Consider the following 56,812-nt stretch of genomic DNA (forward strand, 5'->3'; position numbering starts at 1 on the left):
GTCATTCGCGCAAACGCCTGCGGTTCCTGTTCCATCGGCCGTTCCGCTACCTGTTGCCGCTTGCCTGCATGATCCTCGGCGCATCCATGCCGCTGTTGGAGCTTGTGCCGTTTTCCTCTTCGTTCTTCGGCGCCGCCATCTGCCTTATAGCTGTTGCACTGATCACCCGGGACGGGCTCTACGCCCTGATCGCCCTCTTGCCGGTTGGCGGCGCAGTGTGGGCGGCAATGGCGATTTTTTAAATCGCCTCGCTGTCCTGATTGAGCGCTTCGAGCCCCGCACGGCACTCGGCTCAATGCATGCCCCGGACCTTCTTTCCCTTCACGCTTGAGCGAATTTTTGCACGGCACCCCAGCCAGAGGGCCGCGTCAGGCTCCGATTGAATCTGGAACAAGTGGGGCCCTGACGCGTTTGCGAGCGGTATGGAAACGTCAAGCTTCCCTGAAGTTTATTCGTTCAAATCTCAAGCGAGGAATAAAATGACCTATCATCAAACTTCTTCCGATGAGGAAGGCCGGACCGTTCTGAATAAAACCGACGCCAGGCAGGGTCGTGCACCGCACCAGGTCCGCTACGTGCTGGGGTTCGGCCTGACAGGCGCGATTCTGGCACTGGCAGCTGTGGTGTTTTTCTTCGCGTACTGACGGTTCCGAGTACGGTCGCGCAGCAATTACCCGGTCCGCGGACCTTATATCGAGGCCGCGAGCCGGGTAAATTCTTCAATGCAGGGGACGACCCGTCCCCGATATCGCCTTACCGGCAGCTCGCGACATATTCGCGGCCGTAAGCATCCCTGTAGATGCATTTGCCAGGTTCGGTCGCCCGTCCCACAAGAGCGCCGGCAGCCGCGCCCACTGCGCCGCCCACAAGCGCACCTTGCGTACTGCCTGAGACGGCAGCACCGACGGCGGCACCGGAAGCTCCACCGATCACGGCACCTTTTTGCGTGTTGTTGCAGGCAGTTAACCCGAGCAGGGCAACCGAGACAAGAACGGCTTTCAACATTTGAATCTCCCTTGTTGTTGCACAGGTAAACAACGGCAGCGGTTTGCAATGGTTCCCATATGAAGGCGTCTTCCTCGGTCCGGTGCGACCGGTTTCGGTGACGTGGCGACGGAACTTCTTTTTCGGCGAAACGTTCTCCCGGTGTCGGCAGGCCGCGCCGAACCGGCGACCGACCGAGGTCCACCATCCCGTGATGGATGAGCCGACCGTGCGGCCCGAACACAAAGAACAAACAGGGATACCTAATCATGATCCGGAAGTTTCTTGCCACAACCGCTCTCACCGCCGTAGTCGCGGCGGGCGCCGCTTATGCCGGGGACACCCGAACAGACGCGGGCATGACCGGGGATCGCACCGCACCGGTTTTCGAACGCTTTTCCGACAAGCCCTCCGACTACAATGTCGGCGGTTACCTGGAGACCTCGGAGAGCCAGGTGCTGGCCACCACCCTGATTGGCAAGTCGATCTACACCCGGCTCGGCGACGACGCCGAAGTGGTTGGCGACGTGAATGACATGGTCATGTCCGGAGACGGCAAGGCCGAGGCCGTTGTTGTCGGCGTCGGCGGGTTCCTGGGCCTGGGCGAAAAACAGGTGGCCGTGTCCTTCGAGCGCCTGTCCCTCTCGGAAATCGACGGCGTTACCTGGCTGACGATCGACAGCACCCGCGAAGAGCTGGAAAACGCGCCCGAATTCGACCGCGATATGATCGTGGGCAAGGCGGGACCGGAACAGGCTCTTTCCGAAAATTACGATCAGACTACCCAGCTCACGAACGGCGCCCTGCCGTCGACAGCGCCTGCGGCGGATCCCGTTGTAGAGGCGGCTCAGGCGGATAGACAAACGAAAGCTGACGATAACCTGGGCGTTGCGGAAGCTCCGGCGCTCCAGGGCGGCAATCAGTCGACAGGCGACGAAAGAATGTCCGTCGACCAGACATCCGTCTCCGTCCAGGACCTGATCGGAACGGTTGTCATCGGTGCCGACCAGGAGCAGCTCGGCGAAATCAGCGACATCATCCTCGGAGCGAAAGAGGACACCGTGAAGGCCTATCTGGTGGATGTCGGCGGTTTCCTCGGGCTGGGTGAAAAGCAGGTGGCGTTCGCCGCCTCCGGTCTGGACATCTACAAGGATGAAACCGGTACGATGCATATCTATTCCTCCGTCACCGAGGAGAAGCTTGAATCCGTGCCCGAATACGACGAACAGGCGTTCCGCATGAACCCGGATGCCGTGCTCGTGAAATAATCCGCTCAGGCGTGGGTGCCGGCAAACCGGCACTCACGCTTGTCTGACCGGCAACGGCGGCCCCGACGGGGCGCCCTTCCAAGGAGAAAATCATGACCAGCGGAATAAATGAACAGATCGCCGGAATACTGAAGGACGAGTCCCGCAGCAAGGAAGACCGGATTTCCGAACTTCTCACCATGCGCGAGGACGCCCGTGCCCTGCAGCGCGCCGGAACCGAAAGCCCGATGGTGAACGAGGATCAGACCTCTTCAGGACTTCGTGAGATCGATGTGGCGCTGGAAAAGCTCGGGCATAACTCCCTGCAGGACGCGGACGAGAAAAGCGCGGCGACCCTCTGACTGCGGGTCGTTAAAGGCTCGCGAAGTTGAACGTCTTGCCCCGAGGCCCTATGTTATGCGAGCGCAAAACAATCGCGGGAAACGACATGGATACGACATTCGAGGACCTGGGGTCCGATCCTGAATTCCTCGGTCCGGAAGAAGACCAGCGACGGACCATCCGGAAAAAGCTGCTTGCCACGGCGCGCAAGGCGATCCGTCAGGTTCCCTTCATGGAAGATATCGTCGCCGGATATTATTGTGCAATGGATCCGGCGACGCCAGTCAAGGTGCGCGCGTCATTTATCGGCGCGCTCGCCTATTTCGTCATGCCTATCGATGCGGTTCCCGATTTTCTGATCGCAATCGGCTTCGGAGACGATGCGACGATCCTGTTGGCTGCGATCGCCATGATCCGCGCGCACATGCGTGAAGACCATTACCAGGCAGCCCGCGAAGCGCTGAAAGACGGCGACCTGTAACCTTTCAGGCCTGTCAGTTTCACCTCTTCCCGGCCGGTCCGTTTCCACCGTGCCATGCGCCCGACGTCCTGCCGGCGATCAGCCAGTATACGGCGCCCGCGAGAAACCCTGCGGCCAGGACGACCGGGCTTCCCGGTCTCCAGTCTGTCGTGCCGGTCCCGGATCCGAGTGTCCAGATCAGGAACGCGATGGCCCCGGAAGCGGCGACGTGAAAGACGAAACTCCGCAGGCGCACGCCTTCCGCAATGACGATCAGCACGGCCGCGGGCACCAGGACCGTGGCCCCTATGACGCTCGCGCCGACAAGGCCCGATCCGGCCATGGCGGCAAAGGCGACCGGGTCCTGATCGGGATGGGCCGCGCGGAAAAAGCCCCAGGCAAGAAACAGCCCGCAAGCTATGAGGGCAAAAATGAAGCCGCAAACAATCCTGAGGAGCTGCAACAGAAGTTTTCCGCCGTCCAAAGCCTGTCCTTCCTTGAAATTGGGCACGTTGCCCTTACTTGACCCCTTATCCTGCGCATTACAACAGCGCTCGCGATTGCCGGATTTGAATGGGAGCGCTTTTACCCTGAATCCGCTCCTGCTCGGCCAAACGGGTCCGGGAAACGCGAAAACCGCCGATTTCGGTTGACTTTTCGACGGTTTCGCAGGACCTTGGAAGTTGGCGTTAGGACTTGCGCAACAAGCACCTTGGTACATGAGTTCCGAGGTTTTTTGTGTATGTGGAGAGCCAGATTCCAGAGCATCCCGCATCCGTACGGATACGGACAAGATGCTTCAGGAGAGTGAATTCGGGCAAGTTTTCCGCGATCAGGCACATTCGCCTGCCTGCGGTTTGTTCCGACGCCGTGTTGAAACGATAGAGGAGATTGCGACCATTCGCCGTCCATTCCGCGCCCCGCCTCCCACTAAGGAAGGCCCGCGCACGAACCAAGAAATTCGCGTTCGCGAAGTCCAGTTGATTGATCACGAAGGCGCCAACCGCGGCGTCATACTGACAGAAGAAGCGATGGAAATCGCAACGGAAGCAGGGTTGGATCTCGTAGAAATCCAGCCGCACGCCAATCCGCCCGTCTGCAAGATCCTGGACTACGGCCGGTACAAATACCAGGCTCAGAAAAAAGCTGCCGAAACCCGAAAGAAGCAGAAGGTCGTCGAGATCAAGGAGATCAAGATGCGCCCGAACATCGACACTCATGATTATGAAGTGAAGATGAAGAGCATGCTGCGTTTCTTCGGCGAAGGTGACAAGGTGAAGGTCACGCTCCGCTTCCGGGGCCGGGAAATGGCACACCAGGATCTGGGCATGAATCTTCTGCACAAGGTTCGTGAGGAAACCGCTGACATTGCCAAGGTTGAATCCTCGCCGAAGCTGGAAGGTCGTCAGATGGTGATGATCCTGGCGCCGATCAAATAGGCCGACCAGGTTTTCAAGCCTCTTCAAAACCCCGCTTCGGCGGGGTTTTTTAATGCCTTCATGAGATCGTTCGCGCGAAAATCCGCGGCCGGTGTGCCCGTGGCGTGCCCGTCAGGCTTTCATGCGGCGCATCAGCAGCTTGAAGACCTCGATCGGCGGATAGGGATATTCGATCGTATCGCTGATGCCCGCGTCTTTGATGCAGGTGCGCTGTTCCTCCGACAGCTTGGGGGGCGCCAGCAGGACCGAAATGCCTTCCCAGTCCTTTCCGATGTCATCGGTGACATACTTGAGGTAATAATGAACAACCTTACTGTAGACGATAAACAGGATATCCGTTGTGCTGAGTGAAAAGCTGCGTTTTACGAGCTGGTCTTCGGAAATCACTGAAACGGCGCAGCCGAGTTCGTTGAGTGCTTTCAGTATCGGTTGAACGGAATTCGGATTCTGGGCAATGAAACTTACGCGCAATTCCTCCGACGTCGCTCTCTGCTTCTGGATTGCATTGTAGATGCGGCGAAGTTTGATCTGGTTCTGCTTCTTGATGCGCAGGACCTGTCCAAGATTCGCCTCCACGGTCGCCAGCAGAAGATCATAGTCGACAGGCTTGGTCAGATAGTCATCCACCCCCAGCCGCTTGCCTTCAATCAGGTCGTCGCGCGTTGCCTTGGCGGTGAGAAAGATAACCGGGACGTCGTTCAGGCCGGGCCGGTTGGCCCGGATATGCGTCAACAGCCCGGGACCGTCCAGTTTCGGCATCATCATGTCACTGATGATCAGATCCGGTTTCTCGGTTTCCAGGATCTCAAGGGCCACCTGACCGTTTTTCGCCGTCAGCACCTCGTAATTTTCGTCTTCAAGTTCCTCCTTCAGGTCGTGAAGGAGCATTTCCTCGTCTTCGACGCACAGTATCCTGGCAACTTTTGACATGCGTGTTCCGTTCGTAATCCAAATGTTGTTTTCAACCGCGAAGAAAAGCCCGCCTGAAGCACCGTAGAGTCGATAAACACTTCAGCTTCCAACTGGTTCCCCAACTGGTTCCATTGAAAAGTGGAACCACCTAGCTTGCCTTTGCCTGAGCAAGTGTGGCCTGGTGGCTTATCACCGGAAGAGACAAGGTGACGGTCGTACCTTTTCCGACCTCACTTTCGACGTGGATATTGCCACCGTGTTTCTGCACGATCATTTTCGTCAAGTTGAGACCGATGCCCGTACCGGCAATGCCGCTGGAGGTTGACGCGCGAAAATAACGGTTGAAGATCTTGGAAATTTCCTCCCGGGGAATCCCCACACCTTCATCCCGCACCGAGATCACCGCCTTGCCGTCCATTTCCGAGCCGATCACGGCGATCGTCGATTGCCCGGACGAATATTTGACGGCGTTCGACATCAGGTTCGAAATGCCCTGTTCGATCAGCTTTTTATCCAGATCCATGAAGTCCGGAAGACTTTCCACGTCGATCTGGAAATTGTGATCCCTCGCGATGCATTCCTGACGCTTGCACACTGAAAGGACCAGTTCACGCAGCGAAACGCTTTGCCGTTCTATTTCCATCCCGACGGACTGGGACTGGGAGAAATTCAGAAAGCGGTCGATGAGATACTGCATCCGTTCCACCGAATCCCGGATGTTTCCAAGCCGCTCAACGAGCGCTTCGGGCTTCAATCTTTCCGCTTTCCGCAATATCCGCTGTGCATTGCTGTCGATGATCGCCAGCGGCGTCCTGAATTCGTGGGATGCCATCGAGACGAATTCACGCTGCATCTCGTTCAGCTCTTTTTCTTTTCTCAAATGCCGGACAAGCTCGTCCGTGTGGCTCTGCAGCACGGCGTGCTGCTCCTTGTAGGAAGAGATGTCCGAATAGACAGCCAGCAGTCCGCCGTCTTCCGTTCTGGTCCGCGTGATTTTATACCATTGCCCATCGGGAAACTGGCGTTCCGTCCACATGCTCTGACTATCGGCGAGCTCGTCGAGATCCCGGTCCGGTTCGTCGGGGAAAACGGAATGAATCACTTCGCTGACATGGGCTTTCCTTGCCAGACACGCCGGCAGTTGCGGATAGATTTCGAACATCTTGTTGTTGGCAAGAACCACCCTGCCTTGCGCGTCAGTCACGGCAAAGCCGTCCTTGATGGCGTTTATCGAACTGCGAAGCAGGTCTCGATTGGCACCCAGTTCGCGTGACCGCTCATCCAGCGAGCTCTCCAACCGGTCCCGCGCCTCCTTGAGGGCCTTTTCCTGCTCATGTTCGGCTGTAACGTCGGTATAGGTCGTGATGAATCCGCCGCTTTGGACAGGGGTTCCCTGAATACGAAGGATCCTGCCGTCCGGCCGGGTGCGGATGAAGTCATGTGGAAGAAACAGTCGGGCGAGGTCGAGGCGTTCCTGCACGAGTACGTCCGCGTCTCCCGGACCGTAGTCGCCGCGTTCCGCATTGTAGCGAAACACGTTTTCAAGTCTCGGGTCATCCTTCAGGATGCCTTCGGGCAATTCAAGCAGGTTCAACGCCGTCTCGTTGATCATGACCAGGTTGAGATCGCGATCAATGATTGAAATTCCGTGATGAGCTGACGAAACAAGGCATTCGAGCAGCTCCGCCGGATCGAAATCTCTGCGAATGAAATGCATCGGCTTTTCTGCAAGCTCCCGTTCGATGAAACGATCTGAACGGCCTCACCGTGGAGCGGCGGAAATAATAAAACGTAAACTTCAGATCGAATTATACTTGAGAAGCATAATATCAATACGTTATAAGCAAATTTTACGATGCATATTTTGTTAAATTACGTTGAATTATCTATAGTAATCATGGCAATATTTACAATACAGTCGGCAAAACATGCTTCTCCAGACAAAAACATCTCAAGGACATCCGCCTGAATCGGCAGGAATCCGTTGCGAGGAGGCAGCCGACACGACCTCGCACTGTCCCAGCCAGGGCACGCGAGTGCCCCGCCGGTACAATCAGCTGACCGCAACCCAGCCGCCCTGTTCGGCGGACGCAAACAAGGCGTCCAGGACCTTCATGTTCCGGACGGCATCTTCCGCACCATAGGGCAGTGGAGCCTCACCTTTGATCGCCCGGCCGAAAACATCGGCGAGTTCGGCATACTGGTCACAGGGCGCGATGGTCTCGGACCGCATCGCCCCATCTCCGTGGACCGACCCGTCGTCCAGGCGGATAGTGACGGCTTCGCCTTGCGGGGCATTCACGGGAATGACGATCTCTAGACGTTTTTTTGTGCCGACAAGCTGGAAGCGCTGATAGGGAACAAGCTGGGTCGAGACAATGAAGTTCAAATGACGTCCCTGCCCGAAATCCAGCAGCGCGCTGGTCGTCCGGTCGGTGCCGAACTCCGGATCCCGGTCGATCAGCGACACAACGCGCTCGGGTTCGCCATCGAAGAAATACCGGCCGGCCAGCATGGTGTAGCAGCCGATATCGTAGAGCGCCCCTCCCCCGATATCGGCCATGTTGCGGATATTGGCCGGATCGTCATTGAAATAGCTGAAGAAGGCCTGGATCGCCTTCAATTCACCCAGCTCACCGGAGCGGACGATCTCGCGGGCCCTGATCCATTGCGGGTGCGCGCGCACCATGAAGTTCTCCGCCACAAGCCTGTCCTTCGGCAGGTCGAGAAGCTGCGCGGCCTCGCCTGCTGTCAGGGCAATCGGCTTCTCGCACAGGACATGCTTGCCCGCCTTGACGGCCTGCACCGTCAGCGGCACATGCAGGTGGTTGGGAAGCGGATTGTAAATGGCGTCGATTTCCGGATCGGCCAGCAGCTCTTCATAGGATCCGTAGGCCTTGCCGACACCAAGCTTGTCCGCAGCTTCACCGGCCTTGGCCTTGTCCCGGGAAGCGATGGCATGGACGACGCCGGTTTTCGAGCGCTGGATGCCCGGAATAACCTTTTCGATCCCTATCCTGGCGGTCGAAACGATCCCCCAGCGAATTTTCGTGCTGTCCATAGTGACTTCCTCCCACATTTTTTGAGGCACGCCCCTCAGATGGCACATAAGAAAGACCCACCGCAAGGGCGGCGGTGGGGCAAGCAGTATCGATACAGGCCAGAGCCCCTTCCCCCTTGTGGGGAACTGAGACTTGTGCCCCCACTTCCTCCCGGGCCGACTCCCGAAGCCTCAGAATTTCTGCGGAACGTAGAGATGCTCCGGCAGAACCTTGCGCTCGTAATCCGGATTGAAGCGGCGTTCCGGCAGGGTGATCGGGTCGTGGGGCACTTCCTCGTAAGGCAGCATGGACAAAAGATGGCTGATGCAGTTGAGGCGCGCCTGCTTCTTGTCGTTGCCCTCGACGATAAACCACGGTGCTTCGGGAATGTTCGTCCGCTCGAAGGTTTCTTCCTTGGCCTTGGTATAGTCCTCCCAGCGCACGCGGGACTCCAGGTCCATTGGCGACAGTTTCCACTGTTTCAACGGATCGTGGATGCGCATCAGGAAGCGCAGCTGCTGCTCTTCGTCCGTGATGGAAAACCAGTATTTGACCAGCTTGACACCGGAGCGCACCAGCATGCGTTCGAATTCCGGCACGTCGTTGAAGAATTGCTCGACCTGATCCTCGGAAGCGAACCCCATGACCCGCTCCACGCCGGAACGGTTGTACCAGGACCGGTCGAACAGAACCATTTCACCCGCAGCGGGAAGATGCGGCACATAGCGCTGGAAATACCACTGGCTCTTCTCGCGCTCCGTCGGGGCCGGCAGGGCGACGACACGGGCGATGCGCGGATTGAGACGCTGGGCGATACGCTTGATCACGCCTCCCTTGCCGGCCGCATCCCGGCCTTCGAAGATGACGACGATCTTTTCTCCCGTGTGCTGCACCCAGTCCTGGAGCTTGACCAGTTCCGACTGCAGGCGCAGCAACTCGTGAAAATAGGTGCTCCGGTCGACCGGTGATTTATGCCTCTTGTCGGAAATGAAGGCCAGATCCTTGGCGATCAGATTGTCGTCGATCTCCATTTCCAGTTCTTCGTCGAGACTGTCCGCCCATTCGGCCTCGACCCAGGTCTTCGCGCTATCGTCGCTCATCAATCGTTCCTTTTGAAAAACAGGAGGCTTCGTCCCACTGACTGTGAACAGCTTATCCATGAAAGTTTTTTGACAATCGCCAAAGTTCGCCACCCATTATATCGCACCGGTACGAATTCACGTCGAAACCTTCTTGCAAATGAACGAACGTTCATTTACTTTCTTGCTCGGGAGGACGGGATGGCAACCAGCGCCGCGAAAACACACGACCGGGCTATGGCCCCGGGGCAGGCCGGCTCTCAGGCTGGCTCCCGGACTAGGCCCCCGACGCGCGCCAAGGGTCAGGAAACCGCGGAACGCGTGCGCAAGGCCGCCCTGAAGCGTTTTGCCGCGTCCGGCTATGCGGCCGTCTCCATGCGCGAGATCGCTTCCGATGTCGGCGTCCGGCCCGGCGCGCTCTACAACCATTTCCCGACCAAACAGGACATCCTGAAAGACCTGATGCTGTCGCATATGGCCGACCTTCTGGCTGCCTGGGAGGCTTCGGACCTTCCCGGGGAAACGGATCCGCTGGAGCGCTTCGTGCGCTTTCACATCCGCTATCACCTGGAGAGGGCGGACGAGGTGTTCATCTCCTATATGGAGCTGCGCAACCTGGAGCCCGAGAATTTCCGGATCATCGAGGCCGAGCGCCGCCGCTACGAAGCCCTGCTGACAGACATTCTGGAAAACGGCAGATCGGCCGGCCGCTACGCGGCCGAGGATCCGAAAGTCACCACCCGTGCGATCATCGCCATGCTGACCGGCATTCCGGCCTGGTATCGCGAAGGCGGCCGCCTGTCGGAACGGGACATCGAAGAGCTTTATCTTGACCTGGTGCGCAAGGCCGTCGCGCCGGAAATCCCACACGGAGACCGGATGGCATGAGCATCCTGAAATCGAGCCTGTCGCCGAGAAGCGACCAGTTTGCGGCCAACAGGGCCGCTCACGAGGCGGCAATGGAGACCGTGAAGACGGCTGCCCAGGTCGCGCTGGACGGCGGCGGCGAGGCCGCCCGCCAGCGCCATGTCTCACGCGGCAAGATCCTGCCGCGTGAGCGCGTCTCGCGTCTGCTTGATCCCGGCTCGCCCTTCCTCGAGGTCGGCATGCTGGCGGCCCATGAGATGTATGACGGCGCGGCGCCTTCAGCCGGCATGATCGCCGGTATCGGCCGGGTGGAAGGTCAGGAGGTGATGATCCTCGCCAATGACGCCACCGTCAAAGGCGGCACCTACTATCCCTTGTCGGTCAAGAAGCACCTGCGCGCCCAGGAAATCGCGGCGGAGAACAACCTGCCCTGCATCTATCTGGTCGACAGCGGCGGCGCCAATCTGCCCAACCAGGACGAGGTCTTTCCCGACCGCGACCACTTCGGGCGGATCTTCTTCAATCAGGCCAATATGTCGGCGAAAGGCATTGCCCAGATCGCGGTGGTGATGGGCTCGTGCACGGCGGGCGGTGCCTATGTGCCGGCCATGTCCGACGAGACCATCATCGTCAAGAACCAGGGCACCATCTTTCTCGCCGGCCCTCCCCTCGTCAAGGCCGCCACGGGCGAGGAAGTAACCGCGGAAGATCTCGGTGGCGGCGATGTGCACACGCGCCTTTCCGGCGTCGCCGATCATCTCGCCCGCGACGATGCCCATGCCCTCGCGCTCGCCCGCCGTTCCATCGCCAGTCTCAACCGGGTGAAATCCACTTCGCTTGCCCTGCGGACGCCGGAAGACCCGCTTTACGACCCGGAGGAAATTCTCGGTGTCGTTCCCGCCGACCTCAAGACCCCCTACGACATCCGCGAGGTGATCGCCCGCGTTGTCGACGGTTCCCGCTTCGACGAGTTCAAGGCGCGCTACGGCACGACGCTGGTCTGCGGCTTTGCCCATATTCACGGCATGCCGGCCGGCATCATCGCCAACAATGGCGTCCTGTTCTCCGAAAGCGCGGTCAAGGGCGCGCATTTCGTCGAACTCTGCTCCCAGCGCAAGGTGCCGCTGATTTTCCTGCAGAACATCACCGGTTTCATGGTCGGCCGCAAATATGAAAGCGGCGGCATCGCCAAGGATGGCGCCAAGCTGGTCACCGCCGTCGCCACCACCTCCGTGCCGAAGATCACCATGCTGGTCGGCGGTTCCTTCGGTGCCGGCAATTACGGCATGTGCGGCCGCGCCTTCGGTCCGCGCTTCCTGTGGACCTGGCCGAATTCGCGCATTTCCGTCATGGGCGGCGAACAGGCCGCCGGCGTGCTCGCCACCGTCCGCCGCGACGGCATCGAGCGCAAGGGCGGCACCTGGGCTCCGGATGAGGAACAGGCCTTCAAGCAGCCGATCGTCGACCAGTTCGAGGAACAGGGGCACCCGCTCTACGCCACCGCCCGGCTGTGGGACGACGGCATCGTCGACCCGCGCAAGACCCGCGATATCCTTGGCCTGTCCCTGTCGGCGGCGCTCAATGCGCCGATAGAAGACACGCGCTTCGGCTTGTTCAGGATGTGAGGACGGATGACAAACTGGCTGACACCCGAAACGTTCGATTTTCAGGGCCACACGATTCGCTGGGGCAGCCTCGGCGAGGGAGCACCTGTGGTGCTCATGCACGGCACGCCCTTCTGGTCTTGCGAATGGGCCCGGTTGGCGCCCTTGCTGGCCACCGAACGCAAGGTCTACTTTTTCGACATGCTCGGCTACGGCAACTCCGACCGGCCCGCCGGCGACGTCTCCCTTGGCGTTCAGAACCGGTTGTTCGCGGCCCTGGCCGACCACTGGAACCTGACGCTACCGGACATCGTCGCTCACGATTTCGGAGGGGCAACGGCGCTGCGTGCCCATCTGATCGACGGCATTGACTACAACAGCCTGACACTGATCGATCCTGTCGCTGTCCGGCCCTGGGGGTCGCCGCTGGTGCAACATGTGAAACATCACGAAGCCGCCTTTGCCGGAATGCCGGGCTACATGCACGAGGCCATCCTGCCCGCTTATCTTCAGTCGGCCATGAAGCGCAAGGCGACCCGGGAGACGCTCGCCCCTTACGCGGATCAATGGCTCGGCGAGGAGAAACAGGCCGCATTCTACCGGCAGATCGCGCAAATGGACCAGCGCTATACAGACGAGGTTCAGGATCTTTATGCCCGGATCCGCTGCCCGGTGCGGATCCTTTGGGGAGAAGACGATGAATGGATCCCGATCGAGCGCGGACGCGAATTGCACGCCATGATTCCGGGATCCGAATTCATTCCGGTTTCCGGCGCCGGCCACCTGATGCAGGAAGATGCGCCCGAAGCGATCGCATTTCATGTCCAGGCCTTTCTGAAGGCAACCGGCAGGAAAGGCCGTCAGGAAAGGGATGTGAGCCCATGTCCCTGACAAAACCCCATGGCGGCAACGTTACCAGCTTCGAAGCCGACGCGCTCGGGAGGGCGGACAACTGATGTTCAACAAGATCCTCATCGCCAACCGTGGCGAAATCGCCTGCCGGGTCATGGCGACCGCGAAAAAACTCGGCATCGGCACGGTGGCCGTCTATTCCGACGCCGACGCCGGAGCAAAGCATGTCGCCATGGCCGACGAGGCCTACCGCATCGGCCCCGCGCCCGCCGGTGAGAGCTACCTGAAGAGCGACAGGATCATCGAGGCCTGCCGGCGCAGCGGTGCGCAGGCCGTTCATCCGGGCTACGGCTTCCTGTCGGAAAACCCGGATTTCGTCGATGCGCTGGAAAACGCCGGTATCGCCTTCATCGGCCCCAGCGCCTTTTCCATCCGTGCGATGGGCCTGAAGGATGCCGCCAAGACCCTGATGCAGAAAGCCGGCGTTCCGGTGGTGCCGGGCTATCACGGCGACAATCAGGACGCGGACTTTCTCAAACTCCAGGCTGGCCGGATCGGCTATCCCGTGCTGATCAAGGCGCGCGCCGGCGGCGGCGGCAAGGGAATGCGCCGTGTCGATGACCAGAAGGATTTCGTCGAGGCCCTCAGGGGCGCTAAGCGCGAGGGCGAGGCGAGCTTCGGCGATGGACGCGTGCTCATCGAGAAATATCTCACCATGCCGCGCCATATCGAAGTCCAGGTCTTTGGCGACAGCCACGGCAACGCGGTGCATCTGTTCGAGCGCGACTGCTCGCTGCAGCGCCGCCACCAGAAGGTGATCGAGGAAGCTCCGGCCCCCGGCATGCCGGAAGACATGCGCCTCGCCATGGGGGAAGCCGCCGTAAAAGCGGCAAGAACGATCGACTATTGCGGCGCGGGCACCATCGAGTTCATCGCCGATGTCTCCGAGGGCCTGAGGGCCGACCGCTTCTATTTCATGGAAATGAACACCCGCCTGCAGGTGGAGCATCCCGTCACCGAGATGATCACCGGCGAGGATCTGGTCGAATGGCAGCTCCGGGTCGCCTCCGGCGAAGCCCTGCCGAAGACCCAGGAAGAATTGTCCTTTGACGGCTGGGCCTTCGAGGCCCGCCTTTATGCAGAGGACGCGCCGAAAGGCTTTCTGCCCGCCATCGGCACACTGGAGCATCTTGTGCTTCCCGAGAGCACCGCCAGGGTCGACAGCGGCGTGCGGGCCGGTGATGATATCACCCCCTATTACGACCCGATGATCGCCAAGGTGATCGTGCACGGCCCCACCCGTGAGGCCGCGCTCGGCAAGCTGCTCGCCAGCCTTGAAAAAACGGAAGTGGCCGGCTGCGTCACCAACGCGGCCTTCCTCGCCGCTCTCTGCCGCCACGAGGGCTTTGCCGGCGGCGACGTCGATACCGGCCTGATCGACCGTAATCTGGCCAGCCTCATTGCCGAGCCGGAGGTTCCCGACGATGCCATTGCAATGGCCGCGCTCACCGCCCTTGGCCTCACCAGGCCCGTGACGGGGACCGACCCGTTCGGGACCCTGGCCGGATGGCGGATCTGGAGCGCCTCGCGGCAATTCGCACTGCTGGAGATCGCCGGCGAAAAGCGGGATGTGGAAGTCCATGCGCTCGCGCCGCGCCGCTTCGCGGTTCACCTTGAAAACGGTATCCGCGAATATGTCCTGGTCAGCGCGGCGGACGGCGCCTGCCTCTATGAATGTCAGGGCCACCGGGCCCGTACGGTCGTCGTCGAGGGCCAGAAGGGACTGACCGTCTTCCTGAACGGCCATGCCTTCACCATCGGACTGCCGGATGCGCTCAGCGCCAATGAAGACGCCGCCGCGGCCGGAGACCAGCTCATCGCGCCGATGCCCGGCCTCGTCAAGGTGCTCACGGCCAGGACGGGCGACACGGTCAAGAAGGACCAGCCGCTGTTGATCCTGGAAGCCATGAAGATGGAACACACGCTGAAGGCACCCCGCGACGGGGTGATCGGCGAGGTTCTGGTATCGGAAGGCGAGCAGGTCACCGATGGCACCATTCTTCTCGCTCTTGCGGAGGAGGCCGGCGATGCTGCCGCCTGAGTGCCGGAGCTACGAGGACCTCGTGCGGGACTTTGCCTGGGATATCCCGGCAAGGTTCAATATCGGTGTCGCCATCTGCGACGCCTGGGCCGAACGCGACCCGGGCCGCGAAGCGCTTGTCTATGCGCAGGAGGACGGTGACACGGTCAACTATTCCTATGGCGACCTGAAACGGCTGTCGAACCGGCTCGCCAATCTTCTGGCCGCCCGGGGCGTCCGGCCCGGTGACCGGGTAGGCGTCCTCATGCCGCAAAGACCGGAGACCGCCTTTGCCCATATCGCCGCGCTGAAGCTCGGCGCGATCACCATTCCGCTCTTCACCCTGTTCGGCGAGGAAGCGCTGGAATACCGGCTGAACGATTCCGGAGCGAAAGCGGTCATAACGGATTTCAGCGGCGCTGAAAAACTCGAAAAGATCAGAAGCCGTCTTCCCGCCCTGACGACGATATTCTGCGCCGATGGCGAATGCCCGGGCGCGGAGGACCTTGCCGCGCACATGGCCGGCCACGAGGAAACCTTCAAGCCATTCGACACGGGCCCGGACGACCCGGCAATCATCATCTACACCTCCGGAACCACCGGCCAGCCCAAGGGCGCCCTTCACGGCCACCGGGTGCTGCTCGGCCACCTGCCCGGAGTGGAAATGAGCCACGATTTTCTCGGCCAAAAGGGCGACCGGATCTGGACGCCCGCCGACTGGGCCTGGATCGGCGGCCTTCTGGATGTGCTCATGCCCGCGCTCTATCTGGGCGTTCCGGTGGTCGCCTGCAGGTTCAGGAAGTTCACTTCCGAAGCCGCCTTCCGGCTGCTTCAGGACCAGAAGATCCGCAACACCTTCCTGCCGCCCACCGCTCTCAAGATGATGCGCCAGATAGCCGATCCCGAACAGCGCTGGGAACTGAACCTGCGCTCCGTCGCCTCGGGCGGCGAAACGCTCGGCGAAGAATTGATCGACTGGGGCCGCAAGACCTTCGGCCTGACCATCAACGAGTTCTACGGCCAGACCGAATGCAATATGGTGGTCTCCAGTTGCTCAAGGCTCATGGAAGCCCGGCCGGGCGTCATGGGCAAACCGGTTCCCGGACACAGGGTCAGCATCGTCAGCGATGCCGGTGAGGAACTGGCCGAGGGAACGCACGGCAACATCGCCGTCAGCCGTCCCGACCCGGTGATGTTTCTCGGCTACTGGAACAATAGCCAGGCAACGGAAAGGAAATTCGCCGGCGACTGGCTTTTGACCGGCGACACCGGCCTGCGCGACGAAGACGGCTGGATCCGCTTCATCGGCCGCGACGACGATGTCATCACCTCTTCCGGCTACCGCATCGGCCCGGGCGAGATCGAGGACTGCCTGATCAGACATCCGGCCGTGGCGATGGCCGGCGTGGTCGGCAAGCCGGACGCGCGGCGCACGGAGATCGTGAAGGCCTATGTGGTGCTGAAAGGCGGCATCGAGCCGTCGGACGAGCTCGCCGAGGAGATCGCAGCCTTCGTCAAGACCCGTCTCGCCGCCCATGAATATCCGCGCGAGATCGACTTCGTCGACACCCTGCCCTTGACCACGACGGGCAAGGTCATCCGCCGCGACCTCAGGGCCCGCGCGGAGCGTGAACAATGATCGGCCTCTCTCCGCCCCGTCATTCCCGACATCGGTGTGAGCGCGGCGAACACGCATCAAGCCCAGGAACAGGCCCAGGAACAAGCCCGGGAATTGGCCGCGCTTTCAGCGCGAAGGATATCTGGATTGCGGATCTGCATTCGGCTTCGCCTTACTTGTCCGGAAAGACGAATGTGTGTACTCCCGCCACATTCCCGAAACCCCAGTGAGCAGAAAAATGTCCGACTTTGTCACCATATTCGAGATGGGTCCTCGCGACGGCCTGCAGAACGAAAAAGAGTTCGTGCCGACAGCGCGGAAAATCGAGCTGGTGGACCGGCTGTCGAACTGCGGCTTCCGCAAGATCGAAGTGACCAGTTTCGTCAGCCCCAAATGGGTGCCGCAGATGGCGGACGCGCAGGAAGTGATGGAAGGCATCTACCGGCATCCCGCCATCAGTTATGCGGCGCTCACGCCAAACGTCAAAGGCTTCACCGCGGCCCGCAAGGCTTCGGCGGATGAGGTGGCGATCTTCGGTTCGGCGTCTGAAGGGTTTTCGAAAAAGAACATCAATTGTTCGATTGCCGAGAGCATCGAACGCTTCCGCCCGCTTCTGGAAAAAGCCCGCGAGGACGATATCCCTGTCCGCGGCTATGTCTCCTGCGTAACCGATTGTCCCTATGACGGACCGACCCCGCCGGAGAAGGTTGCGGAAGTCGCAAGGCTTCTCCTGGATCTCGGCTGCTACGAGATCTCCCTGGGCGACACCGTCGGAACAGGCACGCCGGAGACTGTCGCCGCCATGCTGGACGCGGTGCTGGAGGCCGTGCCCGCCACCAGGCTGGCCGGCCACTATCACGACACCAAGGGCCGGGCGCTGGAGAATATCGCGGTCAGCCTGGAAAAGGGCCTGCGCACCTTCGACAGCGCTGTTGGCGGCCTGGGCGGTTGTCCCTATGCGCCAGGCGCCAAGGGAAATGTCGCCACGGAAGCCGTTCTCGGCCTGATGGCGGACAAGGGATTTGAAACCGGCATCGACCGCGAGGCTCTTGGGGAGGTCGCCGCTTTCGCGAAAAGCCTGCGGAGCGTGGACGCGTGACTTATGAGACCATCTCCCTGTCGGTCGACCCGCGCGGCGTCGCGACACTCACGCTAAACCGGCCGGAAAAACACAATTCCCTGTCAGCCCTGATGATCGGCGAACTGACGTCGGCGGCGAACGACCTCGCCGCCGCCGCATCGGTTCGCGCCGTGGTTCTGACCGGCGCCGGGAAAAGCTTCTGCGCCGGTGGCGATCTCGGCTGGATGCGGGACCAGTTCGAAGCCGGCCGCGAGACGCGCATGTCCGAGGCGCGCAAACTGGCCATGATGGTGAAGGCCCTGAACGAATTGCCCAAACCGCTGATCGGCCGTGTCCAGGGTCAGGCCTTCGGCGGCGGCATCGGCATGATGAGTGTCTGCGACACCGTTATTTGCGTGGACAGCGCCAAATTCGGCCTGACGGAAGTTCGCCTCGGCCTGATCCCGGCAACGATCAGCCCCTATGTACTTGCGCGCATGGGTGAAGGCAAGGCGCGGCGGGTGTTCATGTCCGCCAGGATATTCGGCGCGCAGGAGGCCAGGGACCTCGATCTTGCTTCCAGTGTCGTCTCGCCGGACGGGCTCGACGACGCCGTCGAACAGGAAGTCAGTCCGTATCTTTCCGCCGCCCCTGCGGCCGTCGCTGCCTCCAAGGCCCTCGCCAGATCCCTCGGCCCGGCCATCACCGACGAGATCATCGAAGACACCATCCGCCGCCTCGCCGACACCTGGGAGACCCAGGAGGCAAGGGAAGGCATTTCGGCATTCCTGGAAAAACGCAACCCGGACTGGGCATCGCAATAGAGCGTCAGGGGAACCCGTTGTTTCAGAGCGCCCCCACCGTCAGAACCTCAATCTTCCAGACAGCGCTGTCCGCTTTTTCAAGCTGCTCCTGCTTGTCGTCCGGATCGACGCGTCAGCGGCAGGGCTGTGTAGCGACCACGTTCAGGAGTTTCCTCCCCCAATCCTCATGCTGAGGAGGGCCAACGGCCCGTCTCGAAGCATGGGCGGCAAACTCCGGACAAGCGGCCCATCCACGGAAAGGGCCTGACCCGGCTTTGATAGAGTTCACATTTTCCGATAACAGAAGATTCAGCATGCCGAAAATCGTCCGCCTCATTGCCCGGCGGTGCGTCTCGCGTGCTCGATCAGGGCCGCGATGCGCGCGACATTCTTCTGCTCTGACGGCTGTGGCAGGTCCACCTCCCCGCCATACATGCGCTCGCGGCGCTGACGGATTTTCCTGCGCTGCAATTCGCTGATCCCGTCCGGCAGGTCCATGCCCGCGCGGTCGATGCCGATCAGGATGCGCTGGAGGTCGGGGACAAGTTCGGAGGAAATCGTGAAGCGGACGCCGTCCCGGCGCCTGAAGACAAGCGTCTTGGTGCTTTGCTCGCCATTCAGAAGCACCGCTGAGCGCGGACCGCTGGAGCCGATGGTCGCCTGAAACCAGGCCACCAGGCCGGGAGCCTCCCAGAGCCTGACTTCCATCCTGGAAAGCTCCTCATAGAGGACACGGACCCGCAGGCCTAACTGGGTAAATTCAAAGCCATTGCCGAAAAACCGCACCCAGGAGGTTTGCTGACGCACGGCGGCAGTGAAGAAAACCAGCGAAGCGGACGCGGGTGCGAGGCAAAAGAGGGCAAGGAGCGCGAGCCCGCCGGTGGCAAGCCCCATGCCGATGAAGGCGAGTGAAAACAGCGGGATGCCGAGCGCGAAGCCGATGAGATCCAGGATGAGCACCGGCGGCCGGGACACCGGCCGGATCGCCCCGGAAGGGGCGTTTGGCCGCGGCAGGGCGGCGTAAATACCGGCGGCGGCCACCAGACACAGGAGGCTGCTCAGCACCGACATGAAGAAAAATCCGCCGATGATGGCAAGCACACCAAGGCTCAGCGGAACGAGCCGCCGGATAAATTCAAGTTTTGCCGTTTTGCCCACACCGCTCTCCATGCATTCAAACAGCGGAACATTCTTGAAACGAGGAAGACTTGCTGATTCTTTCATTGAATCAACTTGGCGGCTTTAAATCAAGCAGACGTTTCGGCAATCCAAAATCAAAGTAACCATCCGGAAAATACGGATCGTAAAAACGCAGTGTAAAAAGTGTCAGGAGAACCGCGAATTGAAGGATTTTCCCGAAACCGTTGTTCATGCAGCCCGCACGGCGATAGCCCAACCAGGGGCGGGTGAGCGGACGAACCTGAACAAGATCAGCGCTCAAGTAGCCCGAAGGGCGGTAGCGCGAGCAGGAATGGTGCCGCTTGCAGGACTCGAACCTGCGACCCCATCATTACGAATGATGTGCTCTACCACCTGAGCTAAAGCGGCGATCTGCTTGAAGAACAAGCAAGGCGCGATACGGCGCGCATCCCCGGTGCCTGCCGGGTGCGCCGCTAATTACCGGAGCTTGGCCCCGGATGCAAGAGGCTAACGGCAAGTTCCGCGAAGGATATGGCATCTTCCCTGTCTCGGCCGCCTGCACGTGCCAATTGGGGCCATGCTGATCGGAGCGCGGCAAGACCCGCGGTCACCTCCCCCTGGAGTCACAACCCTAGTTGAAGAACCTGGGCCGCGGCTTCTTTGCCGCGGTTTCCTCGTCGTCGTCATCCGGCCCCGGATCGTCCGGCATGCGGGTCAGGGCGAACTCGATCGGGCCGTTCAGTTCCTCCTTGCCGGGCTTCGGGTTCTTTTCCACCGGCGTGCTCTCGCTTTGCGCGCCCTTGCCGGATGTCACCACCGGTTTTTCCTCGACTGGGACCGCCTTGGCGGACGCGTCGGCCTGTGGCGCGCTTTCCGGTTTGGCTGGTTCGGCCGGTTTGAGCGGTTCGGATTTTTCGGGTTCTACCGCCTTTTCCGCGGACTGCGGTGCCTCCGGCAGATCGCTCAGCGGCGGGGTAAGCCCGACGTCGTCCGTGGTCCCCTCATGGCCTTGCATGCTGTCCTTCTCCGGCTCGGCCTTGGCCATCGGCGAAGCTCCGGCTTCCTGCTGCCCTTCCGGTTCCTTTGAACCTGGCTTGGGGGTGTCTGGCTTCGAAGTAACGGGCTTCGGGGAGACCGGCTCAGGCGTCAGATCCACCGTTTCCGGGTCTTCGCCGGGTTTATCCACCTTGGCTTCGGGCGTTCCGACTGCAGCTGCCGCGACAGCCGCGGCCGGAAGTACCGGCGCCTCGAACACGCTGTCTTCCAGCAGGTCGCCCTCTTCGTCAGACAGGCCGCCGGGCATCACCCACTTGAAAGCGTCCAGCTTGCCGGTGACCGGGGAGACCGCCTGCCATTCGGCGGACACGATCCCGTCGGCCATCCACACCTTGTCGAGAGGCGCCTTGATCGCCCGCGCGAGCCAGTCGCGCATCCGGCCCCTGTCGCCATGTTCGGCCTCTTCCACTTCCGCCATCAGCAGGAAAGCCTTGCGGGACGGCTCGGACTGCAGAACCTTTTTCAATTGCGCCCGGGCTTCCTCGAATTCCCGCGCTTCCAGGGCCGCCTGGGCGACCGCCAAGGCACCTTCCCCCGTGTTGGCACGTTGCGCCGACAGGGATTTGACCCGTTTCAGCCGGTCGACGGCGGTGTCCCCGGTGCGTACATGGGCATAGGTATCCGCAAGCTCGGGATGCGGGAAAAGCCGCCAGGTCGTCTCCAGCACCTTCGACGCCTTGCGGATATCGCCGCGGCGCGTCGCAAGGCGCGAGGTCAAGACGGCCGCCGGCACGAGATCCAGCGCCAGGCCGTGCGCTTCCTTGGCGAGCGAATAGGCCCGTTCCGGCTCGCCGCCCTCCAGCTTTTGCGCAAGGGCGGTCAGGATGACGGCACGCTGACGGCGATAGGTTTTCTTGTCGATCATCTTGGCGGCGTAGTTGCGCTCAAGCGTCTTGAGCGCCTCGTCCCAGTGATGGGCCACGGCCTGATAGCCGAGCACCGCCTTGCCGGCCCATTCCAGGCCAGGCGAGGTTTTCGCCGCTTCCTCTGCGTAATGACGGGCGGCAACGGGTTCGCGGTGGCGTTCGGCTTCCACAAAGAGACCGTGCAGGCCCAGAGCCTTTGTCTGCGGATCTTCCAGCATCGCCTCGAAACGGCCGCGCGCCTCGTCGTCCTTGCCGGCAAGCTGCGCCGTCTGCGCAAGGAGCAGCTTCGCGGCGGGTTCTTCGCTCAGCAGCCGGTCCGCCTCCAGAGCGTAGCGGCGTGCCTGTTTGGAATTACCGGTTCCAAGCGCGATCAGACCCTGTGACAAGGCCTGGTAGCCCTTGTCCTTGCGGCGGCGCTGAAAAAACCGGCTGGCGATATGCGGGGATTTCAGGATCACGCGGATGACCCAGACAACCGCGAGGAAAATCGCCAGCAGGACACCGGCGACAACGGCGAACACCGCCGGCGGCTGTTCCCAGACATAGCCGTTCCAGCTGATCGAGATCATGCCCGGCACGTCCGACAGCCAGGCAAAGCCCACTGCAAGGGCGAACAGCAGCGCGAAAAAGAGAAGGACGCGGATCATTCAGTACGCTCCCAAGGGTTGCCGGCCATCGCCGGCCCAATATCGTCCGCAGTATCCGGCGCTCGGGCGAACGCGGGCACGATACTGCGGCATCTCATAACCCGTCAGCCGCAAAGCCGGCCACCGGTCAACTGTCTTTCGCCGCAAGGGCATTCAGCACTTCCTGTGAGGCCTTGTCGGTCAACTCATCCACCTCGACCCGTGCCTCGGCCCGCGCGGCCCACTCGCTCGCCGCTGCCTGCCCCGCCTCGGGCAGGGTCTTGTAGGCCGCCAGCGCGGCACTCAGGTCCCCACCGGAGACGGCATTTTCCATGCGCCGCAGCGCGGCTTCCGGCCCGGTGCCGTCCGCGTCCCCCGGACCGCGAACCGCCACGATGGACTTCGCGCTGGCAAGAAGACTGTCCAGCATGTTGGCGGAGCGGTCGGGCTCGGCAAAGGTCTGATAGATCTTGCGCGCCTCAGCCGGAAACTGCGCGATCAGGACGGCGACCGGCTCAACGCCGGTTTCGGAATAACTTTCCAGCGCCTTCAAATCCATATCGGCGGGCAGACCGGCCTTGACCGCTGCCAGTTCGGTTTTGTAGGGCCTGCCGGAATCGACGGCTGCCCTGAGCGCGGAGACCGACAGCGCCCGCGCGGCCACTTCGCGCGCCGTGGCGTCGCCCATCGTCGCTTCCACCTTGGCCAGCCGCTTGGAAATCGTGTCCAGTTCGGCGCGGACATCTTCCAGCGCGGCACTGTTCGCCGATCCGACGGATTTGATGTCGGCGGCAAGACTTGAGAGCGTTTCGGTCGCCCGCGCCTGGCTGTCGGCAAGGGTTTTCAGCGACACATCCGACGTCGACACCGCCGTCTGCGCCGCCTTTGCCGTCGCTTCGGTGTTCTGCAACTTCGTCTGGATCTCGCCGAGCGTGGTTTTCAGCTCATTCAGACCGGTTTCCACGCCGGAGACCGATCCGGACAGTTTGTCCGCTTCCGAAGATGTCGAGCTTGTATCGCTTTCCAGCTTGGCAAGGCGCGTTTCCAGCGGCTTCAGGTCCACCTGGCCCTGCTCTTTCGCGGCCGCTTCCAGGGCCGTCAGCCGGGTTTCCAGCGGCGCGAGGTCGGCCGGTGTTCCTTCACTGGAGCCGCCCGTCGCCGATGCGGCGCCGCTGCGCAGGTCCGCGACCTCTTTCTTCAGCGCCTCGATGGCCGGAGAGACATCGGCCGGGGCGGCCGACACCGCACCCTGCAGTTTCGTTTCAAGATCGGAAACCTTCGCCTCCAGGGCGGAGACGGCTTTGGCCGGATCCTGCCCGCTCACGGTCGAGGTCACTTTAGCAAGCTTGCTCTCCAGATCGGCGATCTTGCGCTCCGCCGAAGAAAGCGCGTTGGTCACCTGCAGGTTCTGTTCCGGTGACAGCTTGACGATCCCGGCCTGATACAGGCCGAACCCGCCGCCGAGAACCAGGATACCCCCGATGACCGCCGCGATCAGCACGCCGAAAGCGCCGATACCGCCGCTTTCCTCTGCCGCGGGCGGATTGGAAAAGCTTGTCGAACCGGCCGGACGGGAACTCGCGCCGGACGCCGGCGGCCGGCTCGCGCCGGAGGAACTTGCCGCCGTGCTGGCGGAAGATGCCGTTTTCGAGGCCGCGCCGGAAGCGGAAGCCGCGGTGGAAGAGGTGCCCGGTGTGGAAGACGAACCGGAGGACACGGGTTTGGTGCCGTAAGAACTGCTGGTGGAGCCTGCTGCCGGACTGGCTGTGGTCCGGCCAGGAGTGCTTCCTGCTGAGCCCGTCCCCGTCGAGCCGGGTCTCGCGGTCGCCGAGGATGACCCCGACGGCGGCACGGATGTGGTCCCCGTAGACGAGGAAGAGCTTCCCGGCCGCGGAGAACTCGTGGAACTTGCGGATGACGCCCCACTGGAAGACGCCGCGGACGTCGGCGACCCCGGTTTGGAACTCACCTTTTCCGCCTCCAGGTCGATTGTGACCGGGCGCTTGGATGCGCCGGAAGACGCGGAAGTTGTGTCGGGTTTGCCCGATGATCCGCTTCCGCCCGAAGAGGATGTCCCGCCAGAAGATTTTTTGTCCGTCGTCATCTGCACTTCTCCCGAACCTGCCCCGGCCCCGGAACCGTCAGCTCCAAGACCTTCACTATACACGCCTCTTTGCGAAGCGGTACCGGCGCGGCAAAGACTTTTCCGCGCCGCAATAGAAGGACTCCCCCGGATCTGGTTAACACTCCGCTAATACGAGATCCAGAAGGGCCGCTTCGCAAGGTGCATCCGCAACACGCACACGCATGATATCTGAAAGCGGTTCCCCCGCCTGCGACGAAATGGCGTAGACCTTCAGTCCCGGCACGACAGCGTCGAGACCGGAGCTTTTCAGCAGAAACAGCAGCGTCTCCGCCGTTCGCCTCGAATAGACCAGCACGCCGTCATAGGCCGCTCGGGTCAGCGCCGTCACAACGGCGGCCGGCAGTTTCTCCACAGGCTCCATGCGGTAGACGACACGCGTCCGGCAGGCGAGACCGCCGTCTTTCAGAAGAGCTTCCAGATCTCCCGCCCGGTCCTGCGCCGCCGGATAGAAAACCGCACCCGGACCGAGCCCTGCATGCTCGCGAAGAATGAGCGCGCCCAGCGCCGCGAAATCCCCTCCCGCGGACCGCACGTCTTGAAACCCCACCTGCCTGCAGGCTTCAGCCGTCGCGTCCCCCACCGTGAAAACGGGAAGTCCAAGAAGGTCCGCAAGCTGAGGATGTCCGCGCAGAACGGACACCGCCCGCCGGCTCGAAAACGCCAGGGCGGAAACGCCGGAAAGGTCCAGTGGTTCCGGCGGCATGACCTTAAATTCAAGAAGTGGCGCTTCGTCGGCAATGTGACCGGCAGCCCGCAGCTTGTCCGCGCTTCGCTTGCAGTCGGGCTGAGGCCTGGTCACCAGAAAACGCATGGTCAGTGATCCTGGAAAAATCCCGGCCCCATCAAGGCTTTCAGGGTCTCGCCGGCGGAAATACCGATCTCGACCGCGCTTGCCGGCGCGCCGCTCCCGGAGGTCACATGCGCCTCCGAGCCGTCCGGCCTCAGCACGATGCCCCTGAAATGCAGCATCCCGTCCCGCAGTGTCGCCAGACCGCCGATAGGCGTGCGGCAGGAGCCATCGAGAACGGCAAGGAAGGCCCGTTCCGTATCCAGCCGAACCTGTGTGTCGGTATCGTGGATCCCCGCGAGCATTGTGCGCGTGTCGCTGTCGTCTGTGCGGCTTTCGATGCAGATCGCTCCCTGGCCCACCGCCGGCAGGAAATCGTCGACTTCCAGCAGGCTGGTGATTTCGCCTTCCAGTCCAAGCCGTCTCAGGCCCGCGGCCGCCAGAAGCGTCGCGTCCACCTCGCCTTCCGCCAGCTTGCGCAGCCGGGTCTGCAGGTTGCCGCGATACATCACGACCTCGATGTCCGGCCGCAGCCGCTTGATCATCGCCTGCCTGCGCAGGGAGCTGGAACCTACCACAGCGCCCCGCGGCAGTTCCGTCAGCGTCTGCGCCTTGGGCGACAGGAAGGCATCACGCACATCCTCGCGCGGCAGAAAAGCCGTCAACGCCAGACCGGTCGGCAGAACCGTCGGCATGTCCTTGGAGGAATGAACGGCGATGTCGATCCGCCCGTCCAGCAGCGCTTCCTCGATTTCCTTGGTGAACAGCCCCTTGCCGCCAACTTCCGACAGGGGCCGGTCCTGGATCCGGTCCCCGGACGTCTTGATGACGACGATCTCGAAAACGTCCTCGGGAAGCGTGTGGGCCGCCATAAGCCGGTCGCGGGTTTCATGAGCCTGCGCCAGTGCCAGGGCGCTGCCCCTTGTGCCTATACGCAAAGGAATTGATTGCAAGGTTCACCGTCCAGATGCTACGCCCGACAGAAATGACGGGCACCGATTTATGCCTTCTCGGATGTCCTAGCACAGGCCACCGCTTTAAGACCAATGACCTCAGTCAATCGAAAAGACAATGCGACCGATTTGACGGTTCTGGGCATTGAAACAAGCTGCGACGAGACTGCCGCGGCAGTCGTGCGCGGTCCGCTGCAAAAGCAAATCCTGTCCAACACCATCCGCTCGCAGATCGACGAACACTCTGAATTCGGCGGCGTGGTTCCGGAGATCGCCGCCCGTGCCCATATCGAGATCCTCGACAGGATCGTCGCCGAGGCGATGCACGAAGCCGATTGCTCCTGGGAGGACATCGATGCGGTCGCGGCCACCGCCGGACCCGGTCTGATCGGCGGCGTCATCGTCGGTTTCATGACCGCCAAGGCGATTGCCATGGCCGCCGGGAAGCCGATCGTCGGCGTCAACCACCTGGAAGGCCATGCGCTGACCGCCCGCCTGACCGACGACCTTGATTTCCCCTTCCTGTTGCTGCTCGTCTCCGGCGGTCACAGCCAGTTCCTGCTGGTGCGCGGCGTCGGAGATTACGAGCGCCTGGGCACCACCATCGACGATGCCATCGGCGAAGCCTTCGACAAGACCGCCAAGCTGCTCGGCCTGCCCTATCCGGGCGGACCGCATGTGGAAAAGATGGCGGCAAGGGGCGACGTGACAAGGTTCAGACTGCCGCGCCCCCTGCTCGACCGGCCGGGTCTCGACATGTCTTTTGCCGGCCTGAAGACCGCCCTCAGGACCCAGGCCAAGAAGCTGGAGCCGGTCGACGAGCAGACCGTCGCCGACTTGTGCGCCGCCTTTCAGCGCGCCATCTCCGACGTGCTGGCGGCGCGGACAAGATCCGCCCTCGAATTTTTCCAGGAGCGGCATCCGGACACGGAGCCTGTGATCGTCGTTGCCGGAGGCGTCGCCGCCAATCAGGAAATCCGGCAAAGCCTGCTTGATGCCGCCAATGCGGCGGGTGCCCGTTTCGTCGCCCCGCCGATGGCGCTCTGCACGGACAATGCCGCCATGATCGCCTGGGCGGGCATCGAACGGTTGCGACAGGGCCCGGTCGACGACATGGCCCTCTCCCCGCGCCCGCGTTGGCCCCTCGATTCGCAAAGCGCCGGCGTGCTCGGCGCCGGTAAAAAGGGCGCGAAGGTTTAGCGCGGCGGCGACCGGATTTCTGGAGCCCCACCCGGCAAGATTATTTCAACAGCCGGCGAATCCGCCCCTCAAACCTTCACATGCACATTCTTCGGGGCACCGGCAATGCCGCCGACCATCCTACGGACAAGGGCGAAAGCGGTTCGCAGCATGGAGCCCTGCTCCGCGATGTTCGCGGGCGGATCGCTGAACAGCCGGGCCACGATCTGGTCGCGGATGGCCTCCGTTTCCCTCAGACGTACTCGAACGTGGCTGGCGTTCTGCGTCATCACACTGGCTCTCGCCGCCAAGCCGCCCAAAAATGCCATTTCGAGCTTCTGATCCGGCTTGAGATCGAGGTCGAGGGAACCGCGCTCGAAGACTATTTCATTGAGGCTCATGGAGCTGCTTTTCGCTTCGAGCACCTTGCCCTCGATCCTGACCCAGATTGGCGAGGAAACCGGAAAATGCTCGTCGTCGAGTTCCGCGCGTGGCAGCTCAACACAGACAAGGAACGCGATGAAGGAATGCAGCATGACCACGGTCCCCCAGGCGATGCTGAAACCGTCAATCGAGCCGGTCGTGCGCAACAAGGGGCCATTAAACATGCCGATAAGGGTAAGTACGATAATGGCGAGATACATTGCCGCCATCGAATATTGAACCTGGACCTCCGATCTGTCCTCCCCCTTTGCCGTCACCTTGAAGGGATGGCCGAACGGTTTGCGGATGGCGTTCACAATTGTGATCGTCACCGGCACTGCCGTCAGCAGGTGTGTAACTTCGGTAAAGATGGGCAGACTTCGCCGCCCCGAGATCCAGGCATGAAAGATCATGCTGCCGCCGACCGCTGGAAGGCCGATCACGAGCAGAGCCTCCGGTTCCAACAGGATAGCGGGCAGACCCAGGAAATAGTAGAAAATCGGTGCCAGCATCAGCGCGAGAATGAAAGGCCTGCAAAGCCAGAACAACAGGCCGTGCATATAGTGCAGCCGTTCGATGAAGCTGTACCCCGCGCCGCGGAACGGTCCGTCCTTCAGCAGGGCAATCTGGATTGTGCCGAGGCACCAGCGGCATCTCTGCGTGATGTAGCCGGAAAGACTTTCCGCCGACAGACCGATGCTCAGACGTTCGTTCAGCCAGATGGTCCTGACACCCTTCAGGAGAAGCCGGTAGGTCGTGTGCAGGTCTTCGGTCACCGACTCCTTCGGCATCCCTCCGATTTCCTCGATTGCGGCGCGGCGCGCAACGAAGGATGTTCCCACGCAGAAGGCCGCCCCCCAGGCGTCCTTCGAAGGCTGCATGACATCGAAAAAGATGCGCTGATCGTCCACCCATGAGCCCGAGGCGAGCAGATTGTGCTGGATCGGATCGGAGTTGTAGTAGAATTGCGGTGTCTGGACCAGACCGACGGAATCGTCGTCGAACAGACCGACGGTCCGCTTCAGAATAGATTTCCTGGGCGCGAAATCTGCATCCAGCAGAAGAAAGAAGGGCGCGTTGGTTATGCGTTTGGTATGCTCCAGACCGTTGTCGACATTGCCGGCCTTGGCGCCCTTGTTATCCGTACGCCTGATATATTGCGCACCGACCCGCTCGCAATAAGCCCTGAGCCAGTCCCGCTTGCCGTCATCCAGCACCCAGACGGTGAAATTCGGATAATCGATCGCCAGCGCAGCCAGGATAGAGCGCTCAAGGATTCCAAGTTCCTCGTTGTAGGTGCAGATCATGACATCGACGGCCGGGTATTCGCCGCGCTCCTGCAGGCGCCTTTCCCCCGCGTCCGCCTCCGCCGACCTGTCGGTTCGGCGCATGAAGAAGACGATCGACAACAAGGTGTAGCTGAGAACGATGAGTTCCAGGAACAGGTAGATTCGCGGCCAGATTGCGTAAGCCGTGAACTCAAGCTCGGGCAGGGTCCAGAAAATCCGGTGCCATATGTAGCCGAGCAGCATGACAATGATCACGGACCCGAAGGCCAACCGGTCGATGAAATTCTTGCTTTTCAGAAAAAACGCGCAACCGCCGACGAGACTCAAAACAAAAATACAATAGAGCAGGGAATCTTGAAGTGTCAGTATTTCCGGAGACATGGTCCGGACTCCTTCTGTTCAAAGTATTTCAATATGAAAGGGTTCCAGCCAAGACCCGCGAGCACGACCCATGAGGTCGCCCCCAGATGCGGCAGCCGGTGGTATAAAAATTCTCCTGAACTTCCGTCAGCGCCCGCCGACAGGCCCGTCGTCAAATCCTGCGTTGAGCTGGCGAAATAATAGCCGTCCCCTACGCCATTCCTGGCAAGCGCTTCCTCCACAATCGCAGCTTCTTTTTCCCTATTTAGATATTTCAGCAGCAGCAACGCCTGCGCCGTTCCTTCGATCCACAGGCCATCGCGGTCCGTATTGAAATCGAAGCCGCCATCGACGCCGTGATTTCGATAGGTCCAGGCGAGGACATCCTCCGCTCGTTCGGCGAAGTCACCGACCCCGAGAAGCGCCCAGAGCTGCGTGTCCAGGCCGTCCTGATCGGTATTCAGCGCCGCGCCGTCGGGAAGCGTTCCGACATGAAATCTCTTTTCGTCCGGGTTCCAGGCTCTGTCGAGAAAGGACAGGGCGTGCCGGGCGGCGGCGCCCCAGCCGTTCTCCTTGTCGATCGTGTCGAGAAACACCGCGACCGCATAGATATCGATATTGTGTTCGGTGGATTTCCAGCCGATCCGGACCGGTGACGGTTCATGACCGTAAAATCCGCCCCGGAAACCGCCCGCACCGCCGTGATCGATGGTGAGGACATTGATCCAGCGCATGACCTTGCGGGCATCTTCCAGATAGCGCGCGTCACCGTCCGCCTGACTGAGGGTCAAAAGGGACAGGGCAACCCAGGCGGCGCTGCCGGTCGCGGTTCCAACCTGATAGCCGTCCTCGATCCACTTGCCCGCTCCGTCGTCCCAGTAACCGGGCAGGGCAACTGCCTCGGCAGACGGGTCCAGCCGGCCGGCCGCATAGGCGTTCCGTAGCCGCCCGTCCTTGTAAAACCGGTCCTTGGCCAGGGCGATGTGAAACGCCTCGCCGATCTGTTTGGCCGTCTCCACCTTGCCGCACGCAACGAGCGCGATGATGGCCAGGGCGTTGTCATAGCTGAAGGCGACATTCGACAGTTCGCGGGGAAGCTGCCCTCCCTCCGGAGAGGCTTCGTAGCTGACAAGAAAGACCGGCCCGTCTCCGTAGAGCTTAACGCGCCGGGCAAGACTCTCGCACGACAGGCAATAGTCGGAAACCGCACTGGCAGTCATGTCCTCTGCCAGTCCTGCGGAAGGAAGGGCGCACCCAACGGCAATCTGGCAGATAAGCTGCCAGACAAATCGGATCCGGACTGCCCTTGAGGCTGCTCTAACGGCGTCCCCCCTGCTGTCGCGACACATCGGAGACCGGAGGAAGCCCAAAGTGTTATTCCCTGACCGAAGGCTTTATACCACGCTTCTTTTTCACCAGGTCGCGGATGTCGCCCGACAACGCCGCGATCCGGTCATGGTCCGCAGCCGACGGTTCGACACCCTGCTGCACCTCTGGCTGGCCGGAAACGGTTGCCGCTTCAGCCACCATGAGCGGCTTTGAAGAGCGGAACAAGTTGGCCGCCCGCTGCAGAAGCGGTTCACCGAGAGCGACGATCACTTCTTCTCCCACATTGCAGCCGAAATACTTCTTGTCGGAAGCCGAAGCGGCTTCGGTCTCCTGCGCCGTGTCGTCCACCCGGATGAAAACATAGACCTCGTGACCTTCAGCATCCGGAAACTTCTTGAAATAGCGCGTCTCGGCGCCGGAACTATAATAACGCACGACCCGTTCCACGCGGCCGTTATATTTCGCACCCAGCGACCGGACATTGACAAGGGCCGGCGTTCCGACGATCACGTCCTCGACTTCGCGGCCGGGAAAGACGGCGACGACGAAGCTTTCGTCACAACTCATCGACCGCGCGATAACCGCACCCTTGGCAACTGTCTCGCCCGGCGCGACCTCGACGCTGACGATCCGGCCCGGCTGGCGCGCCAGCACGTTGTCGCTGCTGATCGCAGAGTTGCTCAAACCTTCCACTGCGACCATCCGTTCGATCTCGCCGACGCGCGAGCGGACGATCTCAAGCTCCGACAAAGCCTTGCGGTGCTCCATATCGAGCGACTTTTCCTGAAATTCGAGCGACATCAGGTTTGTCGCGAGACCGCCGGAATAGACGCCCTGAGCGATTGAATCCACCATGTTCTTCTGCCGCGTGAGATCGTCACGGGCAGTCTCCATCCGGTGGCTGGCCGCATCGAGTTTCTGCTTGTACTGCGTGAGCACTGTTTCGCTCAACTGGCCGATATCTACCAAGCTCTTCTTCTGAAGGAAGATCGATTCCTGTTCCTCGACCCGGGATTCTTCGGCGAGCAACTGGTTTTCAGCTTTTCGCGCCAGGACTTTCAGATCTTCGATCAGCCCCTGCTTGGTCGCGTTTGCCTGTTCGCGGATAAGGCCGAGTTGAAGTGAGGTTCGATCGATCGTCGAGTGCAACGCCTTCTGCCGGTCGGTGAGCTGCAGCAACTCCATGCGCATGCTCATCGCGATCGCATTGTCGCGCTCAAAATTCTCGATCTCGGCCACCTTCGCGAACGGGGCAACCTCCTGACCGATCTGGACGCTCAGGTCGACAACCTGCCCGTTAATCTTCGAGGATATCGTCTGGACAGGCGCATTGATCAGGGCGTTTTCAGAAACGAGGAACATTCTATTCGGCAAGGTCGCCAAAACCACCACCGACACAAGAACAAAAACGAAAACAAAACCAAAAATACGCGTTACCAAAAGAATTCTCGAGCTTTCGACACTCATCACCGAAACTCCGAAATTCGAAAAAATGCTGCGCTGCAACGTTATTAACAATCCGTTAAAAATCAAGAATTTTCCTTATAAATATTTATATTTTTGAAATTATTTTTAGAAAAAAGTTGAAAATCTTCAGTGGTAAATAAAGTTATGTAAAATTTCGCCAATTAACGATAGATCGAAATAAATAAAATAGCAAGAATAACAAAGATGAGAATTTAATATTCCACGAAACGATACCTCTACGCTAAAAGATCTGCACCTCTTTCGAAGAAAAGAAACCGGCAAAGAATTCCGTAAACGCTTACCATGACCCGACTCAACCGTTAATCGGTAGCATCCCGGTTTTCAATCAAAAAACCTCTGGGTAAGGAAGTTCGATCGCATATGCAGGAGGTCCTACCTGAGCCCAAGTGTGCTAGGTCGAAGCAATGATTTAACCAGAGAAGAGAGTCCATGCGCGTCTACCATAAGGCCTATGTCTATCTGACCTGCGGCACGGACCTTCTGGTTTTCGACGAGCCGGACACGCCGCAACTCGGACTGCAGGTCCCGGGTGGAACAGTGGATCCCGGCGAAAGCTTCCTGCAGAGCGCCATGCGGGAGTTCGCCGAGGAAACCGGTCTGGCGCTCGATGCCGCCTTCGATCATTTCTCCGATCAGGACCTGCCCTTTGAAACGATCCCGCCTCTCGGGCAGTTCAAACCCGCACCGGACCGCCCCTTGCGTGGCCGCCATCTGCGGCGCAACTATCATGTCCGCATCGGCGAGCGGCCCGGGGATACCTGGGAACATTATGAAATGTTTCCCAGCGGCGGCGGCGACCCGATTCGCTGCCGGTTCTTCTGGATCGACCTGTTCGGGGCCCAGGCTCAGGACGCGGAAAAATTCTTCGCCGCCTTCGGCGCGCCTCTCGAGGCTCTTCGCACCCGCCTGCCCCGCTTCGTAAAATATTCCTGAGGACACTCGTGGATCGAATTTGACATTTGATACCCGTTTTCTTCTGGGCTCTTGCTCAAGTGTAAAATCCAAAAGACCCATTAAAAACAAGTATTTATCCAGTGGTTTTAAAGAGCCCATCATTTGCAATCGGAGTCGTAGCGCGGGGGACGCAAATGTTGGAATCAAACTACCAGGCAGCAAGGATCTCAGCGTGAAACTCTATCACAAAGCCTATGTCTACCTGACCTGCGGACCGGAGCTTCTGGTGTTTATCGAACCGGATCACCCGAACCCGGACCTTCAGGTTCCCGGCGGCACTCTGGACCCGGGCGAAAGCTATCTCCAGGCTGCCAGACGCGAATTTATCGAAGAGACAGGACTTTCATTGGATATCGCGCTCGAATCGTTCGCGGACCAGGACCACATCATCAAAGATGTTCCCGGCAGTCTCCCCGGCTTGCATCGGCGGCGGCATTTTCACGGTCGCATTCGTGAAAAACCCGCTGCAGAATGGGAACATTACGAAATGACGCCGAGTTCAGGCGGACCGCCAATCCGGTTCCGCCTGTTCTGGGTCGATCTTTTCGCCAACGATGCGCCGCCCAAGACCAGGTTCTTTGAAGAGTTTGGAGCGCAGCTTGATACACTACGGTCGCGGATGGAAAGGCAGAACGATGGGCGCCATTAAGACAGTCGGCGTCATTGGCGGCGGGGCCTGGGGAACGGCTCTGGCTTTGACGGCCGCCCGCGCCGGACGGGACGTGCGCCTGTGGGCGCGCGATCCCGCGGTCGTTTCCGATATCCGCTCCCGCCGCCAGAATGCCCGCTATCTTCCAGGCATCACCTTCGATGAAGACCTCAACGCCACGAATTCGCTGGCGGAGGCCGCGGACGTGGATGCCATCCTGCTGGTCACCCCGGCGCAGACCACCCGCGCCATGCTGGCCGCCCTGAAAAAGACAGGCAAGGTGCGCGGACCGGTCGTTCTATGCGCCAAGGGTATTGAACAATCCTCCGGAAAGCTGCTGTCGAAGGTGATGAGCGAGGAACTGCCCGGAGTGGAACCCGGCGTCCTCTCGGGGCCAAGCTTTGCCGACGATGTGGCGCGCGGCCTGCCGACGGCGGTCACGATTGCCGCGACCTCCACGAAAACCGCGCTCAGCCTGTGCGAAGCGCTGCAATCGCCAAGCTTCCGGCCCTACGCCTCGATCGACATACTGGGCACGCAAATCGGCGGCGCGCTGAAAAACGTGCTGGCGATTGCCTGTGGCGCCGTTGCCGGCCGCAAGCTCGGCGCCAGTGCCCAGGCGGCGCTTACCGCGCGCGGTTTTGCCGAACTCTCCCGCCTTGGCGCCGCCATGGGAGCGCAAAGCGAAACACTGACCGGCCTTTCCGGTCTTGGCGATCTTGTGCTGACCTGTTCATCGAGCCAGTCCCGCAACTTCTCCTTTGGCCTGCGGCTCGGCGAGGGCTTCATGGCCTCCGACCTGATCTCGGCAGGCGGAAAACTTGCCGAGGGCGCCTATTCGGCGCGGGTCGCCGTCAAGCTGGCGGAGAAATACGATGTCGAGGTGCCGATCTGCGAAACCGTCGCACGGATGATCGACGAGGACCTGACGATAGACGACGCGCTCAACACCCTGATGGCGCGGCCGCTGAAGGCGGAGACGGAAGGGATCTGAAATATCCGGGCGCCGACCGGCACCCTCACGCCGGCATGTTGATCAGGGTTATTTGAGGCCTGTCTTTCAATGCAGGCAATTCGATTGGCGGCGGCTTTTTGTTAGCTAAGGTAGCGACTCATGAGATCGCGCCTCCGCTCATGAACCTGCTCGCTCCAAAAAAATCTCACCCGCCTGGGTAACGCGGCTGCGGCCCGGGAAAGAATTTAGCTCGGCAGACAATAGTCTTCATCGGCGTCCTAAACACGAAACAACATACAATTCCTCGAATAATTACCTGAAATCCATAACTTTTCTTGATTTGGCTCGAACCGATACTGAGTATTTTTAAATCTGATTTAATTAAACGGGAACGGCACCAGCTGCAAATGTAGCAAGGAGTATGAATTCGGGATGGTTTTAAGGCTTCTTAAATTCTTTTTAACTATAAATTTGCCAACACAAGTTCGGGGAGGGAACTTATGTCCGAGCACGCATATGCAAATTCTGAGACCTTCAAGCTTTCAATTGATGAAAGTTCTCCGTCCGAAAACGGTTCGGTTATGGAAGCGATGGGCTCCATAGGCACCAACCTCAGCGGTATCAGTCTCGACGTCGCGGTCTCCGCAGACGAAATTCAGTCCATATCCGGCGTCTTCGCCTCGAACGTGGAAGACTTTTCCATGCTCATCGGGCGGTTCACGGATATCGAATCCGCGACGACTGAAATCTCTACCCAAATCGCCGATGCGGAGAGTATCGCCAATCGCGCCTGTGCGGAGATTGGAAGCTCTCACGGCACGATCGAGACCGCCCGCGAGGAAATCGCGGAACTTCTCAAGGCTGTCAGCGTGGGGCAGGAACGCATGGCGGAACTCAGCGATGTGCTTGGCAAGGTCGGCTCAATAACAAACACGATCAACAATATCGCCCGGCAAACCAACCTTTTGGCGTTGAATGCCTCGATCGAAGCGGCGCGCGCGGGCGACGCCGGACGCGGTTTTCTCGTGGTGGCCAACGAAGTCAAGGAACTGGCGCAATCGACGGCGAACGCAACGTCGGAAATCGAGACTGCGCTAACTGAAATCAAGTCTGGTTTCGAGCATCTCGCGGATACGACAAAACAAACCGGCGAAACCGCGGCCAAGGTCCAGACTCATGCCGGAACCTTCGCGGATATTTTGTTGAAGGTCTCCGGCGACATCCAGGTCATTGGCAAAGCGACCACTTCAATCGACGAAAAAATGGATGATGTGCAGCAGACCTGCGGCCTGTTCCGCGAAACGTCCGGCACGGTCTCCGCAAGCCTGACCGAGTCCAGCACCAAGCTTTCCGACATCGCCCGGACCATGCGCCGGGTCTCCGATGACACCGATGCATTTGTTCTGTTCTCTGCGACCTGCGGGGCCAACAAAAACGAAGCCGTTGTTATCAGATTGGCCGAAGACGCGGCAAAGCGGGTCGCTGAATTGTTTGAGCAGGCCATCGCGACCGGGGAGCTGACGGAAGAGGAACTGTTCGACCGGAACCACACCGAAGTTCCCGGAAGCAATCCACCGCAACACCTGGCCAGGTTCTCCAGATTCAACGACGCGCATGTTTCGCCAATCATCGAGGAAATTGTTGCAAGCGACAAGCGAATTGCCTGGTGTGCTTCGATCGACGATACCGCCTACATATCCACGAACACGAAAGCGGTTTCCAAACCGCAAGGCAAGGATGTCGAGTGGAACATCGCCAACTGCCGCAATCATCGTTACTTCGATGACCGCACAGGTTTACGGGCGGCCAAGAACCGCGATCCGCTTCTGCTGCAAACCTACCAGCGTGACATGGGACGGGGAAACCTCGTACCCATGAAGGACATCAGTGCGCCCATATTCGTAAGGGGCCGGCATTGGGGCGGCTTCCGAATCGGCTACACGCCATAGGCCGAGCGGACATTTGTCTCAAGGCAATCGGAATTGCGGCTTTTCGCGACAGATACCGGCAGCGGCATTGAGTTTGTCAGTCCCCGGCCCTAGGTTCGACGCAGATTCGACAACTTCGGGATTCCTCTCATGCTCTATGCCCTGATCTGCACCGACAAGCCCGGTGCACTGCAGACCCGCCTCGACAACCGCGCGGACCACATCGAATTCCTGAAGGGCCTCGGCGACAGCCTCAAGGCCGCCGGGCCGTTCCTTGACGACGACGGCAACATGACCGGGTCCCTGGTGGTGATCGAAGCGGCCAACCGGGATGAAATCCTCGCGATTTCCCAGGAAGACCCCTATGCCGTGGCCGGTCTGTTCGAAAGCGTGGAAATCCGCCCGTGGAACTGGGCCATCAAGAATCCGGAGGCGAAATAGGTGCAGTACTGGCTGATCAAATCCGAACCGGACAAGTGGTCCTGGGAGCAGCAGAAGGCCAGAGGCGACGCCGGCGAACAATGGGACGGCATCCGCAACTATCAGGCACGCAACAACATGCGCGCCATGGAAATCGGCGACAAAGCCTTCTTTTACCATTCCAATATCGGCAAGGAAGTGGTCGGCATCGTGGAGGTCTGCAGCGGCATCCACCCCGACACCACCATTGACGACCCGCGCTGGGAATGCGTGGATTTCAAGGCTGTTCGTGACGTGCCGAAGCCGGTGACGCTGGCCGACGTCAAGGCGGAACCGCGTCTTGCCAAGATGGCCCTCGTGACCTCCATGCGCCTGTCGGTCCAGCCGGTGACGCAAGAGGAATGGAAGATCGTCTGCGAGATGGGCGGCCTCAAGACACCTGCTTGAAAATCCACAATTGCCTGCCGTGGCGGTGAAGCGAATGACGCCTATCAAGGATCCCATCGACTTCATCCGCCGGGAAACCCGGATAAAGCCGGTGCCACATGCGGAGGAAATCCGGCTGCATGTGGCCGATGAGGCCATGGCGCTGTGGCAGAAGACCGAAGAGGATCTTGGCGAACTCGGTCTCGCCCCTCCCTTCTGGGCCTTCGCCTGGGCAGGCGGCCAGGGTCTTGCCCGCTATATTCTCGACACGCCGGATCTTGTCAGGGACAAACGGATTGTCGACTTTGCCTGTGGCTCCGGCCTTGTGGGCATCGCCGCCATGATGGCCGGCGCCGCCTCCTGCCATGCGGTCGACATCGACCCCTTCGCCCTTGCCGCGACGGGCCTCAATGCGGAGCTCAACGGTGTCGTGCTCAGTCTCGAAATGGCGGATATCACCGCTTCGCCGCCGCCGGCCGCCGACATCGTCTTTTGCGGTGACGTTTTTTACGACAAGGCGATGGCGGAAAAGGTGCTTGGCCTGATGGACCGGCTGCTGGACCGGGGCACCGATATTCTGGTCGGCGATCCGGGCAGATCCTACCTGCCGAAAGCCCGGCTGACTGAGCTTGCCTGCTATAATGTGCCGGTTGTCGGGGCGCTCGAGGACAATGAGATCAAACGCACCGCCGTCTTTCGCATGGAGAAAAAATAATCCTGCATTGACGGATTATCGGAACCGGTCCACCGCCTTTGTCCATGTACAAAAGTTTTTCCCCTCAACCACTTCCCCTTTTTGCCGCTTGAGGTAGGTTATTGCCAACACCTTCCGCTTCGACGGCCGGGATTGGTTTTGGGCGCACCGTACGCTCTTCCGATCCGCTGTTTTTCAGGAGTCCTTCATGCCCGTCATTAACCGCCTCGCTGATCTGAGCGACGAGATCACGGCCTGGCGCCGTGATTTTCACGAAAATCCGGAAATCCTCTATGAGACCGTCAGGACCGCCGGCAAGGTCGCTGAACTTCTGGAGAGCTTCGGCGTGGACGAGGTCACGACAGGCATCGGCAGAACCGGTGTCGTGGGCGTGATCAAGGGCAGGAACGGCGGCGCCGGCAGGACCATCGCCCTGCGCGCCGACATGGACGCCCTGCCGATCGAGGAGATCACCGGCAAGCCCTATGCTTCCAGGGTTCCCGGCAAGATGCACGCCTGCGGCCATGACGGCCACACCGCCATGCTGCTGGGCGCGGCGAAATATCTCGCGGAGACCCGAAACTTTGACGGAACGGTGGTGGTGATCTTCCAGCCGGCCGAAGAAGGCGGTGCCGGGGCCAAGGCGATGATCGAGGACGGTCTGATGACCCGCTGGCCGATCGAGGAAGTCTACGGCATGCACAATTACCCCGGCCTGCCGGTTGGCGAATTCGCGATCCGCAAGGGCGGGATCATGGCGGCAACGGACGAATTCCTGATCCGGATTCACGGCCGCGGCGGCCATGCGGCCAAGCCGCACGAGACCATCGATCCGATCGTCGTCGGCGCGCAGATGGTCAGCGCCCTGCAGACCATCGCCAGCCGCAATGCCAACCCGCTCGATTCCCTCGTCGTCTCCGTGACCGTTTTCCAGGGCGGCAATGCGTTCAATGTCATTCCGCAGGATGTGACGCTGCGCGGCACCGTGCGCACTCTCTCCCCGGCCATGCGCGATCTGGCGCAGCAGCGCATGGAGACCATCGTCAGGTCGGTCGCGGAAACATTCGGCGCGACAGCCGAGCTGCAGTTCACACGGGGCTACCCGGTCACCGTCAATCACGACGCGCAAACCGACTTCGCGGCTGAAATCGCCGAAGGCATTGCCGGTGTGGGCAAGGTCGATCACGAAATCGAGCCGATGATGGGCGGCGAGGATTTTTCCTACATGCTGGAGGAACGCCCCGGCGCCTTCATCTTTGCCGGCAACGGCGACAGCGCCGGTCTCCATCACCCGGCCTATGATTTCAACGACGACCTGATCCCCGTCGGTTGTTCCTACTGGGTGAAACTGGTCGAAACCGCCATGCCCGCCGCGGCGTGACCTGCAGGGTTTCAATCTCTTCGCAGTCCGCATCCGGGATTGCATACTTGGCGTAGGACAATCCCCCTCACCGTCGTCATGCCCGGACTTGATCCGGGCATCCATGCCGCTTCATATCTCCAGGCTCAACCTTGGAAGTTCGCTCCGTCATGGCTTGGATCACCGGGTCAAACCCGGTGATGACCGCAAATAGAGGATGGACCGAGTTTCGTTTTCCAAATTAACGCCTGACGCTTTAAGCTGGCGCCAGTCGTTGCAGCAATTTTCCCGGAACTATCCGATATGACGCTTTCCCCGTTCAAACTCTCCTTTCTGGCGGCCTATGTGCTTGCAGGGGCCGTGGTCGGTGTTCTGGTCATTCATCCCCTGAACCTGTTGGTGATCTGGTGGGAACTGGCGCGTTCGCCCGAGACGACGCCGAACCTGTTCCAGTTTATCAACGCCCGGCTGTGGCTGCTGATCCTGCCCCGCCATCTCGATGTGGCCATCGCCTATACGGCGCTTGGCGCTGTCATCGGCCTCGTCTTCGGCATTTTTACACGCAAATACATGCGCACGTCCGAAGCCTACCGGTCCCTGCGCGAGGAACAGATCGCCCTCATTCCGGATCTGATGCGGCAGGGGGAGACCCGACGGGTCGAATTCAAGTCCTCGCTGCGCTGGGACCTGAAGGAAAAACACGTCAACCGCGAGCTGGAAAAGGTCATCGCCAAGACGATTGCCGGGTTTTACAATGCCGATGGCGGCCACCTTCTCATCGGTGTGGACGACAATGGCCGGCCGCTCGGTCTCGAGCAGGATCTGGCGACCCTGAAGAGCCCCGATCTCGATTCCTTCGAGCGCACGATCAACGACATTGTTTCCAAGACCCTCGGCGGCGACCTGTGTCCCTATCTCCACACCGTCTTTGCCAGGGTGGAGGGCAAGGATGTCGCCATGATCATCGTCAGCCCGGCGCCGCGCGCGGTCTATCTGGAGGAAAACAAGGCCTCGGTCTTCTACCTGCGCAGCGGCAATTCCACACGCAGGCTCGACGTGCGGGAAGCCGTCAACTACGCCAACACGAGATGGTCGTGACGTGAGTGCATTTCTGGCCCTGCTGCTCCCCGAGCAAATCGGCTCGGCGGCGACAGTCTTCCTGATCCTGATAAGTTTCTTCACCTCCGCCCTTACGGCAGCCGTCGGACTGGGTGGCGGCGTGGCGCTGATCGCGGTCATGGCGGCGGTCATGCCCGCCGGCGCGCTGGTGCCCGTGCACGGCGTTGTCCAGCTCGGCTCGAATGCCGGGCGGGCACTCGTGCAACTCAAACATGTCGACTGGCTGATCGCGCTCTGGTTTGCCGTGGGTGCCGCATTCGGCGCGGCAATCGGCGGCGCGATCGCGGTCGAATTGCCCTCGGCGGTCCTGAAAGCCGGCATTGGCCTGTTCGTTCTCTGGCTGGTCTGGGGCAGGGCGCCCAGATTCGGCAAGGCCCGCAAAAGGGCGATGTCCGCCGCCGGGTTCGCTTCCACATTCCTGTCGATGTTCTTCGGCGCCGCCGGCCCGATCGGTGGCGCGGTCCTGTCCACACTCGGCCTGCCGCGTCACGGCTTCGTTGCCAATCAGGCGGTCACGGCGCTGATCATGCATGTCTTCAAGATCGTCGCCTTTGGCGTGCTCGGCTTCGCCTTCGCGCCCTGGGCGGGCCTGATCCTCCTGATGGTCGCCAGCGGCTTTCTGGGAACGCTCGCCGGCAGCCGCCTGCTCGGACGAATGGACGAAAAGACCTTCAGGACCGGCTTCAGATGGGTGATGACCGCGCTTGCGCTGAACCTGCTCTGGCAGGCTGCGCGGTCATGGTCCAGTTCCTGATCAGGAGCCTGAGCGACACACCAGTTCGGTTGCCGGATTGACCTTTCGCATATGCACGCTTGAGTTCTTCGCAACCGGCTTTGCCTTGAAAGACCCGGGCTGACGCGGTAACTGAGCGCGAACGAATTTCCAACAATGCGGGATGGAACGTCCATGGCTTCTCAAAATCTTCTGCTTCTGCCGGGTGACGGCATTGGCCCGGAAATCATGCCGGAAGTGAAAAAGGTCATTGCCTGGTTCAACAAAAACGGCGGCATGTCCTTTGAAACCGACGAAGGCCTTGTCGGCGGCTCGGCCTACGATGCCCACGGCCAGTCGATCTCCGAGGAAGACATGGCCAAGGCCATGGCGGCGGATGCGGTCATCTTCGGCGCCGTCGGCGGTCCGAAGTGGGACGACGTTCCCTATGAGGTGCGCCCGGAAGCCGGCCTGCTGCGCCTGCGCAAGGACATGCAGCTCTTCGCCAACCTGCGCCCCGCCATCTGCTACCCGGCCCTTGCCGATGCATCGTCCCTGAAGAAGGACATCATCGAAGGCCTCGACATCCTGATCGTGCGCGAGTTGACCGGCGGCGTCTATTTCGGCGAGCCGAAGGAAATCCGGGATCTCGGCAACGGCCAGAAGCGCGGCATCGACACCCAGGTCTATGACACCTACGAGATCGAACGCATCGCCGGGGTCGCCTTCGAGCTGGCCCGCACGCGGGGCAACAAGGTCACCTCCATGGAAAAACGGAACGTGATGAAGTCCGGCGTTCTGTGGAACGAGGTCGTCACCCAGACCCACAAGAATGCCTACCAGGACGTCCAGCTCGAGCACATGCTGGCCGATGCCGGCGGCATGCAACTCGTCCGCTGGCCCAAGCAGTTCGACGTCATCGTCACCGACAACCTGTTCGGCGACATGCTGTCCGACGTTGCCGCCATGCTGACCGGTTCGCTCGGCATGCTGCCGTCGGCCTCCCTCGGCGCACCGGATGCGGTTACCGGCAAGCGCAAGGCGCTGTACGAGCCGGTCCATGGCTCCGCTCCGGACATTGCCGGAACCGGCGCCGCCAACCCGATCGCCATGATCGCCAGCTTCGCCATGGCGCTGCGCTATTCCTTCGAGGAAGTCGCGGCGGCCGACAAGCTGGACAAGGCGATCGCCAACGCCCTCGACAAGGGCCTGCGCACAAAGGACATCGCGGCCAAAGGCGAGGCGACCATCTCCACCGCCGAAATGGGCGACGCCATCGTTGCCGAACTGGACGCGCTCAGCGCTTAACGGCAGGCTTCGTTTGCATGAAAGGCCGCCAGCGGATATCCCGGTGGCGGCTTTCCCTCTTCCCGACCAGGCTGATCAGATGAACGAAGACAAACTCGCCCCTTTTCTCGGCACTTGGATTCTCGACGCGGAGGAAAGCGATTTCGAGCAGGGCGATCCGCCGAAAAGCGCCACCTTGAAGATAGACGACAATTTCGGCATGGCCGTGTTCACGATGAATCAGGTCGACGCCGACGGCGAGATCACCAACGACACATTCGAGGCCATGCCCGACGGGCCTGAGGTCAAGCTGGGAAAAAGCGGCCTGGTCGATGCCATGCGCCTTGTGTTTCAGGGCGACCGCAAGCTGGTTTCCGAAGCCCGCCGCGGCGGGCTGACGCTGATGAAGGCGGAGCGCGAACTGTCCAACGACGGCGGCACCCTGACAATCACCCAGACAGTGCACTTGGTCGACGTGGCGAGCTTCACCAACATCACCGTCTACCGCAAGGCGCAATAGACTCCCCATGAAACAGGTCATCGGCGCCGTTGCCCTGGTCGTGCCGGATTATGACCGGGCAATCGCCTTCTACACGCAAAAGCTCCGCTTCGACCTGATCGAGGACACGCATCTGTCGGACAGCAAACGCTGGGTGCTGGTCGCCCCGAAAGGCAGCGCGGAAACGCGTCTTCTGCTTGCGCTCGCGGACAGTGACGACCAGCGCGCCACCATCGGCAAGCAGGCGGGCGGACGGGTGTTCCTGTTCCTGGAGACGGACGATTTCGACCGCGACCATCAGGCGATGCTGGACAAGGGCGTCCAGTTCCTGGAGGAGCCGCGCAAGGAAGCCTACGGCAAGGTGGCCGTGTTCCAGGATCCATTCGGCAACAAATGGGACCTGATCGAGCGAGTCTGACGGCTTCTTCAGGACAATTCGCTCTGACATCCGTTTTCGCGCCACGAGGCGAAACCTGAGGACCTCCCGAACACAACCTGTAGGCCTCTGAGGGACGATCCATTTGCCTACCCGAGCAGCGACCTCTTGACGTCCACTGCGTTGCTGTTTGCGAGCTGAAGCACGGCTGTGTGGGCACACCTTACCGTCTCGTGGGTGACGTTGCCGTAAAAGTCGGTTCCTGGAAGGAAGAACGGGCCGCCGAACACACCCTGGTAGAGCTCGTTGATCCTCTTGATGACCACGTCGCCAATCTCCTGGAATTTCACTTCATGATACGTCGCGGCCTCCGGCGTATTGGTCCTGTGCGGGCGGGGATAGGAACGGCTCCAGGGATTGGTATCGATGGTCTTGCGTTCAACCACTCCCTTCTCGAACCCTCGAAACCCCGGCCTCTTGTTATAGGTCGTGGTTTTCATGTAATCGCGCCCGAGAATATAGTTCATCCAAAAGGCGAGCTCGATCCGGCTGGCCTTTTCGGGAATGTTGATGGCTGTTTTCGGCGGGTGAAAAAACGGGCTGGAATTGAGAAGCGTCTGGACCGAAGCCTCACCCTTCAGGTGCTCATGCACCCACCGCGCGGTTTGGCTCACGCCGATCGACCACCCAAGCACCAAGTTTACCAGGTTATTCTGAAAAACCTGCGCGTATGTTTTGCCGTCATGCCCCCCCTTCGGCAAGGTGGCTTTTTGTTCGACTTGCGCCAGAGCCTCTTTCAGCGGCGCGGTAACCTTCGACTGCGCCTCGTCCCAAAGGCTGCCCATGATCAGCTTCGCGGTTGCGTTCTGGTCCGTCCAGGCGATGGCCGACTTGGTCGCGTCCCAGCCCTTGTGCACGGCAAAGGCAGTCGCTTTTCCCTTGACGACCTGTGCGGTCACCTCCTTGAGCGCAGACTTGCCGTAGACCGACATCAGGATGCTGCCTCCGCAAAGCGACAGGGCCGACATAATCAGCGCCGCCCTTTGTTCGGCTTTCTCCTTGTCCCTCTTTTCCTGTTCGTCGAGCTTGTCCTTGAATTTGTTCAAGGCAATGCAATACGCCGAACCGAAATCGTTACAGCGGATTGTCCATTTGTTCTGGGCTTCGGAAAGGTGCCGGTCCATATATTTCGAATTTTTCTCGTCAGTCATCTTTCTTCCATGTGCCTTCGATCGAGAGAGCCCGCTCGTGCCGGATTGGCTCCGCGGTTCGCAGCAGCGACGAAGGAATTGATCTGGGAAAATGAGCTGAACCCTTCCCTTCCACGCTGGAAGCCACGAACTAGGTGATGAATTGTCCGGTTACCTGTGACGCTCGGCACCGCAAACGACTAGACGAGCGCCTTTCGCCCCGAGGCCTTCTCCTGTCCAGCGAACACGCGCTGAACTTTTGTCGCGAGCACGGTTTCCGTTCGGCCGAAGAAGAAGAACAGACAACATGTCCGGCGTTCTGGCCGAAGACAGGGTTATGTGCTTTGACGGAGAACAGAAGGACTGAGGTTAACTGACGACAGCGGGCGGGAGTTTTGCTTGAACGGAGACGCCCGGGTCAGTGAGTGATGGTCCGGTTTTGGTGAGGAGCGCACAATTGTTTTAAGGTGAGCCAACGGAAGCTGAGCGGACTAAATGGGCGTTCGCTAATCCTCCATCGATGGCAGCTTGCTATTCTGCCTTGCCGAACTGATCGGCAAGCCACAGCCGCACGGCCTCTATCGCTTTTGAAGTCGCATGGCCGTTGGGGCGCACGAACCAGTAGGCGTGGCTTGCTTGCAGTGAAACCGGGAAGGGCGCGACCAACCGCCCGGCCGCGATGTCGTCGGCCACGAGGAGCGAGCGCCCGAGCGCCACACCCTGATGATCGAGAGCCGCCTGCAGAATGGCGCCATCATCCCCGAGGCGCGGACCCGTGGGAGGAGACTGCCCGCATCCCGCTGCCGCGAACCAGGCGGACCAGTCCTCGGGGATGTCACCGTAAAGGAGAGTGGCGCGATAGAGGTCATCCGGGGCGTGCAAACCTAGGGCGCGGGCGTATTCCGGGGAGCAAACCGGGCGGACGGTCTCGGTCCCGAGTTTGACAGCCTCCAGGCCGGCTGATGGCATTGGACTGTATCGCAGCGCTGCGTCGACCCCTTCGGCGGAAAAATCCACCAGGTGGCGTGACGCGGTGATGCGCAGATCTATATCGGGGTAGCTGGCCATGAACCGGCCCAGGCGTGGTGCGAACCAGCGAGTCGCGACAGAGGGGAGCATCGATATCGTGACGACCTGTTCAGAACGTCTGGCCTCCGCAACCGCGCTCCACATGCGGGCGAACGTGTCCGCCAGTTGACCTGCCAGACGCTCGCCCGCCGGAGTCACCGTCAGCCTTGCGCCTTTGCGCACAAACAGCGGAATGCCCAATGTGGCCTCAAGGTCGGAGACTTGCCGCGACACGCCGCTCTGGGTGATGCCTAGCTCTTCTCCCGCCGCCGTGAAGCCACCGCAACGGGCTGCCGCTTCGAACACCTGAAGGGATCTCAGCGGCAGACCTTCATGAGTTGTACTCATGCTGTTTCTCATCTTTTCTCATTTTAACTGGTTCAAATCATAAAGTATCATGACTTTAACTCAAACATAAGGCGGTCTCCAAAGATGTCTGACGCGCAGCCTTCGTTATCTCGCCCCATAACACTGAGCAGCCATATGCCGGACTTGCCGCTGGTGGTCTGGATGGTCCTCCTCTCGATCGGACTCGGGTTGGCGGGCGGGCTTGGCGCGACAGAGACGGTCGCCGCCTTCAACACCGGGTTCGGGCGCGCCCTGGGCGAGTTCGCCCTGATCCTGCTGCCCTCTTTCACCCTTGCAGCGGCCTTGTCGCGTCAGGATGTGGCCTCTGAAGCTGCCGGACGGACAGCGGCCCTGGCATCTCCAGTTGCGGGTGCGGGCATGATCTGCCCCGATACAGCCTATGCGGCGCTGTCTCCGGCGGCAGGGCGCTACAAGCTGAGCCTGGCGTTCGGCGCCTATGCCGGGTTCAAGCTGCTCTATCCGGCGGGGCCTTTGATTGTGGCGGCGGGGCTCGGCGCGGCAAACGCGACCGAAGTTCAACCGATTGTTCTGCTGCTCTGTGGCGTACTGCTGACGGTGCCCGTCTGGGCGGCAGGGGCCATGTGGGGGCGCTTTGCCACCCGGACGGGCAATGTCGCCGCCGGAGTCTCCAGTGTCGCCACCGATGCCGAAGATCAAAAGAGCGACGGCCGGCTATGGGTCACTTTCGCTCCCTTCGTGGTCATGGCGGGCCTGCTCACAGTCGGTGGCCTTGTTGGCCGGACCGGCATCGGCGTGCTCGATTTTCTCCTCTTCCCGAAGGGGGCCCTGATCGCCGCGGCAATTCTGGCATTGCTGCAAACGCCCGCTGCAGCGCGGCGGGACTGTCTGGACAGCGCCGTCCGGCGGACGGGATCGCTGTTGCTGGTGATCGGTGCCGCAAGTGCCTTCGGTGCGGTGCTCACCGGGATGGTCGCTTTAGACCGCCTTGTGCCGCCCGGCAGTGGAACACTGACGCTTCTGGCACTCTTTGCGCTGACCGTTTTGTTCAAACTGGCGCAAGGATCGTCCATGGCAACCTTTGCCGCTGTCGCCCCTGTGGCCGCACCCATCGTTGTTGCCAGCGGCGTGGATCCTATCGCCGCCGTCTTTGCCATCTGTCTGGGGTCTTTCGTCGCGATCCTGCCGAACGACAGCTACTACTGGCTCGTGCGCCGCGATGCTCTAGAGCATGAGAAGAGTGAGATAAGCGTTATCCGTATCCTTGCTGGGGGTGCGTTGGTACAGGCGCTTGTGGGCATGGCGCTCCTGCTCTCCGTGGTGGCGCTGTGGCCATAACCCATCTCACCACGGCGTCACCCCACCCGGCTCGACAAAACCTCCACTCGCCTCGCCGCCAAGCGCATATTGCACCGGCAGTCTGGCGCCCTCCTCCGGCGTCATGGTGCCCTGGCCGGTCAGGTCGGTCTTGACGAAGCCGGGGCTGACCGAATTGACCTTGATGCTTGTGCCGCGCAGTTCTTCGGCAAGTTCGACGGTCAGCATGTTCAGCGCCGCCTTCGAGGCGTTGTAGCCGATGAACTGCGCCGCGTAATACGGCGAGGCCGGATCTCCATTGAGCGTCAGCGATCCGAGCGAGCTCGACAGGTTGACGATCCGGGCGGCCGGCGCGGCGCGCAGCAGCGGCAGCATGGCCTGGGTCACGGCGAGGGTGCCGATGAAATTGGTGTTCATCACCCGGCGGACCGCCTCGATGGAGGCCCGGCCGGGAGGGGCATCGGCGAAATTGAAGATGCCCGCATTGTTGACGAGGATATCGAGACGGCCGTGCCTGGCGCCGATCTCTTCCGCTGCGGTCGCGATGCTCGCCGGATCGTCGAGATCGAGGCGGACTGTCTGCGCGCCCAGGCCACTGGAGGCCAGATCCGCCACCGCTGCCTCGGCCCGGCCCGTGTCCCGCGCCCCCAGAATGACATCGATCCCGGCGCCCGCGAGCTGGCGGGCGATCTCCAGACCGATCCCCTTGTTTGCCCCCGTGATGAGCGCGATGCGTGTCTTTTCCATGAGCCGTCCTTTCCTTGCAATAGCTTCCTGCCCTAATATATGAAGGATGCCTCAGGTTTAGGATTCGCATTTGACCGCTTCCACGCCCCCTGCCCTGAAACCCAGAAAAAGGCCGCGCCAGGAGCGCGCGCGTGTCACGGTGGACGCGATTTTCGAGGCGGCCATTCAGGTTTTGCTGAGCGACGGCCTGCCCCGGCTGACGACCACGCGGGTGGCGGAGCGGGCCGGCGTATCGGTTGGCACGATGTACCAGTATTTCCCCAACAAGCAGGCGCTGATCTACGCCCTCAGCGAGCGCTATCTTGAGGCACTCGCCGAAAAGATAGAGCACACCTGCCGGGCCCATCGCGGCGCGCCGCTCGCCCGGATGGTGGAGGCCCTTGTCGACACCTACTGGCGCGCCAAGACCGAACGGGCCGATGTGACGCGCGCGCTTTACCGCTCGGTAGTGGAAATGGACAATGATTCACTCGTCGAGGCCTTCGCCGCGCGCGTCAACATCGCGACCACCGCCATGCTCGCCAGCGCGCCGGATGCGGCTCTGGAAAATCTGGAGTCGACGAACCTGACGCTTGTCACGGTCATCTTCGGCACGGTGCGTAACGCCTTCGAGCGTAATCTGTCCCCGGACAAGGCGGAAGAATTACGCCGCCAGCTCGTGGTCATGTGCAACGCCTATCTGGACACGGTCCGGATATGAACGCTCGTTTTCCCGGGTCGGAACAAACCGGCGCCGGCCTTTTCTTTAAGCCCGGATCTCCCGGTTTGTTTGCGTCTTCCCTTTGGGGGAGAAACGTCTTCGACAGGAGAGAAGGGGACGTCAGCCTCTCGGAATGACGAGGCTTTCGCGGAATGCACCGCGCCACGTCCCCCTCAGTCTGTTCATGGACATCCTTCCCGTAAAGGGGAAGACATGGTGCAAACGCAAGCTCCGTTCCTGAACAGGATACGGATCCCGTCCTGAGAAAGCACCTTTCACACGCCCTGACAGGCAGCCTGCCTTAGCGTGGCGCCAAAACGGCGATCAGGTCGTTGACGACATTGGCCATTTCCATGCTGGCGGAAAAGTTGAACTGGTTGATCGACATGAAGATGCCGACGCCCCGGCTCGGGGCGAACGCCAGGTAGCTGAACACTCCGTGGCTGCCGCCGGCCTTCTGGATGATCAGCGGACGGTCGCCTTCGGGCATCATGATGACCCAGCCAAGACCCATGGCATTCATATGGCCGGATTCGTCCAGGCCGTAGACCGGGTCCATCCCGTCGCGCATCACCCAGGCCGCATGGCTTATCGCCCGCGCTTCCATACCCTCGCCGCCGAAGCGGTCGAGGTTCCATTCCAGGTAGCGCAGCATGTCATTGGCCGTGGTGTAGAGCTGGGACGCGCCCGATCTGTTGGGGATCGGTTCGCCCGGGTCCATCTCGTTGCCGTTCCAGTCATAGCCGGTCAGAACGGTGCCGCTGGTCGGCTTGGCATAGCCCGTCGCGGTCAGTCCGATCGGATCAAGCACCTTCTCCTTCAGAAGCGCCTCGTAGGGCTTGTCGGCCGCACCCGACAGGGCCATCGCCAGCACGTCGAAACCGATGTTGGAATAAAGCAGCCCGGTGCCGGGCGCGAACAGCAGTCCGCCATCTTTCAGGTTGGCCTTGAACGAGGCATCGCTGTATTTCTCGACGTCCGGGACCTGCTCCAGTTCGCGGGGCAGGCCGCTGGAATGGGTGGCAAGGTCGACGAGGCGGATCTGGTGACCATCGCGCTCCGGCAGCCTCTCGACGAGATCGACCAGCGGACCGGCCGGGTCGGTCAGCGCGACAGTGCCCTCGGCGGCAAGGTTCGCAAGGGTGAGGCCCGTGAACGACTTGGTGATGGAGCCGACGCCGATCGCCGTATCCCCGTCAGGCGCAACACCGCTGTCCTTGCTGGTCTCGCCGACACCGAAAACCGCGGTCTCCCCGTTGCGTACGGCGGCAATGACCACTCCCGGCACAGCCGTGTCGAGATAGAAGATCTCGGCAGTGAATTCCAGTGTCTCGGAAAGCAGTGCGTCTTCGGCGAAGGCGGGTGTCGCCGCGGTCGCGAAGGCAAGAATCAAGGCTTTGAATTTCATGGAAATATCCTGATAAATGAAGATGCGTCCACACTCACAGTTGCGGTTCCGTCACGGTAGCCCCCAGGGAACTGCCATGCCAGAAAAATGTAAATCCGGACGTTCCGATCGACTTGCGGACCGGGACTGGCGGGAATTGATGGCACGACAGATATGAAATTACCGTTGATTTCAATGGCCGCACGGCATTCCGGCAAGACGCCACCGCAACTGCGTTGAAACGATCGGGAACCGGCATCATGCCTGCTCCGGCCCGGCGCGATCCGCTTCCCTTTCCGGTCTGGCGGACAGCCGGTATTCGGTGGGCGATTGGCCATAGACCCGCTGGAACTCGCGATAGAAGTTCGATCGCGTCATGAACCCCGATTGCACCGCGATCCTTGTAACGCTGTCATCGGCCTCAACCAGCAGCCGGGCCGCATGCGCCAGCCGGAACGTATTCACATACTGCGAAACGTTGGACCCCTGCGTTCTGTTGATCGCGGCGGACAGGCTGCGCGCCGGCAGGTGAAGACGCCTGGCAAGCCGTTGAACGGTCAGGTCAGGGTCCAGGAACAACTGCTGCTCATCCATCAGTGTCCGCAATCTCGCCTCGACCTCCGCGTCCTCGGGCTCGGGTGCCGGCATCGCCTGCGCCGCCGCGCGCGACCGGGAGAACATCAACGGCAGGGTGACGAGGGCCGCAAGCAGCAGCAGGATCAGCGGAACGGTGCCATAGGAGATCAGCCTGGCGACGTTGCTGCCCCGATTGACCGCGAAATCAACCGCGATCGCGGTGTCCAGAAGCAGCAGGAAAATCAGAAACCCGATGCCGCGCAGGATCCAGTTGGACAAGCTGCGGGTCATGTCGACGCGCGCGAAAATCAATGCGTCCGGGCCTTTTCGCCACAACAGGTAAAGGGCGAGAGCGTAGACCGCATAGCTGGCGCTGATCAGCCAGTCGAGAGCCCTCAGGTCTTCGGCAAGGAGCCAGAACAAGCCCATCGCAATGAAAGGCGCACCGAGGTGAAACAGGATGCTCCTGGCGAGATCGCGTTTCTCAACCGTCATCGAGGCAAAGCCCAGATACAGCAAGGGCGCCACAAACAGCGGCAAGGTGCGTTGCAGCGGGATCAGAGCGTCGAAGCCGTAGCCGAACCGCAGGGCGACGAAATAGGCGGAAACGGCGCCCAGTGCGAAGAAGGCCGAGAACAAGGCGTTGGCCCGGACGGGCCCCAGTTCCAGCCGCCAGACCAGTAGGGCCAGCACGCTGCACAACAGTGCGGTGAGCATCGGCAGTGGAAAACTGACCAGCGCAGGGTCGTCCATCTGTCCTCTTTCTGTCGGGACCTGTCCTCGATCAGGATGAAGGACAGGTATAGACGGCCCAACCCGTTGATTCAAATTGGTTTGCCGCCCAGCTTCGATATCACCTGAAACCAGTATCGGTGCTTACAATGAAACGCATAGCATTCCTTCTTGCCGCGATTTTTACGGCCTTTACCGCCTCGGCGCAGGCGCAGTCCTATCAAGCGGCCATGAGCGTCCTGGAAATCGCCGACCCAGACCCCGACCCTGCCGGCGCCCGCGATCTCGAGGGTTTTCTCTGGTACCCCACGGATGCGGCCGAACCGCTGACCTACGACTTCGACAGCAAGGTCTGGGCCGGGACGCGGGTGGTGAAAGACGCGGATCCCGCAAAAGGCCCTTTCCCGCTTGTCGTCCTGTCGCACGGGATGTTCGGCAATGCCTACAATCAGGCCTGGCTTGCCGGTGCCCTGGCCCGGCGCGGCTATGTTGTGGCCGCGATCAGCCACCCCGGCACCTCCACCTGGTCGCGCGATCCGGACCTGACGCGCCAACTGTGGGAACGGCCGAAGGACATCTCCCGGGTCATCGACCACATACTCACCTCCCCGGACCTTGCGCTTCTCGTTGATCCGGACAGGATTTTCATGGCCGGCCATTCGCTGGGCGGGTTCACCGCCGTCGCCCTGGCGGGCGGCCGCTACGACGCGGCGCGGCTGAAACGGTTCTGCGGCACAACGCCGGACGAGCTGGTCTGCGGTATTCTTGGCGGCTGGAAAATCGCGCAAACGGATCAGGACCGCACCCAAATGGAAGCGGACCTGTCCGATCCCCGCATCAGAGCCTTCGCGGTTTTCGATCTCGGCGGAACGCAGAGCTTTTCCGACGCCAGCCTTGCCCGGATCGACCGGCCCATGCTGATCTTCGGGGCGCCGATCATGAATTCCGGCCTAACCCTCGACATCGAATCCCGTGCCCTGATCGCATCCCTGCCGTCCGGCAAGACCCGGTACATCGAACCTGAAACCCTGTCGCACTTCGATTTCCTCGGGATCTGCAAACCCGGAGGGTTCGAGCTCCTCGCGAAAGAGGAACCGGGGGATGAAATAATCTGCGAGAACGGCGGCGCGCCGCGCGCCGCCAAGCATGAGATGATCATCGACGCCGTCACCGGCTTCTTCTCAAAGTCCTAGAATCCGGCCCCCATAAATGAGCATCGTGCGTTCATTCGAGCGCTCGATGCTCCAACACTTGATGGGCGCGCGGGCCTTGCAGGACACCATGTCCTGAAGAATGAGGGCGTATCCGGCAAGCGCAATAACAGTTCCGGAACAAGTTTCGAATATGCAGCTCTTGCGCGTCCCCGACCTGCTGTGTCATCCTGCGTTGCATATATTGGCGCGCAACCGGACCCGGGCGCTCCCCTTAAATTTTATTCTTGCTTGAGCCAACACTTTTTAAATTCCAACAGACAGGAGCGGTATTTTGACGCTCAGAATAGAAATAGTCAGCATCGCCTATGCTGGAGGCGACCTTGGAAAAGAGCTTCGCGCCGGTTTCAAGGTCAATGGCACCGTGACCCAACGGGATTTCACCCTCTCGCCGGGGAGGACATGGAAGCCTCCGATGCGCTGGGTGTTGCTGAACGATTCAAGGGCCCCGGCGGCGGCCGGAAGCAGCCAGACCGTGAATATCACGATCACCGAACGCGATTTCTTCTGCAACGATGTCGGCAGCAGTACCTTCACCTTCACGGCTCCGCGCCACAGTTTCGTTGAAAAGACTTTTACCCAGACCGTGACCGTGTCCGAGGGCAGCGTAACAGCGACCTTCACTGTTACCTTCAAGATCAAGTGCATACACTCTCTTTTCGAAACCCTTTGGCAAAACCACCCGACGACTCGTGGCAATAACGAACCGTGCCAGTCAAACGGATCCTCCAGTTACGAGAACCAGTGCGCCATACGCATGGGGCTGACGCTTGACAGATCCGGCATACCGATGACCAGCTATAACGGCGCTTATTGCTGGCACGGACATGGCCACGAACATATTTTGCGCGTGGAAGAACTGATAAGCTGGCTTCAAGGTCAGACGACCGTGCTCGGCACTCCGACGACCCACCGGTCCGTCACCAGCGCGACCTTTGCAAATCAGGTCGGCCTCGCCGCGTTCATCAATTTCTGGGGGACGGGCAATCAGGGCGATCATATCGATCTGTGGAACGGCACAATCGTTCGGCGCGGCGATCCGGACTATTTCCGAAGATCCGAACGTGTGGTGTTCTGGCAACTATGAACCGGTTCCTTCTCATAGCGGGTTTGGCGGTGGTGCTTCTGGGGGGTGGACTTTTTTACCTCTCCCCGGCGCAGCAAGGCGAGCAGCCGGTGAAACCGGAAGACCCGGAAAGGGTTGAAAAGGCCGCTTTCAACGGTTTCGACCTGTCGCTTTCAGCACCGGGTGAAACTTGCCGGCTTCATTTCGAAAACGGGCAGGTCTCGGGTGACGTGGACCTGTCCCTGCCGCCGCCCTGCCGGTTCATGCGCGATGCCGAAGGCAGGCCGCAATTCTATAGCGAAAACGGGCGTCAGCTTATTGCCGTCGTGGGCGGCGTGCCCGCCGAGGATCCGATCGACCCGCTTACCATGCGGCCGGACTGTGGCATCGGATTGGCCGGTATCGAATTTTCAGATGGAACCTTCACGGCGACCGATTACACGATGGGACCGGGTGTCTTCTGCGCCCTCATGGGGCTCGAACAACGCGAAATCTGGCTTCTCCTGAACGGTTGAGGGCAACAACAAACGCGGAACCGGCGTTGTCGTTGCCCGTTGGATCGAAGGCATTATTTCCTGACGCGGCAATCATCCGGCATCACAAACACCTCGTCCGGCGGTCATACCCACCGTCCTTGATTTCCTCGGCGAGAACTATGGTGTGGCCGCAAGACGTCGCTGAAAAAGCCGAAAAATCAGAAGAATAGAGGGACCTGGCAGCAGCCCCTCCGCAACTTCCGCGTGTACATCAGGACAAAAAGCCGGTTCGCCGCGATTTTTCGCCTTTTTGTCGTTCCGGCATATCTTTTGTTATTGCGGCCCTTTCGCAGTCTGATAATTGGCTTAGGAATGAGGCTTCACGATTGGAGCCCGCTTGGAGTTACAAGATGATAGCCGCGTCTTTGCGCGATCTACAGGCAGGCGTGCGCAAGCCATTCAGCAAATTTTTCGGGAGTGGCCGCTCCCTCGCGACCTACAACATCGAAACCGCGTTTCCATCGCTTTCACCTGTGTTGGTCCAGGTCCTGTTCGCGCTGTTATGCACCGTGTCGGGTATCAGCTTGCGATGGTTGCTCGATCTTCTTTGGAGCGGCGCCGGGCCCTTTGCCCTGATGGTTCCCTTCGTGCTGCTGGCGACCCTGTTCGGCAAATGGCAGTCCGGATTGCTGACGGCCGTACTCTCCTCGCTCTACGCCTGGTACTACGTTCTCCCGCTCCATGGCAGCTTGGCATTCGAGGTTCCCAGCGACGGTCCGCGGGTCATCGTGAATATCCTGGCGGCCTTCTTCGTGGTGGCTCTGGCTGAACTCTTCCGGCGCACCATGTGGCAGGCCCTTGCCGACCGGGAAATGCTGTTGAGGGAAATCGAGCACCGCGTCCAGAACAACTTTGCTTCCGTCGCAAGCCTGCTGCGCTTCCAGATGCGCGAACATGCGGAGGACGAGACGATCATGTACGCGCTCCAGGCCGCGCTTGGCCGGGTAGAGAGCTACGCGACTGTAAACTCCTTTCTGTACCGTGGTGAACAATACACCGGAACGGTCCACCTGCCTGCCTATCTGGCGGAGCTGTGCGGCAACCTCGAAAAATCGGCCCCTGTCGACAAAGGCATTTCCATCCGGACGCAAATCGCCAACTTCACCTGGGAACGGGACAGCACCATTGTTGTCGGCCTCCTGATCAACGAACTGGTGACCAATGCCTATAAGCACGCTTTCACCGGCAGGCCCGGCGGCGTGATCGAAGTCAGCATGCAGGGAACCGACAAGGCCTGGTCGCTGGAGGTCTCCGACGACGGCGTCGGTTTCGCCGGGCTCGCGGAGCGCGGATCCCTCGGTGTAAAGCTCATCTCCACCCTCGCCACCCAGCTTGGCGCCCAGGTGGAAGTTTCCTCAGACGAAAACGGCACACGCTACAGCATCGGAACGAAGTCGGGGCCGATGGCGGCGGAAGGCGCCACCGCCCGATCCAGCTGAAGCGTTTATGTGTGTGCCTACCCGGCCAGAGGCGGATTCAACAGGGCAAAGCCTTCCTGCCGCCGGTACGGGAAATGCGGATAAGGCGCCGTTACCGCGCTGGCAGCGTCCAGCCTGCCGATCTGCTCACCCGAGAGGGACCAGCCTACAGCGCCAAGATTCTGGCGAAGCTGGTCCTCGTTGCGCGCGCCCATGATGACAGAGGAGACCGTCGGACGCTGCAAAAGCCAGTTGAGCGCGACCTGGGGCACGGTTTTTCCGGTCTCGCGGCTCACCTCTTCCAGCACATCCACCACCTTGAAAAGATGGTCGTCGTCCACAGGCGGACCGAAGCCGGCCGTCTCGTGCAGACGGCTTCCCTCAGGCAATGACGCGCCCCGCCTGATCTTGCCGGTCAGCCGTCCCCAGCCGAGCGGGCTCCAGACGAGCGCTCCGATCCCCTGGTCGGCACCGAGCGGCATCAGGTCCCATTCGTAGTCGCGGCCGACCAGCGAATAATAGACCTGGTTGGCGACGTATCGCGGCCAGCCGTTTTTCTCCGCGACCGCCAGCGACTTCATGATCTGCCAGCCGGAAAAGTTGGAGACGCCTGCATAGCGGATCTTGCCGTCCCGAACGAGTGTGTCCAGCGTGGCAAGCACCTCCTCCACCGGCGTGAAAGCGTCGAAAGCATGAAGCTGGAAGATGTCGATATGATCGGTGCCGAGCCGCTTCAGCGCGTCTTCCACCGACCGGATCAACCGCAGCCGCGACGATCCTGCGTCATTGGGTCCGTCCCCCATCGGCAGGCCTGCCTTTGTCGAGATAAGCACCCTGTCCCGCCGCCCCTTGACCGCCGCGCCCAGGACTTCTTCCGACGCGCCGCCGGAATAGACGTCGGCGGTGTCGAAGAGGTTGACCCCCGCTTCGAGACAGATGTCGACAAGGCGGCAGGCTTCCTTGACGCCTGTATTCCCCCAGGCGCCAAACAAGGGTCCTGATCCGCCAAAGGTGCCGGTGCCGAAACTGAGGACAGGGACTTTCAGACCGGATCGGCCGAGCGTGCGGTATTCCATCGGATGTTCCTTTCGGTTGTCGCGTTGGTGGAAAGATAGACGCAGACCCATC

Annotated in this window: 55 protein-coding genes and 1 tRNA gene (1 of these 56 running past the window's edge); 34 read left to right on the forward strand and 22 right to left on the reverse strand. The window is 60.8% G+C overall.

Going from position 1 to position 56,812, the window contains the following annotated elements; translation table 11 throughout:
- Together CLV41_RS14650 and CLV41_RS27780 are read left to right on the forward strand one after the other, a co-directional pair.
- Nucleotides 1-242: the end of an exopolysaccharide biosynthesis protein gene (locus CLV41_RS14650; protein ID WP_103223167.1), read on the forward strand. It extends 355 nt beyond the left edge of the window; the window shows 242 of its 597 coding nt (coding positions 356-597); its start codon lies beyond the left edge, outside the window; the stop codon is at nt 240-242.
- Nucleotides 243-479: 237 nt separating this feature from the next.
- Entirely contained in the window at nt 480-644 is a 165-nt protein-coding gene (locus tag CLV41_RS27780; protein ID WP_170107200.1) for a hypothetical protein, read from the forward strand.
- Between the two features lie 109 nt (nt 645-753).
- Here CLV41_RS27780 and CLV41_RS14655 read toward each other — a convergent pair whose 3' ends face one another.
- Complete coding sequence (locus tag CLV41_RS14655; protein WP_103223168.1) at nt 754-1,005, reverse strand: YMGG-like glycine zipper-containing protein; 252 nt, start codon at nt 1,003-1,005, stop codon at nt 754-756.
- Nucleotides 1,006-1,253: 248 nt separating this feature from the next.
- Between CLV41_RS14655 and CLV41_RS14660 the strand changes: the two genes are divergently transcribed.
- The 3 genes from CLV41_RS14660 (at nt 1,254) to CLV41_RS14670 (ending at nt 3,054) form a co-directional block, all read left to right on the forward strand.
- A complete protein-coding gene (locus CLV41_RS14660) occupies nt 1,254-2,252 on the forward strand; it encodes a PRC-barrel domain-containing protein (RefSeq protein WP_170107201.1) in 999 nt (332 codons plus the stop codon).
- 92 nt (nt 2,253-2,344) lie between these two features.
- Complete coding sequence (locus CLV41_RS14665; RefSeq protein ID WP_103223170.1) at nt 2,345-2,593, forward strand: hypothetical protein; 249 nt, start codon at nt 2,345-2,347, stop codon at nt 2,591-2,593.
- Between the two features lie 86 nt (nt 2,594-2,679).
- Complete coding sequence (locus CLV41_RS14670; RefSeq protein ID WP_103223171.1) at nt 2,680-3,054, forward strand: YkvA family protein; 375 nt, start codon at nt 2,680-2,682, stop codon at nt 3,052-3,054.
- Between the two features lie 19 nt (nt 3,055-3,073).
- On the opposite strand, the gene CLV41_RS14675 is transcribed toward CLV41_RS14670, so the two are convergent.
- The gene (locus tag CLV41_RS14675) at nt 3,074-3,544 is read right to left on the reverse strand and encodes a hypothetical protein (protein ID WP_208987521.1); all 471 of its coding nucleotides are present in this window, start codon (nt 3,542-3,544) and stop codon (nt 3,074-3,076) included.
- Nucleotides 3,545-3,932: 388 nt separating this feature from the next.
- On the opposite strand from CLV41_RS14675, the gene infC reads away from it, so the two are divergent.
- Entirely contained in the window at nt 3,933-4,472 is a 540-nt protein-coding gene (infC, locus tag CLV41_RS14680; RefSeq protein ID WP_208987534.1) for a translation initiation factor IF-3, read from the forward strand.
- Nucleotides 4,473-4,583: 111 nt separating this feature from the next.
- Here infC and CLV41_RS14685 read toward each other — a convergent pair whose 3' ends face one another.
- The 4 genes from CLV41_RS14685 to ppk2 all read right to left on the reverse strand — a co-directional run bounded on the left by CLV41_RS14685 (nt 4,584) and on the right by ppk2 (nt 9,525).
- Nucleotides 4,584-5,402 carry a response regulator transcription factor gene (locus tag CLV41_RS14685; RefSeq protein WP_103223173.1) on the reverse strand — a complete coding sequence of 273 codons (819 nt, stop codon included), beginning with the start codon at nt 5,400-5,402 and terminating at the stop codon, nt 4,584-4,586.
- Between the two features lie 130 nt (nt 5,403-5,532).
- Nucleotides 5,533-7,101 carry a sensor histidine kinase gene (locus CLV41_RS14690; protein ID WP_103223174.1) on the reverse strand — a complete coding sequence of 523 codons (1,569 nt, stop codon included), beginning with the start codon at nt 7,099-7,101 and terminating at the stop codon, nt 5,533-5,535.
- 336 nt (nt 7,102-7,437) lie between these two features.
- Nucleotides 7,438-8,445, reverse strand: coding sequence for a Gfo/Idh/MocA family protein (locus CLV41_RS14695; protein ID WP_103223175.1), 1,008 nt, complete (start codon nt 8,443-8,445; stop codon nt 7,438-7,440).
- A 171-nt stretch (nt 8,446-8,616) separates the two neighbouring features.
- Nucleotides 8,617-9,525 (reverse strand): polyphosphate kinase 2, encoded by a 909-nt coding sequence (gene ppk2 / locus CLV41_RS14700; RefSeq protein WP_103223176.1) that lies wholly within the window; start codon nt 9,523-9,525, stop codon nt 8,617-8,619.
- 180 nt (nt 9,526-9,705) lie between these two features.
- Between ppk2 and CLV41_RS14705 the strand changes: the two genes are divergently transcribed.
- The 7 genes from CLV41_RS14705 to CLV41_RS14735 all read left to right on the forward strand — a co-directional run bounded on the left by CLV41_RS14705 (nt 9,706) and on the right by CLV41_RS14735 (nt 18,409).
- Nucleotides 9,706-10,392, forward strand: coding sequence for a TetR/AcrR family transcriptional regulator (locus CLV41_RS14705; RefSeq protein ID WP_328590042.1), 687 nt, complete (start codon nt 9,706-9,708; stop codon nt 10,390-10,392).
- Nucleotides 10,389-11,996 (forward strand): carboxyl transferase domain-containing protein, encoded by a 1,608-nt coding sequence (locus CLV41_RS14710; RefSeq protein ID WP_103223177.1) that lies wholly within the window; start codon nt 10,389-10,391, stop codon nt 11,994-11,996. Before CLV41_RS14705 ends, CLV41_RS14710 begins: the two co-directional genes overlap by 4 nt.
- Nucleotides 11,997-12,002: 6 nt before the next feature.
- Entirely contained in the window at nt 12,003-12,866 is an 864-nt protein-coding gene (locus tag CLV41_RS14715) for an alpha/beta fold hydrolase (protein ID WP_103223178.1), read from the forward strand.
- Between the two features lie 64 nt (nt 12,867-12,930).
- Complete coding sequence (locus CLV41_RS14720) at nt 12,931-14,928, forward strand: acetyl-CoA carboxylase biotin carboxylase subunit (protein ID WP_103223179.1); 1,998 nt, start codon at nt 12,931-12,933, stop codon at nt 14,926-14,928.
- Nucleotides 14,915-16,546: an acyl-CoA synthetase gene (locus CLV41_RS14725; RefSeq protein ID WP_103223180.1), complete on the forward strand. Its 1,632-nt coding sequence runs from the start codon at nt 14,915-14,917 to the stop codon at nt 16,544-16,546. Before CLV41_RS14720 ends, CLV41_RS14725 begins: the two co-directional genes overlap by 14 nt.
- A 217-nt stretch (nt 16,547-16,763) precedes the next feature.
- The gene (locus CLV41_RS14730) at nt 16,764-17,624 is read left to right on the forward strand and encodes a hydroxymethylglutaryl-CoA lyase (RefSeq protein ID WP_103223181.1); all 861 of its coding nucleotides are present in this window, start codon (nt 16,764-16,766) and stop codon (nt 17,622-17,624) included.
- Complete coding sequence (locus tag CLV41_RS14735) at nt 17,621-18,409, forward strand: crotonase/enoyl-CoA hydratase family protein (RefSeq protein ID WP_103223182.1); 789 nt, start codon at nt 17,621-17,623, stop codon at nt 18,407-18,409. The genes CLV41_RS14730 and CLV41_RS14735 overlap by 4 nt, the downstream gene beginning before the upstream one ends.
- 312 nt (nt 18,410-18,721) lie before the next feature.
- Here CLV41_RS14735 and CLV41_RS14740 read toward each other — a convergent pair whose 3' ends face one another.
- The 5 genes from CLV41_RS14740 to CLV41_RS14755 form a co-directional block, all read right to left on the reverse strand.
- Nucleotides 18,722-19,546 carry a hypothetical protein gene (locus tag CLV41_RS14740; RefSeq protein WP_208987522.1) on the reverse strand — a complete coding sequence of 275 codons (825 nt, stop codon included), beginning with the start codon at nt 19,544-19,546 and terminating at the stop codon, nt 18,722-18,724.
- Between the two features lie 70 nt (nt 19,547-19,616).
- Entirely contained in the window at nt 19,617-19,829 is a 213-nt protein-coding gene (locus CLV41_RS27975; protein ID WP_146048568.1) for a hypothetical protein, read from the reverse strand.
- A gap of 31 nt (nt 19,830-19,860) precedes the next feature.
- Nucleotides 19,861-19,936: transfer RNA gene (locus CLV41_RS14745), tRNA-Thr, on the reverse strand.
- A gap of 223 nt (nt 19,937-20,159) precedes the next feature.
- Nucleotides 20,160-22,097 carry a heme biosynthesis protein HemY gene (locus CLV41_RS14750; protein WP_103223183.1) on the reverse strand — a complete coding sequence of 646 codons (1,938 nt, stop codon included), beginning with the start codon at nt 22,095-22,097 and terminating at the stop codon, nt 20,160-20,162.
- A gap of 127 nt (nt 22,098-22,224) precedes the next feature.
- Nucleotides 22,225-23,577 carry a COG4223 family protein gene (locus tag CLV41_RS14755; protein ID WP_208987523.1) on the reverse strand — a complete coding sequence of 451 codons (1,353 nt, stop codon included), beginning with the start codon at nt 23,575-23,577 and terminating at the stop codon, nt 22,225-22,227.
- On the opposite strand from CLV41_RS14755, the gene CLV41_RS14760 reads away from it, so the two are divergent.
- Nucleotides 23,558-23,809, forward strand: coding sequence for a hypothetical protein (locus tag CLV41_RS14760; protein ID WP_103223184.1), 252 nt, complete (start codon nt 23,558-23,560; stop codon nt 23,807-23,809). The genes CLV41_RS14755 and CLV41_RS14760 overlap by 20 nt on opposite strands.
- Nucleotides 23,810-24,316: 507 nt before the next feature.
- Here the strand turns inward: CLV41_RS14760 and CLV41_RS14770 are convergent.
- On the reverse strand, nt 24,317-25,033 hold the full coding sequence (locus CLV41_RS14770; protein ID WP_103223186.1) for a uroporphyrinogen-III synthase: 717 nt from the start codon (nt 25,031-25,033) through the stop codon (nt 24,317-24,319).
- Between the two features lie 2 nt (nt 25,034-25,035).
- Nucleotides 25,036-25,962: a hydroxymethylbilane synthase gene (gene hemC / locus CLV41_RS14775; RefSeq protein ID WP_103223187.1), complete on the reverse strand. Its 927-nt coding sequence runs from the start codon at nt 25,960-25,962 to the stop codon at nt 25,036-25,038.
- Nucleotides 25,963-26,091: 129 nt separating this feature from the next.
- Here hemC and tsaD point away from each other — a divergent pair, with 129 nt between their 5' ends.
- Nucleotides 26,092-27,162 (forward strand): tRNA (adenosine(37)-N6)-threonylcarbamoyltransferase complex transferase subunit TsaD, encoded by a 1,071-nt coding sequence (tsaD, locus tag CLV41_RS14780; protein ID WP_103223188.1) that lies wholly within the window; start codon nt 26,092-26,094, stop codon nt 27,160-27,162.
- A gap of 68 nt (nt 27,163-27,230) precedes the next feature.
- Here the strand turns inward: tsaD and CLV41_RS14785 are convergent, their stop codons facing one another.
- The 3 genes from CLV41_RS14785 to CLV41_RS14795 all read right to left on the reverse strand — a co-directional run bounded on the left by CLV41_RS14785 (nt 27,231) and on the right by CLV41_RS14795 (nt 31,904).
- Nucleotides 27,231-29,234 carry a glycosyltransferase gene (locus tag CLV41_RS14785; RefSeq protein ID WP_103223189.1) on the reverse strand — a complete coding sequence of 668 codons (2,004 nt, stop codon included), beginning with the start codon at nt 29,232-29,234 and terminating at the stop codon, nt 27,231-27,233.
- Nucleotides 29,216-30,433: a hypothetical protein gene (locus CLV41_RS14790; RefSeq protein ID WP_103223190.1), complete on the reverse strand. Its 1,218-nt coding sequence runs from the start codon at nt 30,431-30,433 to the stop codon at nt 29,216-29,218. Before CLV41_RS14790 ends, CLV41_RS14785 begins: the two co-directional genes overlap by 19 nt.
- Before the next feature lie 154 nt (nt 30,434-30,587).
- Complete coding sequence (locus CLV41_RS14795; RefSeq protein WP_146048569.1) at nt 30,588-31,904, reverse strand: HlyD family efflux transporter periplasmic adaptor subunit; 1,317 nt, start codon at nt 31,902-31,904, stop codon at nt 30,588-30,590.
- A gap of 555 nt (nt 31,905-32,459) precedes the next feature.
- Here CLV41_RS14795 and CLV41_RS14800 point away from each other — a divergent pair.
- The 13 genes from CLV41_RS14800 (at nt 32,460) to CLV41_RS14860 (ending at nt 43,451) form a co-directional block, all read left to right on the forward strand.
- A complete protein-coding gene (locus CLV41_RS14800) occupies nt 32,460-32,963 on the forward strand; it encodes an NUDIX hydrolase (protein WP_103223192.1) in 504 nt (167 codons plus the stop codon).
- 19 nt (nt 32,964-32,982) lie between these two features.
- Nucleotides 32,983-33,633, forward strand: coding sequence for an NUDIX hydrolase (locus CLV41_RS14805; protein WP_208987524.1), 651 nt, complete (start codon nt 32,983-32,985; stop codon nt 33,631-33,633).
- A complete protein-coding gene (locus CLV41_RS14810; RefSeq protein WP_103223194.1) occupies nt 33,620-34,627 on the forward strand; it encodes an NAD(P)H-dependent glycerol-3-phosphate dehydrogenase in 1,008 nt (335 codons plus the stop codon). The genes CLV41_RS14805 and CLV41_RS14810 overlap by 14 nt, the downstream gene beginning before the upstream one ends.
- A 461-nt stretch (nt 34,628-35,088) precedes the next feature.
- Complete coding sequence (locus tag CLV41_RS14815) at nt 35,089-36,537, forward strand: methyl-accepting chemotaxis protein (protein ID WP_103223195.1); 1,449 nt, start codon at nt 35,089-35,091, stop codon at nt 36,535-36,537.
- Nucleotides 36,538-36,666: 129 nt separating this feature from the next.
- The gene (locus CLV41_RS14820; RefSeq protein WP_103223196.1) at nt 36,667-36,957 is read left to right on the forward strand and encodes a YciI-like protein; all 291 of its coding nucleotides are present in this window, start codon (nt 36,667-36,669) and stop codon (nt 36,955-36,957) included.
- Complete coding sequence (locus CLV41_RS14825) at nt 36,958-37,383, forward strand: EVE domain-containing protein (RefSeq protein WP_103223197.1); 426 nt, start codon at nt 36,958-36,960, stop codon at nt 37,381-37,383. It abuts the gene before it with no gap.
- 34 nt (nt 37,384-37,417) lie between these two features.
- Entirely contained in the window at nt 37,418-38,077 is a 660-nt protein-coding gene (locus CLV41_RS14830; RefSeq protein ID WP_103223198.1) for a class I SAM-dependent methyltransferase, read from the forward strand.
- A gap of 187 nt (nt 38,078-38,264) precedes the next feature.
- Nucleotides 38,265-39,437, forward strand: a complete 1,173-nt coding sequence (locus CLV41_RS14835; protein WP_103223199.1) for a M20 aminoacylase family protein — start codon at nt 38,265-38,267, stop codon at nt 39,435-39,437.
- Between the two features lie 282 nt (nt 39,438-39,719).
- Entirely contained in the window at nt 39,720-40,514 is a 795-nt protein-coding gene (locus tag CLV41_RS14840; protein WP_103223200.1) for an AlbA family DNA-binding domain-containing protein, read from the forward strand.
- Between the two features lies 1 nt (nt 40,515).
- Nucleotides 40,516-41,289 carry a sulfite exporter TauE/SafE family protein gene (locus tag CLV41_RS14845; RefSeq protein ID WP_103223201.1) on the forward strand — a complete coding sequence of 258 codons (774 nt, stop codon included), beginning with the start codon at nt 40,516-40,518 and terminating at the stop codon, nt 41,287-41,289.
- A 153-nt stretch (nt 41,290-41,442) separates the two neighbouring features.
- Entirely contained in the window at nt 41,443-42,555 is a 1,113-nt protein-coding gene (gene leuB / locus CLV41_RS14850) for a 3-isopropylmalate dehydrogenase (RefSeq protein ID WP_103223202.1), read from the forward strand.
- A gap of 79 nt (nt 42,556-42,634) precedes the next feature.
- Nucleotides 42,635-43,054 carry a hypothetical protein gene (locus CLV41_RS14855; RefSeq protein ID WP_103223356.1) on the forward strand — a complete coding sequence of 140 codons (420 nt, stop codon included), beginning with the start codon at nt 42,635-42,637 and terminating at the stop codon, nt 43,052-43,054.
- Between the two features lie 7 nt (nt 43,055-43,061).
- Complete coding sequence (locus CLV41_RS14860; RefSeq protein WP_103223203.1) at nt 43,062-43,451, forward strand: VOC family protein; 390 nt, start codon at nt 43,062-43,064, stop codon at nt 43,449-43,451.
- 107 nt (nt 43,452-43,558) lie between these two features.
- Here the strand turns inward: CLV41_RS14860 and CLV41_RS14865 are convergent, their stop codons facing one another.
- Nucleotides 43,559-44,620 carry a hypothetical protein gene (locus tag CLV41_RS14865; protein ID WP_103223204.1) on the reverse strand — a complete coding sequence of 354 codons (1,062 nt, stop codon included), beginning with the start codon at nt 44,618-44,620 and terminating at the stop codon, nt 43,559-43,561.
- Nucleotides 44,621-45,130: 510 nt separating this feature from the next.
- Entirely contained in the window at nt 45,131-46,015 is an 885-nt protein-coding gene (locus tag CLV41_RS14870) for a LysR substrate-binding domain-containing protein (protein ID WP_170107202.1), read from the reverse strand.
- 135 nt (nt 46,016-46,150) lie between these two features.
- On the opposite strand from CLV41_RS14870, the gene CLV41_RS14875 reads away from it, so the two are divergent.
- Nucleotides 46,151-47,332, forward strand: a complete 1,182-nt coding sequence (locus CLV41_RS14875; protein ID WP_170107203.1) for a GntT/GntP/DsdX family permease — start codon at nt 46,151-46,153, stop codon at nt 47,330-47,332.
- Nucleotides 47,333-47,338: 6 nt separating this feature from the next.
- On the opposite strand, the gene CLV41_RS14880 is transcribed toward CLV41_RS14875, so the two are convergent.
- Nucleotides 47,339-48,058, reverse strand: a complete 720-nt coding sequence (locus CLV41_RS14880; RefSeq protein ID WP_103223207.1) for an SDR family oxidoreductase — start codon at nt 48,056-48,058, stop codon at nt 47,339-47,341.
- 70 nt (nt 48,059-48,128) lie between these two features.
- On the opposite strand from CLV41_RS14880, the gene CLV41_RS14885 reads away from it, so the two are divergent.
- Nucleotides 48,129-48,758 carry a TetR/AcrR family transcriptional regulator gene (locus CLV41_RS14885; protein ID WP_103223208.1) on the forward strand — a complete coding sequence of 210 codons (630 nt, stop codon included), beginning with the start codon at nt 48,129-48,131 and terminating at the stop codon, nt 48,756-48,758.
- Between the two features lie 301 nt (nt 48,759-49,059).
- Here the strand turns inward: CLV41_RS14885 and ampH are convergent, their stop codons facing one another.
- Together ampH and CLV41_RS14895 are read right to left on the reverse strand one after the other, a co-directional pair.
- Nucleotides 49,060-50,166, reverse strand: a complete 1,107-nt coding sequence (gene ampH / locus CLV41_RS14890) for a D-alanyl-D-alanine-carboxypeptidase/endopeptidase AmpH (RefSeq protein ID WP_103223209.1) — start codon at nt 50,164-50,166, stop codon at nt 49,060-49,062.
- Nucleotides 50,167-50,403: 237 nt separating this feature from the next.
- The gene (locus tag CLV41_RS14895; RefSeq protein ID WP_103223210.1) at nt 50,404-51,474 is read right to left on the reverse strand and encodes a helix-turn-helix transcriptional regulator; all 1,071 of its coding nucleotides are present in this window, start codon (nt 51,472-51,474) and stop codon (nt 50,404-50,406) included.
- Between the two features lie 128 nt (nt 51,475-51,602).
- On the opposite strand from CLV41_RS14895, the gene CLV41_RS14900 reads away from it, so the two are divergent.
- From CLV41_RS14900 to CLV41_RS14915, 4 genes are all read left to right on the forward strand, one after another.
- Nucleotides 51,603-52,646 (forward strand): alpha/beta hydrolase family protein, encoded by a 1,044-nt coding sequence (locus CLV41_RS14900; protein WP_208987525.1) that lies wholly within the window; start codon nt 51,603-51,605, stop codon nt 52,644-52,646.
- A 292-nt stretch (nt 52,647-52,938) separates the two neighbouring features.
- Nucleotides 52,939-53,751 carry a T6SS effector amidase Tae4 family protein gene (locus CLV41_RS14905; RefSeq protein WP_146048570.1) on the forward strand — a complete coding sequence of 271 codons (813 nt, stop codon included), beginning with the start codon at nt 52,939-52,941 and terminating at the stop codon, nt 53,749-53,751.
- Nucleotides 53,748-54,245, forward strand: coding sequence for a hypothetical protein (locus tag CLV41_RS14910; RefSeq protein WP_103223212.1), 498 nt, complete (start codon nt 53,748-53,750; stop codon nt 54,243-54,245). Before CLV41_RS14905 ends, CLV41_RS14910 begins: the two co-directional genes overlap by 4 nt.
- 371 nt (nt 54,246-54,616) lie before the next feature.
- Nucleotides 54,617-55,705 carry a sensor histidine kinase gene (locus CLV41_RS14915; RefSeq protein WP_103223213.1) on the forward strand — a complete coding sequence of 363 codons (1,089 nt, stop codon included), beginning with the start codon at nt 54,617-54,619 and terminating at the stop codon, nt 55,703-55,705.
- 17 nt (nt 55,706-55,722) lie between these two features.
- On the opposite strand, the gene CLV41_RS14920 is transcribed toward CLV41_RS14915, so the two are convergent.
- The gene (locus CLV41_RS14920; RefSeq protein ID WP_103223214.1) at nt 55,723-56,760 is read right to left on the reverse strand and encodes an aldo/keto reductase; all 1,038 of its coding nucleotides are present in this window, start codon (nt 56,758-56,760) and stop codon (nt 55,723-55,725) included.
- Between the last annotated feature and the right edge of the window lie 52 nt (nt 56,761-56,812).

The sequence above is a fragment of the Roseibium marinum genome, assembly GCF_002906165.1.
GTDB classification, from domain to species: Bacteria; Pseudomonadota; Alphaproteobacteria; order Rhizobiales; family Stappiaceae; genus Roseibium; species Roseibium marinum.

Coding starts and splice junctions, on each gene's coding strand:
- CLV41_RS14690 (WP_103223174.1), bottom strand. CDS start 7,101: ATGCATTTCATTCGCAGAGATTTCGATCCGGCGGAGCTGCTCGAATGC.
- CLV41_RS14695 (WP_103223175.1), bottom strand. CDS start 8,445: ATGGACAGCACGAAAATTCGCTGGGGGATCGTTTCGACCGCCAGGATA.
- leuB (WP_103223202.1), top strand. CDS start 41,443: ATGGCTTCTCAAAATCTTCTGCTTCTGCCGGGTGACGGCATTGGCCCG.
- CLV41_RS27780 (WP_170107200.1), top strand. CDS start 480: ATGACCTATCATCAAACTTCTTCCGATGAGGAAGGCCGGACCGTTCTG.
- CLV41_RS14800 (WP_103223192.1), top strand. CDS start 32,460: ATGCGCGTCTACCATAAGGCCTATGTCTATCTGACCTGCGGCACGGAC.
- CLV41_RS14920 (WP_103223214.1), bottom strand. CDS start 56,760: ATGGAATACCGCACGCTCGGCCGATCCGGTCTGAAAGTCCCTGTCCTC.
- CLV41_RS14915 (WP_103223213.1), top strand. CDS start 54,617: ATGATAGCCGCGTCTTTGCGCGATCTACAGGCAGGCGTGCGCAAGCCA.
- ppk2 (WP_103223176.1), bottom strand. CDS start 9,525: ATGAGCGACGATAGCGCGAAGACCTGGGTCGAGGCCGAATGGGCGGAC.
- CLV41_RS14795 (WP_146048569.1), bottom strand. CDS start 31,904: ATGTTCCTCGTTTCTGAAAACGCCCTGATCAATGCGCCTGTCCAGACG.
- CLV41_RS14815 (WP_103223195.1), top strand. CDS start 35,089: ATGTCCGAGCACGCATATGCAAATTCTGAGACCTTCAAGCTTTCAATT.
- CLV41_RS14855 (WP_103223356.1), top strand. CDS start 42,635: ATGAACGAAGACAAACTCGCCCCTTTTCTCGGCACTTGGATTCTCGAC.
- CLV41_RS14840 (WP_103223200.1), top strand. CDS start 39,720: ATGACGCTTTCCCCGTTCAAACTCTCCTTTCTGGCGGCCTATGTGCTT.
- CLV41_RS14655 (WP_103223168.1), bottom strand. CDS start 1,005: ATGTTGAAAGCCGTTCTTGTCTCGGTTGCCCTGCTCGGGTTAACTGCC.
- CLV41_RS14895 (WP_103223210.1), bottom strand. CDS start 51,474: ATGGACGACCCTGCGCTGGTCAGTTTTCCACTGCCGATGCTCACCGCA.
- CLV41_RS14785 (WP_103223189.1), bottom strand. CDS start 29,234: ATGTCTCCGGAAATACTGACACTTCAAGATTCCCTGCTCTATTGTATT.
- CLV41_RS14820 (WP_103223196.1), top strand. CDS start 36,667: ATGCTCTATGCCCTGATCTGCACCGACAAGCCCGGTGCACTGCAGACC.
- CLV41_RS14770 (WP_103223186.1), bottom strand. CDS start 25,033: ATGCGTTTTCTGGTGACCAGGCCTCAGCCCGACTGCAAGCGAAGCGCG.
- CLV41_RS14835 (WP_103223199.1), top strand. CDS start 38,265: ATGCCCGTCATTAACCGCCTCGCTGATCTGAGCGACGAGATCACGGCC.
- CLV41_RS14875 (WP_170107203.1), top strand. CDS start 46,151: ATGCCGGACTTGCCGCTGGTGGTCTGGATGGTCCTCCTCTCGATCGGA.
- CLV41_RS14665 (WP_103223170.1), top strand. CDS start 2,345: ATGACCAGCGGAATAAATGAACAGATCGCCGGAATACTGAAGGACGAG.
- CLV41_RS14760 (WP_103223184.1), top strand. CDS start 23,558: ATGACCGCCGCGATCAGCACGCCGAAAGCGCCGATACCGCCGCTTTCC.
- CLV41_RS14910 (WP_103223212.1), top strand. CDS start 53,748: ATGAACCGGTTCCTTCTCATAGCGGGTTTGGCGGTGGTGCTTCTGGGG.
- CLV41_RS14710 (WP_103223177.1), top strand. CDS start 10,389: ATGAGCATCCTGAAATCGAGCCTGTCGCCGAGAAGCGACCAGTTTGCG.
- CLV41_RS14715 (WP_103223178.1), top strand. CDS start 12,003: ATGACAAACTGGCTGACACCCGAAACGTTCGATTTTCAGGGCCACACG.
- CLV41_RS14725 (WP_103223180.1), top strand. CDS start 14,915: ATGCTGCCGCCTGAGTGCCGGAGCTACGAGGACCTCGTGCGGGACTTT.
- CLV41_RS14750 (WP_103223183.1), bottom strand. CDS start 22,097: ATGATCCGCGTCCTTCTCTTTTTCGCGCTGCTGTTCGCCCTTGCAGTG.
- CLV41_RS14880 (WP_103223207.1), bottom strand. CDS start 48,058: ATGGAAAAGACACGCATCGCGCTCATCACGGGGGCAAACAAGGGGATC.
- CLV41_RS14865 (WP_103223204.1), bottom strand. CDS start 44,620: ATGACTGACGAGAAAAATTCGAAATATATGGACCGGCACCTTTCCGAA.
- CLV41_RS14830 (WP_103223198.1), top strand. CDS start 37,418: ATGACGCCTATCAAGGATCCCATCGACTTCATCCGCCGGGAAACCCGG.
- CLV41_RS14790 (WP_103223190.1), bottom strand. CDS start 30,433: ATGACTGCCAGTGCGGTTTCCGACTATTGCCTGTCGTGCGAGAGTCTT.
- CLV41_RS14660 (WP_170107201.1), top strand. CDS start 1,254: ATGATCCGGAAGTTTCTTGCCACAACCGCTCTCACCGCCGTAGTCGCG.
- CLV41_RS14860 (WP_103223203.1), top strand. CDS start 43,062: ATGAAACAGGTCATCGGCGCCGTTGCCCTGGTCGTGCCGGATTATGAC.
- CLV41_RS14670 (WP_103223171.1), top strand. CDS start 2,680: ATGGATACGACATTCGAGGACCTGGGGTCCGATCCTGAATTCCTCGGT.
- CLV41_RS14720 (WP_103223179.1), top strand. CDS start 12,931: ATGTTCAACAAGATCCTCATCGCCAACCGTGGCGAAATCGCCTGCCGG.
- CLV41_RS14705 (WP_328590042.1), top strand. CDS start 9,706: ATGGCAACCAGCGCCGCGAAAACACACGACCGGGCTATGGCCCCGGGG.
- CLV41_RS14730 (WP_103223181.1), top strand. CDS start 16,764: ATGTCCGACTTTGTCACCATATTCGAGATGGGTCCTCGCGACGGCCTG.
- CLV41_RS14900 (WP_208987525.1), top strand. CDS start 51,603: ATGAAACGCATAGCATTCCTTCTTGCCGCGATTTTTACGGCCTTTACC.
- CLV41_RS14810 (WP_103223194.1), top strand. CDS start 33,620: ATGGGCGCCATTAAGACAGTCGGCGTCATTGGCGGCGGGGCCTGGGGA.
- CLV41_RS14685 (WP_103223173.1), bottom strand. CDS start 5,402: ATGTCAAAAGTTGCCAGGATACTGTGCGTCGAAGACGAGGAAATGCTC.
- ampH (WP_103223209.1), bottom strand. CDS start 50,166: ATGAAATTCAAAGCCTTGATTCTTGCCTTCGCGACCGCGGCGACACCC.
- CLV41_RS14870 (WP_170107202.1), bottom strand. CDS start 46,015: ATGAGTACAACTCATGAAGGTCTGCCGCTGAGATCCCTTCAGGTGTTC.